Annotated in this window: 49 protein-coding genes (2 of these 49 cut by a window edge); 31 read left to right on the top strand and 18 right to left on the bottom strand. The window is 71.4% G+C overall.

Annotated elements, in window-relative coordinates:
• A protein-coding gene (gene qcrB, locus FB384_RS00480) for a cytochrome bc1 complex cytochrome b subunit (protein WP_183778111.1) crosses the window boundary here: on the top strand, positions 1-928 show its 3' portion. 749 nt of this gene lie to the left of the window's left edge; the window shows 928 of its 1,677 coding nt (coding positions 750-1,677); its start codon lies off the left edge, out of view; it ends in the stop codon at positions 926-928.
• A gap of 72 nt (positions 929-1,000) precedes the next feature.
• Here qcrB and FB384_RS00475 read toward each other — a convergent pair whose 3' ends face one another.
• Positions 1,001-1,285 carry an Lrp/AsnC family transcriptional regulator gene (locus FB384_RS00475; protein WP_183778109.1) on the bottom strand — a complete coding sequence of 95 codons (285 nt, stop codon included), beginning with the start codon at positions 1,283-1,285 and terminating at the stop codon, positions 1,001-1,003.
• A gap of 49 nt (positions 1,286-1,334) precedes the next feature.
• Complete coding sequence (locus FB384_RS00470; protein ID WP_183778108.1) at positions 1,335-3,026, bottom strand: DEDD exonuclease domain-containing protein; 1,692 nt, start codon at positions 3,024-3,026, stop codon at positions 1,335-1,337.
• Between the two features lie 382 nt (positions 3,027-3,408).
• On the opposite strand from FB384_RS00470, the gene FB384_RS00465 reads away from it, so the two are divergent.
• The 7 genes from FB384_RS00465 (at position 3,409) to FB384_RS00435 (ending at position 12,674) form a co-directional block, all read left to right on the top strand.
• On the top strand, positions 3,409-4,221 hold the full coding sequence (locus tag FB384_RS00465) for an endonuclease/exonuclease/phosphatase family protein (RefSeq protein ID WP_183778106.1): 813 nt from the start codon (positions 3,409-3,411) through the stop codon (positions 4,219-4,221).
• A 55-nt stretch (positions 4,222-4,276) separates the two neighbouring features.
• Positions 4,277-5,752, top strand: a complete 1,476-nt coding sequence (locus FB384_RS00460; protein WP_183778104.1) for an NYN domain-containing protein — start codon at positions 4,277-4,279, stop codon at positions 5,750-5,752.
• Positions 5,753-5,984: 232 nt separating this feature from the next.
• On the top strand, positions 5,985-6,206 hold the full coding sequence (locus tag FB384_RS00455) for a hypothetical protein (protein ID WP_183784741.1): 222 nt from the start codon (positions 5,985-5,987) through the stop codon (positions 6,204-6,206).
• A gap of 606 nt (positions 6,207-6,812) precedes the next feature.
• Positions 6,813-7,877, top strand: coding sequence for an NlpC/P60 family protein (locus FB384_RS00450; protein WP_183784739.1), 1,065 nt, complete (start codon positions 6,813-6,815; stop codon positions 7,875-7,877).
• 51 nt (positions 7,878-7,928) lie between these two features.
• Positions 7,929-9,098 carry a glycosyltransferase family 4 protein gene (locus FB384_RS00445; RefSeq protein ID WP_183778101.1) on the top strand — a complete coding sequence of 390 codons (1,170 nt, stop codon included), beginning with the start codon at positions 7,929-7,931 and terminating at the stop codon, positions 9,096-9,098.
• A 425-nt stretch (positions 9,099-9,523) separates the two neighbouring features.
• Positions 9,524-11,851, top strand: coding sequence for a SulP family inorganic anion transporter (locus FB384_RS00440; protein ID WP_183778099.1), 2,328 nt, complete (start codon positions 9,524-9,526; stop codon positions 11,849-11,851).
• A gap of 238 nt (positions 11,852-12,089) precedes the next feature.
• The gene (locus FB384_RS00435; RefSeq protein ID WP_221212595.1) at positions 12,090-12,674 is read left to right on the top strand and encodes a DUF2567 domain-containing protein; all 585 of its coding nucleotides are present in this window, start codon (positions 12,090-12,092) and stop codon (positions 12,672-12,674) included.
• A 56-nt stretch (positions 12,675-12,730) separates the two neighbouring features.
• Here FB384_RS00435 and FB384_RS00430 read toward each other — a convergent pair whose 3' ends face one another.
• Entirely contained in the window at positions 12,731-13,471 is a 741-nt protein-coding gene (locus tag FB384_RS00430) for an LON peptidase substrate-binding domain-containing protein (RefSeq protein ID WP_183778097.1), read from the bottom strand.
• Between the two features lie 37 nt (positions 13,472-13,508).
• Positions 13,509-14,189: an NUDIX hydrolase gene (locus tag FB384_RS00425; RefSeq protein ID WP_323985279.1), complete on the bottom strand. Its 681-nt coding sequence runs from the start codon at positions 14,187-14,189 to the stop codon at positions 13,509-13,511.
• A 107-nt stretch (positions 14,190-14,296) separates the two neighbouring features.
• Here FB384_RS00425 and nadA point away from each other — a divergent pair, with 107 nt between their 5' ends.
• The 3 genes from nadA to nadC all read left to right on the top strand — a co-directional run bounded on the left by nadA (position 14,297) and on the right by nadC (position 18,187).
• Positions 14,297-15,334: a quinolinate synthase NadA gene (gene nadA, locus FB384_RS00420; RefSeq protein ID WP_183778093.1), complete on the top strand. Its 1,038-nt coding sequence runs from the start codon at positions 14,297-14,299 to the stop codon at positions 15,332-15,334.
• Complete coding sequence (locus FB384_RS00415) at positions 15,331-17,097, top strand: L-aspartate oxidase (RefSeq protein ID WP_183778091.1); 1,767 nt, start codon at positions 15,331-15,333, stop codon at positions 17,095-17,097. Before nadA ends, FB384_RS00415 begins: the two co-directional genes overlap by 4 nt.
• Before the next feature lie 220 nt (positions 17,098-17,317).
• Positions 17,318-18,187, top strand: coding sequence for a carboxylating nicotinate-nucleotide diphosphorylase (gene nadC / locus FB384_RS00410; RefSeq protein ID WP_183784734.1), 870 nt, complete (start codon positions 17,318-17,320; stop codon positions 18,185-18,187).
• Positions 18,188-18,239: 52 nt separating this feature from the next.
• Here nadC and FB384_RS00405 read toward each other — a convergent pair whose 3' ends face one another.
• Positions 18,240-19,043, bottom strand: coding sequence for a carbon-nitrogen hydrolase family protein (locus FB384_RS00405; RefSeq protein WP_183778089.1), 804 nt, complete (start codon positions 19,041-19,043; stop codon positions 18,240-18,242).
• A 176-nt stretch (positions 19,044-19,219) separates the two neighbouring features.
• On the opposite strand from FB384_RS00405, the gene hisD reads away from it, so the two are divergent.
• Genes hisD through FB384_RS00390 form a run of 4 tightly spaced genes read left to right on the top strand, consistent with a single transcriptional unit; the run spans position 19,220 to position 22,417 of the window.
• A complete protein-coding gene (gene hisD / locus FB384_RS00400) occupies positions 19,220-20,545 on the top strand; it encodes a histidinol dehydrogenase (RefSeq protein ID WP_183778087.1) in 1,326 nt (441 codons plus the stop codon).
• Positions 20,542-21,657: a histidinol-phosphate transaminase gene (locus FB384_RS26640; RefSeq protein WP_323985076.1), complete on the top strand. Its 1,116-nt coding sequence runs from the start codon at positions 20,542-20,544 to the stop codon at positions 21,655-21,657. Before hisD ends, FB384_RS26640 begins: the two co-directional genes overlap by 4 nt.
• The gene (hisB, locus tag FB384_RS00395) at positions 21,654-22,253 is read left to right on the top strand and encodes an imidazoleglycerol-phosphate dehydratase HisB (RefSeq protein WP_258936212.1); all 600 of its coding nucleotides are present in this window, start codon (positions 21,654-21,656) and stop codon (positions 22,251-22,253) included. Before FB384_RS26640 ends, hisB begins: the two co-directional genes overlap by 4 nt.
• A 2-nt stretch (positions 22,254-22,255) precedes the next feature.
• Positions 22,256-22,417, top strand: coding sequence for a hypothetical protein (locus FB384_RS00390; RefSeq protein ID WP_183778083.1), 162 nt, complete (start codon positions 22,256-22,258; stop codon positions 22,415-22,417).
• Here the strand turns inward: FB384_RS00390 and FB384_RS00385 are convergent, their stop codons facing one another.
• Genes FB384_RS00385 through FB384_RS00375 form a run of 3 tightly spaced genes read right to left on the bottom strand, consistent with a single transcriptional unit; the run spans position 22,418 to position 25,370 of the window.
• Positions 22,418-23,221, bottom strand: a complete 804-nt coding sequence (locus FB384_RS00385; RefSeq protein WP_183778081.1) for an ABC transporter ATP-binding protein — start codon at positions 23,219-23,221, stop codon at positions 22,418-22,420.
• Positions 23,218-24,309: a FecCD family ABC transporter permease gene (locus tag FB384_RS00380; protein ID WP_183778079.1), complete on the bottom strand. Its 1,092-nt coding sequence runs from the start codon at positions 24,307-24,309 to the stop codon at positions 23,218-23,220. The genes FB384_RS00385 and FB384_RS00380 overlap by 4 nt, the downstream gene beginning before the upstream one ends.
• Entirely contained in the window at positions 24,309-25,370 is a 1,062-nt protein-coding gene (locus tag FB384_RS00375; protein ID WP_183778077.1) for an ABC transporter substrate-binding protein, read from the bottom strand. Before FB384_RS00375 ends, FB384_RS00380 begins: the two co-directional genes overlap by 1 nt.
• A gap of 728 nt (positions 25,371-26,098) precedes the next feature.
• Between FB384_RS00375 and gltB the strand changes: the two genes are divergently transcribed.
• The 9 genes from gltB to FB384_RS00330 all read left to right on the top strand — a co-directional run bounded on the left by gltB (position 26,099) and on the right by FB384_RS00330 (position 38,924).
• Complete coding sequence (gene gltB, locus FB384_RS00370) at positions 26,099-30,670, top strand: glutamate synthase large subunit (RefSeq protein ID WP_183778075.1); 4,572 nt, start codon at positions 26,099-26,101, stop codon at positions 30,668-30,670.
• Positions 30,663-32,171: a glutamate synthase subunit beta gene (locus FB384_RS00365; RefSeq protein WP_183778073.1), complete on the top strand. Its 1,509-nt coding sequence runs from the start codon at positions 30,663-30,665 to the stop codon at positions 32,169-32,171. The genes gltB and FB384_RS00365 overlap by 8 nt, the downstream gene beginning before the upstream one ends.
• 503 nt (positions 32,172-32,674) lie before the next feature.
• Entirely contained in the window at positions 32,675-33,007 is a 333-nt protein-coding gene (locus FB384_RS00360) for a type VII secretion target (protein ID WP_183778071.1), read from the top strand.
• Positions 33,000-34,292, top strand: a complete 1,293-nt coding sequence (locus FB384_RS00355) for a hypothetical protein (protein ID WP_183778068.1) — start codon at positions 33,000-33,002, stop codon at positions 34,290-34,292. The genes FB384_RS00360 and FB384_RS00355 overlap by 8 nt, the downstream gene beginning before the upstream one ends.
• 34 nt (positions 34,293-34,326) lie before the next feature.
• The gene (locus tag FB384_RS00350; protein ID WP_183778067.1) at positions 34,327-35,001 is read left to right on the top strand and encodes a hypothetical protein; all 675 of its coding nucleotides are present in this window, start codon (positions 34,327-34,329) and stop codon (positions 34,999-35,001) included.
• 14 nt (positions 35,002-35,015) lie between these two features.
• Positions 35,016-35,333 (top strand): hypothetical protein, encoded by a 318-nt coding sequence (locus FB384_RS00345; RefSeq protein WP_183778066.1) that lies wholly within the window; start codon positions 35,016-35,018, stop codon positions 35,331-35,333.
• Positions 35,330-35,980 carry a hypothetical protein gene (locus FB384_RS00340; RefSeq protein WP_183778065.1) on the top strand — a complete coding sequence of 217 codons (651 nt, stop codon included), beginning with the start codon at positions 35,330-35,332 and terminating at the stop codon, positions 35,978-35,980. Before FB384_RS00345 ends, FB384_RS00340 begins: the two co-directional genes overlap by 4 nt.
• Positions 35,981-36,212: 232 nt before the next feature.
• The gene (locus FB384_RS00335) at positions 36,213-37,097 is read left to right on the top strand and encodes a trypsin-like serine peptidase (protein ID WP_228725935.1); all 885 of its coding nucleotides are present in this window, start codon (positions 36,213-36,215) and stop codon (positions 37,095-37,097) included.
• Positions 37,098-37,520: 423 nt separating this feature from the next.
• Positions 37,521-38,924, top strand: coding sequence for a class II 3-deoxy-7-phosphoheptulonate synthase (locus FB384_RS00330; protein ID WP_183778063.1), 1,404 nt, complete (start codon positions 37,521-37,523; stop codon positions 38,922-38,924).
• A gap of 45 nt (positions 38,925-38,969) precedes the next feature.
• Here the strand turns inward: FB384_RS00330 and FB384_RS00325 are convergent, their stop codons facing one another.
• Both FB384_RS00325 and FB384_RS00320 read right to left on the bottom strand, forming a co-directional pair.
• Positions 38,970-40,289 carry a wax ester/triacylglycerol synthase family O-acyltransferase gene (locus tag FB384_RS00325; protein WP_183778062.1) on the bottom strand — a complete coding sequence of 440 codons (1,320 nt, stop codon included), beginning with the start codon at positions 40,287-40,289 and terminating at the stop codon, positions 38,970-38,972.
• Positions 40,290-40,477: 188 nt separating this feature from the next.
• Positions 40,478-42,505, bottom strand: coding sequence for a Stk1 family PASTA domain-containing Ser/Thr kinase (locus FB384_RS00320; RefSeq protein ID WP_183778060.1), 2,028 nt, complete (start codon positions 42,503-42,505; stop codon positions 40,478-40,480).
• Positions 42,506-42,613: 108 nt separating this feature from the next.
• Here FB384_RS00320 and FB384_RS00315 point away from each other — a divergent pair, with 108 nt between their 5' ends.
• A complete protein-coding gene (locus FB384_RS00315) occupies positions 42,614-42,982 on the top strand; it encodes an Rv2175c family DNA-binding protein (protein ID WP_183778058.1) in 369 nt (122 codons plus the stop codon).
• A gap of 273 nt (positions 42,983-43,255) precedes the next feature.
• On the opposite strand, the gene FB384_RS26635 is transcribed toward FB384_RS00315, so the two are convergent.
• Positions 43,256-44,299 carry a helix-turn-helix transcriptional regulator gene (locus FB384_RS26635; protein WP_228725934.1) on the bottom strand — a complete coding sequence of 348 codons (1,044 nt, stop codon included), beginning with the start codon at positions 44,297-44,299 and terminating at the stop codon, positions 43,256-43,258.
• 134 nt (positions 44,300-44,433) lie between these two features.
• Between FB384_RS26635 and FB384_RS00305 the strand changes: the two genes are divergently transcribed.
• Positions 44,434-45,240 carry a class I SAM-dependent methyltransferase gene (locus FB384_RS00305; protein ID WP_183778056.1) on the top strand — a complete coding sequence of 269 codons (807 nt, stop codon included), beginning with the start codon at positions 44,434-44,436 and terminating at the stop codon, positions 45,238-45,240.
• A 134-nt stretch (positions 45,241-45,374) separates the two neighbouring features.
• On the opposite strand, the gene FB384_RS00300 is transcribed toward FB384_RS00305, so the two are convergent.
• From FB384_RS00300 to FB384_RS00290, 3 genes are all read right to left on the bottom strand, one after another.
• Positions 45,375-46,259: a phytoene/squalene synthase family protein gene (locus FB384_RS00300; RefSeq protein ID WP_183778054.1), complete on the bottom strand. Its 885-nt coding sequence runs from the start codon at positions 46,257-46,259 to the stop codon at positions 45,375-45,377.
• A 47-nt stretch (positions 46,260-46,306) separates the two neighbouring features.
• Positions 46,307-47,812 (bottom strand): phytoene desaturase family protein, encoded by a 1,506-nt coding sequence (gene crtI, locus FB384_RS00295; protein WP_183778052.1) that lies wholly within the window; start codon positions 47,810-47,812, stop codon positions 46,307-46,309.
• Positions 47,813-47,885: 73 nt separating this feature from the next.
• Positions 47,886-48,971, bottom strand: coding sequence for a polyprenyl synthetase family protein (locus tag FB384_RS00290; RefSeq protein WP_183778050.1), 1,086 nt, complete (start codon positions 48,969-48,971; stop codon positions 47,886-47,888).
• 168 nt (positions 48,972-49,139) lie between these two features.
• Here FB384_RS00290 and FB384_RS00285 point away from each other — a divergent pair, with 168 nt between their 5' ends.
• Together FB384_RS00285 and FB384_RS00280 are read left to right on the top strand one after the other, a co-directional pair.
• On the top strand, positions 49,140-50,795 hold the full coding sequence (locus tag FB384_RS00285) for a DUF885 domain-containing protein (RefSeq protein ID WP_183778049.1): 1,656 nt from the start codon (positions 49,140-49,142) through the stop codon (positions 50,793-50,795).
• 452 nt (positions 50,796-51,247) lie between these two features.
• Positions 51,248-52,150, top strand: a complete 903-nt coding sequence (locus tag FB384_RS00280) for a DMT family transporter (protein WP_183778047.1) — start codon at positions 51,248-51,250, stop codon at positions 52,148-52,150.
• Between the two features lie 47 nt (positions 52,151-52,197).
• Here the strand turns inward: FB384_RS00280 and FB384_RS00275 are convergent, their stop codons facing one another.
• Complete coding sequence (locus FB384_RS00275; RefSeq protein ID WP_183778045.1) at positions 52,198-52,761, bottom strand: GNAT family N-acetyltransferase; 564 nt, start codon at positions 52,759-52,761, stop codon at positions 52,198-52,200.
• Positions 52,758-53,279, bottom strand: a complete 522-nt coding sequence (locus tag FB384_RS00270; RefSeq protein ID WP_183778043.1) for a YbaK/EbsC family protein — start codon at positions 53,277-53,279, stop codon at positions 52,758-52,760. The genes FB384_RS00275 and FB384_RS00270 overlap by 4 nt, the downstream gene beginning before the upstream one ends.
• A 264-nt stretch (positions 53,280-53,543) precedes the next feature.
• Between FB384_RS00270 and FB384_RS00265 the strand changes: the two genes are divergently transcribed.
• Genes FB384_RS00265 through FB384_RS00255 form a run of 3 tightly spaced genes read left to right on the top strand, consistent with a single transcriptional unit; the run spans position 53,544 to position 55,948 of the window.
• Entirely contained in the window at positions 53,544-54,074 is a 531-nt protein-coding gene (locus FB384_RS00265; RefSeq protein WP_183778041.1) for an SAV_6107 family HEPN domain-containing protein, read from the top strand.
• Positions 54,074-54,844, top strand: a complete 771-nt coding sequence (locus FB384_RS00260) for a maleylpyruvate isomerase N-terminal domain-containing protein (RefSeq protein WP_183778040.1) — start codon at positions 54,074-54,076, stop codon at positions 54,842-54,844. The genes FB384_RS00265 and FB384_RS00260 overlap by 1 nt, the downstream gene beginning before the upstream one ends.
• 57 nt (positions 54,845-54,901) lie before the next feature.
• Positions 54,902-55,948: a VOC family protein gene (locus FB384_RS00255; protein ID WP_228726076.1), complete on the top strand. Its 1,047-nt coding sequence runs from the start codon at positions 54,902-54,904 to the stop codon at positions 55,946-55,948.
• A 435-nt stretch (positions 55,949-56,383) separates the two neighbouring features.
• Here FB384_RS00255 and FB384_RS00250 read toward each other — a convergent pair whose 3' ends face one another.
• The gene (locus FB384_RS00250; protein ID WP_323985075.1) at positions 56,384-56,977 is read right to left on the bottom strand and encodes a hypothetical protein; all 594 of its coding nucleotides are present in this window, start codon (positions 56,975-56,977) and stop codon (positions 56,384-56,386) included.
• 407 nt (positions 56,978-57,384) lie between these two features.
• On the bottom strand, positions 57,385-57,671 hold the 3' portion of the coding sequence (gene def, locus FB384_RS00245) for a peptide deformylase (protein WP_183778036.1). The gene runs 214 nt beyond the window's last position; the window shows 287 of its 501 coding nt (coding positions 215-501); its start codon lies beyond the right edge, outside the window — the gene reads right to left on this strand; it ends in the stop codon at positions 57,385-57,387.

The raw sequence follows: 57,671 nt of genomic DNA, 5'->3' as shown, positions 1-57,671 counted from the left end.
GAAGCGCAAGGAGACCAACGTCGTCGGCGTCCGGATCGTCCCGGTGTTCGCCGTCAAGGCGGGTGCGTTCTTCGCGGTGGTCACCGGTTTCATCGCGCTGATGTCGGGTCTGTTCCAGATCAACGCGGTCTGGCACATCGGGCCGTACAACCCGTCACAGGTGTCCGCGGGGTCCCAGCCCGACTGGTACATGGCCTGGGCCGACGGCATTCTCCGTATCTGGCCTGCGTGGGAGCTGTATCTCGGCAACTACACGGTGCCTCCGGTGTTCTTCGCGGGCGCGATCGGCATGGGCATCCTGTTCACGGTGTTCATCGCGTATCCGTTCATCGAACGGAAACTGTCGAAGGACACCGCACATCACAACCTGTTGCAACGGCCGCGGGACGCACCGGTACGGACGAGCCTCGGCGTGATGGCGCTGACGTTCTTCATGGTGCTGGAGGTGTCCGGCTTCAACGACATCTTCGCGTTCGCGTTCGACATCTCGCTCAACGCGACGACGTGGATGGGCCGCATAGGCATCCTGTTGTTGCCACCGCTGGCGTACTGGATCACCTATCGGATCTGTGTCGGCCTGCAACGGTCGGACAGGGAGGTGCTGGAACACGGTCTGGAGACCGGCATCATCAAGCGCCTGCCGCACGGTGAGTTCATCGAGCTGCACCAGCCGCTCGGCCCGGTCGACGACCACGGTCACGCGGTGCCGCTCGAGTACCAGGGCGCCCCGGTGCCGAAGAAGATGAACAAGCTCGGCACGGCCGGTTCACCGGTGCCCGGTGGCTGGTGGTCGCCGGACCCGGCGGACGAGACGGCGGCACTCGAGGCCGCGCACGCCGAGCACGAACGGCAGCAGCGCGCCCGCGAGCTGGAGTCGGGGGAATCGGGCGAGCCCGAGACACCCGCAGGCTCGACGTCGCGCGAGTAGCCACGGCAGTACGCAGGGAGCCCCCGGTCTACCAGGACCGGGGGCTCCCTGCGTGTGTACGGCCGTGGCGGCTCAGGCGGATTCGATGCCCAGCTCGAACGCCGTGCCCGTGTCCGCACTGGAGTACGAGCGGAAGGCAATGTGGGTGTCGGTGTTGACGACGCCGTCGACCTTGCTGATCTTGGCGGGGATGAGCGCGGCCAGGTCTTCGTGCGAGGCCACACGCACGATGGCGATCAGGTCGACGTCGCCCGCACACGAGTAGACCTGGGACACGCCGTCGATGTCCGCGATCTCTTGTGCCGTTTCGGGAATCCGGTCGGCTGCTGCGCTGATGAGGACGATCGCGGTGATCACACTGGCCTCCTGGAGGAACGGACTGTCATGGGGCGATCGTAGTCGCGGGTCAGCCCACGTTCTCGAGCGTCGCCGCCGTGGCGACCTTCTCGAGCCACGGCGCCCAGCCACCCGCGCCGTGGACGGGTTCCGACCACGGCCGGGAGGTACGCACCAGCCTCCGGCCGGGCGTGGTGAGCCAGCGCAGCAGTAGGCCGGTCTCCTCGGCGGGCGCCCCGCGCAGCGGCCCGGACGATGGCAGGACAGTCTCGGCGGAGGCGACGAGTGCGTCGACGACGGGCATGGGCGGTGTGCCGCGCCTGGCCACGCCGGCCGAGGCGAGCCTGCCGTGCCGGATGACGGCCAGCTCCCACCCGCCGGCGCCGTCGGGCGCCGCGGCGACGAGCTCCTCGATCGCGGCGAGCGCGGTGAGCCGGTGCGCGGTCCCGACACCGCGCAGCAGCGTGACCAGCTCGTCGCGCCTGCGGGCGGCCTGCTCGAAGTGACCGTCGCCGGCAAGCGTGTCGATGTGGGCGCGCGCGGCGTGCAGGGGAGCGTCCCCGGTACCGGCGACCAGCTCGGCGATCTGCCGCGGGGCGGGGGCGTACTCGTCGACGCTCTGCCTGCCCGCACACGGTGCTCCGCACCGGCCGAGTTCGGCCAGCACACACGGCGTCCCCCGCGGGTCGCGGGCGGGGATGCGCTGCGTGCAGGTGCGCAGGCCGGTGGCACCGGCCAGGGTGTCGGCCGCCGTTTTCGCCCGTGCCTGGGAGCCGAACGGCCCGAGCGCTCCGTCGCGTTCGGACCGTACGACCGACAGCCGTGGAAACGGCTCGTCGGTGAGCACGACCCACCACTGGGTGCGCGGGTTCTTCGAACGCCGGTTGTAGGCGGGCCGGTGGGCGGCGAGCAGCCGCAGTTCCCGCACCTGGGCTTCGAGTGCGTGGGCGCATTCGATGCCGTCGACGCGCTCGGCCAGCGCCACCATTTCGCGCATGCGGCCGCGTGACTCGGAGCCGGTGAAGTACTGCCGGACACGCCGCCGCAGGTTGCGGGCGGTGCCGACGTAGAGCACCTCGTCGTTCGGCCCGCGGAACATATACACCCCGGGCGTTTCCGGCAGGTGCGCCGCGAGGGACCGTTTGCGCCGCTGGGCGGGCGTGACGTCGGGGAGGAAGTCGAGCAGTTCCTCCAGCGACTGCACCCCGACCGGGCCGACGCGCTCCAACAGCCCGTGCAGCACGTCGACGGTGGCGCGGGCGTCGTCGAGCGCGCGGTGGGTCGGCGTGCTGCTGGCGCCGAAGAGCCGCGCGAGCGCCGCCAGCCGGTGCGAACGGGTGTCGGCCTGCGACAGCACGCGGCGGGAGAGCGTGAGCGTGCACACGACGGCCGGTTTCGGCCACGTGTAGCCGTGGCCTTCGCAGGCGGCGCGCAGGAAGCGCATGTCGAACCCGGCGTTGTGGGCCACGAGGACGGCCCCGGCGGCGAACTCCAGGAAGGCGGGCAGCACCTGGTCGATCGGCGGTGCGGACTGGACCATCGCCGTGGTGATGCCGGTGAGTTCGACGATCTGCGGCGGAATCGAGGTGCGCGGATCCACGAGTGTGCCGAACTCACCGAGGATCTCGCCCCCGCGGACTTTCACGGCGCCGATCTCGGTGATGCCGTCCGGGCCAGGAGCGCCGCCTGCGGTCTCCAGGTCGACGACCACGAAGGTGACATCGCGCAGCGGGGTGCCCAGTTCGTCGAAAGCCAGCTGCATGGGCGCGGACTGTAGAGGCGGGCCCCGACAATCCCCGACCTCGGCAGGTGCACGGCCCGCGGCCTGTGACCGACAGCGCAGTGCCGGCGGTGCCGTGGTGAGACGGTGCCGTGAGGAGACGGAAGCTGACGAGGCGGTCTGGTGGTCGGCGGGACGTGCGCGGAGCCGCTGTGACGGAAGGCGCGCTGGCTGGTCGTCTTCGGGCGGCCGGCATTGCGGTGGCCGGGGCCGGGTAGCCGGGGAGGCGTCCGCGTGCGATACCAGGCGGACATCGGGGAGGGATCTTCCGCGTGCGTTCACCCGGGGCTCATCGCGTGGCCGCGTCGTTCGACCAGGATCGCCGGAGACGGTGGCGGGAACGGACGAGTGCGGAGGCGTGCGGATGCGGACACTGCGGTGGTTGGCGGCGGTACTGATGGCGGCCGGGATGGCGGCCGGAGCGATCACGCCCGCGTCGGCGGACCAACGGGCGCTCACGGTCCTGTCGTTCAACATCCACCATGCCGAAGGCACCGACGGTGCGCTCGACCTCGACCGCATCGCCCGCGTGATCGACCGCAGCGGCGCCGACGTGGCGGGCCTGCAGGAGGTCGACCGCCACTACTCGGATCGCAGCGCGTGGGCCGACCAGGCACGGGAACTCGCCCGCAAGCTCGGTTACCACGTCGTGTTCGGAGCCAACATCGACGACCCGCCATCCGCGCCCGGCGAGCGGCGGGTGCAGTACGGGACGGCCATCCTGTCCCGGTATCCGATCGTGGACTCGTCGAACACGTACCTGCACCGTTCGCCCGACCAGGAACAGCGGGGCCTGCTGCACGCCGAGCTGAACATCCGCGGCGAGCGGGTCCACGTCTACGACACGCATCTGGCGGCGTCGTCCCAGTCGGACAGGGCAGCGCAGGGACGGCAGGTCGCCGACATCATCGGCGACACCCGGCGCGCGGTGCTCGTCGGCGATCTCAACGCCGAGCCGGGCGCTCCCGAGCTCGCCCCGATCGACCGCGCGCTGACCGACGTCTGGCCCGCCGTGGGTGAGGGCGACGGGCCGACCCTGCCCTCGGAGGAACCGGAGAAGCGCATCGACTACGTGTATGCGGGCGACGACGTGACACCGGTGGCCGCGCGGGTGCTCGACGAGGAGCCGGAGGCGTCCGACCACCTTCCGGTCGTGGCGGAACTCGACATCGGCTGACGACGGACGTCGCCGGGGTCGGGAGCCGGGAGGTCGCGGAACCTAAGCTGGACGGATGGACCCGTCGTCGCACCGCCCGGACCCGTCCGGGGACCGGTCCGGCCCGCAGCAGGAGGCCGGTTCCGCAGTCGGCGCCGTTTCCGGCCCGGTGCCGGACGGGAAGCCCGGTGATGCGGTGCGGCAGGCGGGCGCCGGCGCTTCGGACGCGGCCGCCGATGCGGAGCAGGACGAGGTCGTCGACTGGCGTTCGCTACCGGAGCCGGTGCGGGACCGCCTCGCCGAACTCGCGGCGGAAGCGCTGGGCACTCTCCCGGCTGCCGACGTCCCGCGGCAGCTGAGGCCGGTCGCCCGGTTCGCACCGGCGAAACGAGCCAGCTCGGGTGCGTCGGCACTGCTGACCGGGCTGCGGGAGTCGGCGCGGTTCCGCACGGCGGTCGTCGAATGGACACGGACGCACCGGCCGGACGCGCTCGACCCGGCAGCCGGGTTCGACACCGATCCGGTGGGCGCCGCCGCGGCGGCGCTGTTGCTCGGCCAGCCGGATGCCGCGACGCGGGTCCGCGACGTCGCGCAGCGCACCGAGGACGCGTCGCTGCGGTCCGAACGCGACGCCGCGCTCGCGCGGGTGCGCAAACTCGAGACGGAGCTGGCCGAGGCACGGGAGGAACTGGAAAGCGCGCGCGCCGACGTCGAGCGGGCGCGGTCCGAACGCACCGACCAGCTCGACAAGCTTCGCGGGCGGCTGCGCAGACAGGGTCAGGAACTGCGGGAGGCCCGCGACGCCGCCGAACAGGCCCGCAGGGACGCGGAGCAGGCCACCGGAACCCGCGGCGGAGAAGCGCAACGACTGGCCGACGAACTGGTGCGGGAACGGGAACGCGCCGACGCCGAGCGCATCCGGGCCGAACGGGCCGTCGCCGACGCCGAAGCGGCCCGCCGGTCCGCCCATGAGGCCCGCGCCGCCGACGAGGTGCGGTTGCGACTGTTGCTGGACACGCTCGGCGGCGCCGCGGACGGGCTCCGGAGGGAACTCGCGCTCGGGGAGACGGGCACGGGTGCGGCTCCCGCCGACACCGTGGGCGGCGTCGTGGGGCCGGCGTCGGCAGCCGAGCGGGTCGCCGACGCCGACGCGCTCGGCAAGTTGCTCCGGTTGCCCGCGGTCCACCTCGTCGTGGACGGGTACAACGTCACCAAGACCGGTTATCCGGACCTGCCGCTGGTCGAGCAGCGTTCCCGGCTGGTCGGCCAGCTCGGCGCGCTGCAGGCCAGGGTGGGGGCCGAGGTCACGGTCGTGTTCGACGGCGCGGGTGTCACCTCCGTGCCCGCCGCGAATCCGCGCGGCGTGCGGGTGTTGTTCTCCGACCCGGGAGTGCTGGCCGACGACGTCATCCGGGACCTCGTGGCCGCCGAACCGCACGGCAGGCCCGTGATCGTCGCGACCTCCGATCAGGAGATCGTCACGGCCGTCCGGCGCAGCGGGGCGCATGCGGTGCCGTCGGACGTGTTGCTCGCCCGACTCGGCCGCACCTGAGCGGCGACGGCAGTCGCCCGGTCGTGGCGCGACGTCCGCCCGGGGTGGGCAGTCTCGGAGTCCGTTCCTGTCGGTGGCGGGTTCTACCGTGCGCGGCATGCAACGAGAGTGGAACGAGCGGCCCGGCCACCGGGACCGTGAACCCGCGGATTCCTCGAACGCCCGGGACGTCGAGGTACAGGGCTTCGAGGTACCGGGGCCGGCGACCGAGCAGCCGGCGGCCGACGACGAGCTGATCATCGACTGTGACCGGTGCCGCGTGCGGGGTGACGCGTGCCGCGACTGTGTCGTGAGCGTGTTGCTCGGCCCGCCTCCTGAGCTCCGGTGGGACGAGACGGAACGCCGCGCCGTTGACGCGCTCGCCGACGGCGGCATGGTTCCGCACCTGCGCCTCGTGCCCGTGGAACCGGTCGAACCGGGCGAGCGGACCGGCGACGACCGGCGCGCGGGCTGACCATCTGCGTCCGCGTCCCGCATCCGGGCCCGTGTGGGGCGAACGCCGCACGGCTCGACCACCCACGCACGTCGGACCGTGGACGGGCCGGGACCGCCGGCTGCGGCTACGCACGGGATGCGCGCCCCGCGTGGCCGAGGCGCGTGGCACCCCGCCTGCCGAATCGAGGTGCGTCGTTCGTCGTGCGGTGAGCGGTCCAACCAATCAGGTGAACGGTCCCGACCACTTCGGATGCACTGTGTAAGACCAGTCACAGCTACCGCTGAACCGCTGGTCCGAACGTGTCGCACTGTGCGGTGAACGATTTACGTGCCGGGGTTGCTGGACGTGGCCGATGGTGTTTCGTAACCTGGCCGAGATTTCGCGTCAGGCAGCCGTCCCACACGTTCGGCGACGCGGGATCGCCGCCGAGAGCAGCTTTTGTCGGGGAGCTGCGCCGGACCTCACGCACAGTAGCGTGACGGAGCCGCACGCGGAGGCGTTCAGTCTCGGATTTCGCATCCGGGTGCCGTGCGCCCTCGTGGCCCGGGCCGTAGTGAGGGCCCCCGACCTCACCCGGACCGATCGACCGGTAGGCGGCCGGACAGTAGAGGAGACATGAGCGACGTGCAGTCGCAGCCCGTGAAGCGCGTGATCTCGAGCGCGCTGGCGGCATCCGCCGTCGTCGCGGTTGTCACCTTCCAGTCACCGGCGACCGCTTCCCCCAACCCCGCCCTCCAAACTCCCCCGGTTTCGCAGCAGCAGTCGCAGTCCGATGCGCTCGAGCAGTACTACGAGCTCTCGGAAAAGGCGGAGAAGCTGAACGAGGCCCACCTGCAGGCGCAGTCGGACCTCGAGAAGAAACAGGGCGAGCTCGGCGACGCCAAGCAGCGCCTGCGCAACGCGAAGCAGGCCAAGCAGCGTGCGTCGGCCAACGAGGAGCGTTACCGCAAGGACGTCGACCGGTTCGCCGGCGCGTCGTTCGCCAGTGGTTCGCAGATGAACAAGATGTCGGCACTGCTGACCGGCGACTCCGCGCAGGACTTCCTGGAGCGTTCGTCGGCGCTGGACGTGCTGGCGACCGATCGCAACAAGGCGCTGAGCAAGCTCCGTGGTGCCGTCAACAGCGCCGCGACGGCAGAGCAGAAGGCACAGCAGGCGCGCAACCAGGCGGCGAAGGCCAAGAACGCCGCGGCCAAGCTGGAAGGCGACATGGCCGCGCGCAAGGAAGCCCTCGACGAGAAGATCGCCGAGGTGCGCGAGGCATCCGGCCTGCTCAGCGATTCCGATCAGGAGCAGCTGCAGGACACCGGCCCGGACGTCGGCCCGGTCACGGCGCCCGGCGCCGAGGCCCAGACGGCCGTGGACACCGCCATGGCTCAGATCGGCAAGCCGTACAGCTGGGGCGCCACCGGCCCGGACTCGTTCGACTGCTCCGGTCTGACCTCGTACGCGTACGACGCGGCGGGCATCTCGATTCCGCGGACGGCGTCCGACCAGCAGGCCGGTGCGGGCACCCCGGTGTCCCGCGACCAGCTGGCGCCCGGCGACCTCGTGTTCTCCGGTTCCCCCGCCCACCACGTGGGCATCTACATCGGCGACGACCAGATGGTCCACGCTCCGACGGAGGGTGAGCCGGTCAAGGTCGGCCCGCTGCAGGACGACTACAGCGGGGCCGTGCGGGTCGCCTGACCCCCGCACACCCACGGACCGCCCGGGCCGGGGCGGGATAGCGTGGTCACCATGCGCCGCACGCTCCTGGTGACCAACGACTTCCCGCCCCGGCCCGGTGGTATCCAGTCCTATCTGCAGGCCTTCACCTCGCGCCTGCCTTCCGACGACCTCGTCGTGTACGCGCCGTCGTGGGAGCGTGCGTCCGGCTCGTCGAGCGCGTTCGACGCACGGCAGCCGTACGAGGTCGTCCGTCATCCCACGGCGCTGATGCTGCCCACTCCCGATGTGTTGCGCCGCGCCAAGGAACTCGTGGTCTCGCGTGACTGCGACACCGTGTGGTTCGGCGCGGCCGCGCCCCTCGCGCTGCTCGGAGCTCCGTTGCGGTCCGCGGGCGCACAGCGCATCGTCGCCTCGACCCACGGTCACGAGGTGGGCTGGTCCATGCTTCCGGCCGCGCGGCAGGCGCTGCGCCGGATCGGTGACACCACCGACGTCATCACCTACGTCAGCGACTACACGCGCAAGCGCTTCGCCTCCGCATTCGGCAGGCTCGCCGGTCTGGAGCACCTGCCGTCGGGTGTCGACCCGGAGACCTTCCGTCCCGACGCCGCAGCCCGCGAGGAGCTGCGTATCCGGTACGGGCTGGGCGATCGCCCGACCGTGGTCTGTGTGTCCCGGCTCGTTCCGCGCAAGGGGCAGGACATGCTCATCCGCGCGCTGCCCGAGATCCGCGAGCGGGTGCCGGGCGCGGCCCTGCTCATCGTCGGCGGCGGGCCGTATCGCGGCCAGCTGGCCACCCTGGCCGAGCATACGGGGGTGGCCGGCGACGTCGTGCTCACCGGATCGGTGCCCGCCGAGGAGCTGCCCGCTCACTACGCCGCGGGCGACGTGTTCGCCATGCCCGCCCGCACCCGCGGCAAGGGGCTGGACGTCGAAGGACTGGGAATCGTCTACCTGGAGGCGTCGGCTACGGGGCTACCCGTGGTCGCCGGAAACTCCGGGGGCGCCCCGGAAACGGTGCTGGACGAGGTGACCGGGCACGTCGTCGACGGCAGGCGCAGCGATCAGCTCGTCGACACGGTGGCCTCACTGCTCGCGGATCCGGTGCGGGCACGCGGCATGGGCGAGGCGGGCCGTCGCTGGGTAAGTGAGCACTGGCGCTGGGACGTGCTCGCCGGGCGGCTCGCGGGACTGCTCGACGGCCGCCCCTTCGGACCGGATCGGAATCTCAAGAACTGAGACCCTCCCGGCGTTTCCGGGTGAACATCACGTTTCCCGCGCCGTGGGGCGCCGAAATTCACTCGAACCGGTTGTGTTCATTGTGGTCCCGGGAATTCGACTCCGATCGGTGACCGTTTCGGTCCGAAGTTCCGTTTTTCGGGTGAGTGACGCCCCGTCGGGCGATGTTGATCTTCGCGATCGGTTGTCCTCTGTGGAGTGACACGCGTGTGAGCATCCGATGAGGATTTCTTTCGGGGAACGGCATTACGCGCATTCCTCTGGTACTTGGTGTTGGTACTCGTAACGCGCGCGGACGCCGCGGCGGGCCGGTGACGACCCCGGTCCCATCCGTGACGACGCGTCCGTGGTCGCCGTCGACCGAGCGCCATTACCCCTGCGGATGAAACGCGGGGATTCACCCGACCTCGAGGAGGCCGTTTTTGATGACGCTGAATACCGGTCAGGAGAGCGACCAGCAGGAGGCCGATGCCGTGCCGTGGTGGAAAGTGGTGCTCCGCCACGACCTGCCGGCCTCGCTCGTGGTGTTTCTCGTCGCCGTGCCGTTGTCACTGGGCATCGCGTTGGCGTCCGGCGCACCGATCGTCGCCGGACTGATCGCCGCCGTGGTCGGCGGCATCGTGGCCGGAGCCGCAGGCGGATCGCCGCTGCAGGTCAGCGGCCCGGCCGCGGGACTGACCGTGGTCATGGCGGAGACGATCAACCAGTTCGGCTGGGCCGTCACGTGCGCCATCACCGTGGCGGCCGGTCTGTTGCAGGTCCTGTTCGGACTGAGCAGGGTGGCAAGGGCCGCGCTCGCCATCTCGCCCGCGATCGTGCACGGCATGCTTGCCGGCATCGGCATCACGATCGTGCTGGGCCAATTGCACGTCATCCTCGGTGGTGACTCGAACAGCTCCGCGATCGACAACATCCTGCAGCTGCCCGGACAACTGCTCGACCTGCACGGGCCCGCGACCTTCCTCGGCCTGCTGACCCTGGGCATCCTGCTCGTGTGGGGCAAGCTGCCCACGGCGGTGCGCAAGGTGCCCGCCCCGCTCGCCGCGATCGTGCTCGTGACCGTGCTCGCCGTCGTGACGGGCGCGTCCGCCGAACGCGTGGACCTGCCCAGCAGCGTGCTCGACATCCAGTTCGCCCCGCAGCTGCCCGGCGGTGGCTGGGCCGATTTCGCCGTCGCCGTCCTGACGATCGCGCTCATCGCGAGCATCGAGTCGCTGTTGTCGGCCGTTGCCGTCGACAAGATGCACACCGGCAAGCGCGGCAACTTCGACCGCGAGCTCATCGGCCAGGGCCTCGGCAACATGACCTCGGGTGCGCTCGGCGGCCTGCCGATCACCGGTGTGATCGTCCGCAGTTCCACCAACGTGGCCACGGGTGCCCGCACGCGCGCGTCGGCGATCCTGCACGGCGTGTGGGTGCTGCTGTTCACCGCACTGCTGGCGACGGTGATCGAGAGCATCCCGCTGGCGGCGCTCGCGGGGCTGCTGGTGCACGTCGGCGCGAAGCTCGTCAACACCGCGCACATCCGCGAGGTTCTCCGCCACGGCGACCTGTCGCTGTACGTCGTGACCGTGGCCGGCGTGGTGCTGATCGACCTGCTCTCGGGCGTGCTCATCGGCATCGGGCTCTCGGTGCTGCTCATGCTCCACCGCACGATGTGGTCGGCGGTGCACTCCGAGGGCGAGGGCGACACGCGGCGCATCGTCATCGAAGGGGCGCTGACGTTCCTGTCGGTGCCGCGGCTCTCGGCAATCCTCAATGGACTCCCGGAGCGCAGTACGGTCACGTTGGAGCTCGTCGTCGACTACCTCGACCACGCCGCGTTCGACTGCCTGCACACCTGGCAGGAGGCCCACGAACGGTCGGGCGGCCGCGTGATCGTCGACGAGGTCGGCCACCCGTGGTTCGCGCGTGGCAAGGGCGGCAGCCCGATCGTGCGCAAGGACCGTGCCGGTGCCGCCGTGCCGCGCTGGTTGGCCCCGTGGTCCGAGTGGATGGCCAGGGACGGGGCCACAGTGGAGGCCGACGCCCCGGTGCGGATCCCGGACCAGCGCCCAGCTCCGCAGTGCGACACCCCGGACCCGGCACCGTCCCACGCCACCCCGCTGCGCCGCGGGACCTCCGAGTTCCAGACCCGCACCGCGCCGCTGGTGCGCGAGACGATGAGCAGGCTGGCCGCGGGGCAGCAGCCCCACACCCTGTTCATCACGTGCGCGGACGCGCGCATCGTGCCGAACGTGATCACCACCAGCGGTCCCGGCGACATGTTCACCGTCCGCAACGTCGGCAACCTCGTCCCGCCCCATGAGCGGCACTCCGGCGACGGTGCCGCCGTCTGGTCGTCGGTCGAGTTCGCCGTCGGCGTGCTCGGCGTCAGCGAGATCGTGGTGTGTGGACACTCCTCGTGCGGTGCGATGCGTGCGCTGCTCGACGGGGTTCCGGAGGAGCTGACCGGGCTGGCGGGCTGGCTCGGGCACGGCGAGCCCGGTTTGGAGCGCAGCCGCACGGCCACGCCGGCACGGCTCGACGGCGCCGAACCGGCGCACGCGGGCGATGCGCTGGCCCTGCACAGCGTGCTCCAGCAGCTCGACCACCTGCGCGAGTCGCCGCTGGTGCGGTCGGCCGTCGAACGCGGTGAGCTCACTCTGACCGGCATGTACCTCGACGTGGGAAACGCACAGGTCTATCTGCTGGACCCGGTGACGGACAACTTCGAGCCGGCGGGCGTGCGCGGCGCAGCGCAGGCCCGGTGACGGCCGCCGGTGCGGGCGGGCTAGTGTCGACGAGTGGAGTCGGCACGCGGCGGTCCCGCCCGCGCCGGCGCCGACCGGCGACGGGGACGATGATCGCTTCCGTCGCCGAGGCCGCGGCCATCGCGTGAGGTCTTCTGCCGGCGACCCCGGCGGAGACCCCGCGTATGGCGCGGGTCCGTCGTGACGCACGGCCCGTTGTCGTGACAGCGGGCCGCGCAGCAGCCGAGGAGGACGCCCGTTGTCGGAGCAGCGGACCGAGCAGCAGCCCGCGTGGTCGGCGCTGGCGCTCGAAGGCGTGCGCGTGGAACGGCCCAAGGTGGTCGTGAAGGCGGACCTGCTGCCCGCGATCAGTGTCGTGTCGTTCGTGGCCCTGCTGGGCATTCCCGTCGGCTGGTTGTGGTCGTTGCTGGCACCGCCGCAGCGGATGCGGGTGATGGGCGGCGAGGCGGGCGAACTGCCGTTGCAGCTGGAGAGCTGGCACCGGTTCGACGCGCTCGCGGTGTTCCTGCTGCTCGGCCTGGCCGCGGGGATCGCGGTCGGCGTCGTGGTGTGGCTCCTGCGCGAACGCCGCGGGCCGGTGATCCTCGTCGCAGCGGTGCTCGGCTCCGTGGTCTCTGCGTGGCTGGCCATGCAGATGGGCCTGTCGTTCGCGGGCAGCCGGTACGCCATCACCGACCCGCCCGAGGTGGGCGCGGTGGTCGAGGCCGCGCCGGTGCTCGAGACGGGGTGGGCCGTGCTCGCCCAGCCACTGACGACCGCGCTCGTGTACGGCATGCTCGCGATCTGGAACAGCCGCGACGACCTCGGCCGCAGGCTCGGCTGAGAGCCGCAGGCCGCCGAGCCCGCGCCGCGGGTACCGCCCCGGGGCGGGTTCACGCCTCAGTTCAAGCTGGTCACGGTGCCCGCGCCGGTACTGCCGTCCATGTCGGGCAGTGACGCCGGGATCGCGCGCAGCAGCGACCGGAACCCGGCCTCCCGGTTGAGCAGTCGGCACACCTCCCGCAGTCGCCGCAGCGGCGCGCGCTGTTCGAGCAGGGCCTGCCGGTCGGACAGCGGCAGGCGGCAATCGGCGGCGAGCAGGTACGACAGCGCCTCAGGATCGGTGTCGGGCGAGGGCGGCCGTCTGCCCTCGTCGGGCCACGCGACGTCGCAGTAGCGCCGGTGTGCCGCCCGCGCCAGATCTCCCAGCCGGGATGCCGCGTCCCGTGCCGCCTCGTCGTCGTCCGATTCGCCTGCCAACGGGTGGTCGTCGAGCCTGCTCACGGTGCCGACGAGATACGGGGCCGACCGGGTGTCGATGTCGTGTAGCACGAACCGCCGGACGCCGGTCGTGGCGAGGTCGTAGCGGCCGTCGGGCAGGGGCTTGGCTTCGTCCAGCCGTGCGGCACATCCGATGGTGTGGACATGGTCGAGCTCGTCGACCTCGCGCAGGAAAGGGGACCGCAGTGCGACCACGCCGAACAGCCGGTCGGGGCGCGCGCCGGTGAGCAGATCCGCGGTCAGCTGCCGGTAGCGCGGTTCGAAGACGTGCAGCGGCAGCGACGTGCCCGGCAGGAGCACGGTCTGCAGCGGGAACAACGGCAGCGTCTCCCGCTGAACATCCGGTCTCGTGTCGGCCACGGGTTCACGTTACGACCTCGCGCCCCGTCTCGCCCGTTCACGCGCCCCGGCCCCGGCCTGGGGCGGGCGGTTTGAACGCGGCGAACGGATCGGTGACCTGCATGTCGTCGTGGACGAAGGAGTACAGCGCAGCGGGCCGGCCCCCGGAACGTCCGGACGGTGCGGTGTCGCCGGTGTCGGTGAGCAGCCCGCGACGGGAGAGCACACGTTGCAGATTGGTCGCCGACACTCGGTAGCCGAGCGCGGCCGAGTAGTGATCCCGGAGCACGGAGATCGGGAACCGCCGCGGCACGAGGGCGAAACCGAGGTTGGTGTAGCTGAGCTTCGCACGGAGCCGGTCGCGGGCTCCGATGACGATCTCCCGGTGGTCGAACGCCGTGCGGGGCAGGTCGTCGACGGGATGCCACACGGTGTCCTCGGGGACCTCGGGGTCGACGTCGGAGGGGACGAGGCCGAGGAACGCCGTGGCGACCACCCGTGGCCCGGGAACGCGCCGCGGGTCGCTGAACACGGCGAGCTGTTCGACGTGCCGGAGCTGGCGGATGTCGACCTTCTCCGCGAGCTGGCGGCGGATCGAGGTCTCGACGTCCTCGTCCGCGCGCAGTCGGCCACCGGGGAGTGACCAACGTCCGAGATGCGGATCGAGGGCCCGCCGCCACAGCAGGACCTGCAACGACGGTGGCCGATCGGATGCGCGTGGGCGGCGGATCTGGAGCACAGCGGCCAGAACCTCGTGTGCCAACGGGTCGCGGCTGTTAATATGGGATCGCACGGTTTTCGATTGTAAGGCGAAAACCCATCGAAGGCACGGACCGGAGGCTCGACATGCCGACGCTCGACACGGCGATCAACGGCGACCCTGACACCGGCGCGGACCTGACGCCCTACGGCGGCGTGACCGCGGACGCGGCGTGGGCGGAGGAGATCCGCGCGCTGGCTGCGCAGCGGGACGCGGTGCTGCTCGCGCACAACTACCAGCTGCCCGAGATCCAGGAGATCGCCGACCACACGGGCGATTCGCTGGCCCTCAGTCGGATCGCGGCCGAGAGCGACGCGTCGACGATCGTGTTCTGCGGCGTGCACTTCATGGCCGAGACGGCGAAGATCCTCTCGCCGGGAAAGACCGTGTTGATTCCCGATGCGCGCGCGGGGTGCTCCCTCGCGGACTCGATCACCGGTGAGCAGCTGCGGGAGTGGAAGGCGCAGCACCCGGGTGCGGTCGTCGTCTCGTACGTCAACACCACGGCCGAGGTGAAGGCCGAGACCGACATCTGCTGCACCTCGTCCAACGCGGTCGACGTGGTGGCGTCGATTCCGGCCGAGAAGGAGGTGCTGTTCTGTCCCGACCAGTTCCTCGGCGCGCACGTCAAGCGGGTGACCGGCCGCGAGAATCTGCACGTCTGGGCGGGGGAGTGCCACGTGCACGCCGGCATCAACGGTCCCGAACTGGCCGAACGGGCGGCCGCGGACCCCGGTGCCGACCTGTTCATCCACCCCGAATGCGGGTGCGCCACCTCGGCGCTCTACCTCGCGGGCGAGGGTGCCGTCGCCGAGGACCGGGTGAAGATCCTCTCGACCGGCGACATGCTGACCGCGGCGCGGGAGACCAGCGCGGAGTCGGTGCTGGTGGCCACCGAGGTGGGCATGCTGCACCAGCTGCGCAAGGCTGCTCCGGAGATCGATTTCCGCGCCGTCAACGACCGCGCGTCCTGTCGCTACATGAAGATGATCACGCCGGCGGCGTTGCTGCGGTCGTTGCGCGAGGGCGCCGACGAGGTGCACGTCGCCCCGGAGATCGCGGAGCGGGGCCGGGCTTCGGTGCGGCGGATGATCGAGATCGGCACGCCGGGCGGCGGCGAATGAGCGGACCGGTAGCGACATCGGTTAACGACTATAAGGCGAAAACCTCGTCCTCTGGACCACGCTGGGAGGCCGCGGCGGACGTGGTCGTGCTCGGCAGCGGCGCCGCCGGACTGAGCACCGCACTGCGGCTCCGGGAGCGCGGGCTGCACGTGCTCGTCGTGACCAAGGGAGAGTTCGGGGACGGCAACACCCGGTGGGCCCAGGGCGGGATCGCGGCCGTCCTGGACGGCGCATCCGGCTCCGGCGGCGTCCAGGACGGCGGTGACAGCGTGTCCGCGCACGCCGAGGACACGGCGACGGCGGGTGCGGGCCTGTGCGAGCCGGAGGCCGTTGCCGAGATCGTCGCCGGGGGAGCGGAGGCCGTCGCCACGCTGCGCCGGTTCGGCGCGGTCTTCGACGAGGCCGAGAGCGGCAGCAACGGAGCACGGGAGCTGGCACGGACGCGGGAAGGCGGGCACAGTGCGCTGCGGGTGATCCATGCCGGCGGTGACGCGACCGGCGCCGAGGTGCAGCGGGCCCTGGTGTCGGCCGCGACCGGCGGCGCGGTCCCGGTGCTGGAACGCCACGTGGCGCTCGACGCCGTCCGCACCGCAGCGGGCCGGATCGTCGGGGTGACGGTGCTCGACGACCGCGGATGTCCCGGTGTCGTGCACGCGCCCGCGCTGGTGCTCGCCACCGGCGGGCTCGGCCAGCTGTACGGCGCCACGTCGAATCCCGAACTGGCAACCGGCGACGGGGTCGCGCTCGCGCTGCGCGCGGGCGCGACCGTGGCCGATCTCGAGTTCGTGCAGTTCCACCCGACCGTGCTGTACGCGCCCGGCGCGCGTGGCAGGCGGCCGCTGGTGACCGAGGCCGTGCGCGGCGAGGGTGCGGTGCTCGTCGACGCGACCGGCGCACGGGTGATGGCGGGCGTGCATCCGCTGGCGGACCTGGCTCCACGGGACGTCGTGTCGGCCGCCGTGATCCGCCACCTGGCCGCGGCCCCTGGCGGGGTCGACGACCACGTGTTCCTCGACGCGACCGGGATCGACGGGTTCGCAGCGCGGTTCCCGACGGTGCGGGCCGCGTGCGAGGCCGCGGGTGTCGATCCCGTGCGGGAACCGATCCCGGTCGCCCCGGCGGCACATTTCGCGTGCGGCGGGGTCGTGGCGGGCACCGACGGGCGTACGCCGGTGCCGGGGCTGTACGCCGTCGGCGAGGTGGCGCGGACCGGCCTGCACGGCGCGAACCGTCTCGCCTCGAACAGCCTCCTCGAAGGACTCGTCGTCGGCAGGCGGGCGGCCGATGCGGTGGCGGCCGACCTGGCTTCCTGCCGGCCGGTCCGGCCCGGGGGCGTACCGGCGGGGACCGGCGCAGGAGCGGTTACGTCGCCGAATCCCGCGTCGTCGTTCGGGGCGGCTGCTCTCGAGGCCGCCCCACGGGACGCGGTGCAACGTGCGATGAGCCGGTACGCCGCGATCGGGCGCGACGCGGACGGGCTCGCCGTCGCGGGTTCGGTCCTCGACCTGGCGGTGTCCGGTGCACGCGGGTCCGGATCCCGTGGTGCGGCGTGGACGCGCGAACGGGTCGAGGACGCTGCGCTGACACTGGTGGCGCGGGCACTCGTCGCCGCGGCGTCGGCGCGCACGGAGAGCCGCGGCTGTCATGTCCGCACGGATTTCCCGGAGCGCGACGACGCGTCATGGCGGCGCAGCCAGACGATCCGGCTGAGCCCGTCGGGTCAGCCGGTGCTGGCCGAGGCGGCGGCACTGGAGGCGGCGTGACCGACGGCGAAGCATCCGACGGCGGAATACCAGACGGCGGAGTGCCGGACGGAGTACCCGGCGGCGGCAGGAACAGCAGGGAGCCGGCAGCGGCGGAACGGAAGACAGTGGCGGAACGGAAGACAGTGGCGGAACGGACAGCGGCGTGGGCGGAACGGACAGTGGCGGAACGGACAGCGGCGTGGGCGGAACCGGTGAGTACGGCGTGAACGAGGATGCGGTGCGCGAGACGGACGGGAACGGACCGGACGCCGACGACCTGCGACGGGTCGTGACGACGGCGCTGGCCGAGGATCTGCGGTACGGGCCGGACGCGACGACGGAGGCGACGGTCGGGGCCGACGTCACCGCGACGGCGGCGCTGACCCCGCGGGCGCCGGGGGTCGTGGCCGGTGTGCCCGCTGCCCTGGCCGTGTTCGACGAGGTGCTCGGAGCCCGGTACGACGTCGTCGAGCGCGTGCCCGACGGTGCGCGCGCGGAGCCGGGCGTGCCCGTGCTGGTCGTGCGGGGCGCCGTGCGGGACCTGCTCACCGCGGAGCGGACGGCGCTGAACCTGCTGTGCCACCTGTCCGGCATCGCGACGGCCACCGCGGCGTGGGTGTCCGCCGTGGCCGGAACGGGCTGTGCGATCCGTGACTCCCGCAAGACGCTTCCGGGCCTGCGGCTGCTGGAGAAGTACGCCGTGCGGTGCGGCGGCGGGGTCAACCACCGGATGGGCCTCGGCGATGCGGTACTCATCAAGGACAACCACGTCGTCGCCGCGGGGTCGGTCACGGCCGCGCTGCGGCTGGCGCGGGAACGCGGCGCAGGACTGCCGTGCGAGGTCGAGGTCGACGATCTGGAACAGCTCGCCGAGGCACTCGACGCGGGCGCCGACGAGGTGCTGCTCGACAACTTCACGCCGGAGCGGTGCCGGGAAGCGGTGGCACTGCGGGACGAGCGCAGCCCGAAGACCCGCCTGGAGTCCTCGGGTGGACTGCGACTGGACAGCGCCCGCGCCTACGCCGAGTCCGGTGTGGACTATCTCGCCGTCGGTGCGCTCACCCATTCCTCACCGGCGCTCGACGTGGGCATGGATCTGACCAGATGACGCGGGCCCCGGCCCGATCAGCCGTCGTGGTGGCGGTGCGGGACGTGCGGTGTCAGCGGAGTTTGCGGTTGACGAGGGCGCCGGTGGCCCTGCGAGAGGTATCGGCGAGCGCCGGGTCTATGTCGGCGACCACGAGCTCCGGGCCTGCTCCGGCCTGTGCTCGTGGCACCCCGAACGGGTCGGCGACCGTCGAGTACCCGACGCCCGTTGGGGCCTTCGGGTTCACCTCGACGCCGGTGGCTGCGGGGTCGGCCTGCCCGCAGGCCAGGATCCAGTTGCCCGAGTCGAGCGCGCGGGCACGCGTCAGCAGGTCCCATTGTTCGCGTTTGCCCTCGCCCGCGCCCCAGGACGCGGCGACCGCGACCGCGTGCGTGCCCGCCTCGGCCAGCTGCTGGAACAGTACGGGGAAACGCACGTCGTAGCAGGTCGCGACACCCAGCCGGACGTCGCCGACGTCCACGGTGACCAGCTCCTCGCCGCCGGCGACCGTCGCCGATTCGTGGAAGCCGAAGGCGTCGTACAGGTGGATCTTGTCGTAGCCGCGGTGCTCGCCGGGACCGGTGACCAGCAGCGTGTTGCGAACGCGGTCGCCGTCCGGGGTGAACATGCCCGCCACGACGAGCACGCCGTGCTCCTGCGCGATCGCGGCGACCTCCGAGGCCCACGGCCCGTCGAGCGGCTGCGCCAGCGGTGCGAGCTTCACGCCGAAGTGCGCCATCGTGGCCTCGGGGAACACCACGACGCGGGCGCCGCGTGCCGCGGCGTCGGCCGTCCACGTGCGCACGAGTTCGAGGTTGGCCGTCGGGTCCGCCGTCGACGTGACCTGGCACAGGGCGATCCGCAGCGCCGCGTCCATCAACCGGTCTCCTTTGCGTTCGGTGTCCGCGTCAGGGCGTGTGTGGATCAGCCTACGGGTGGCGGCGGAGACGTTCCGCCTCGTCGCCGGCGGCCGGGCCGCGGTCGGCGGGTGGAGCGGCGGTGACGCGGCGGCCCGTGCGCTGGTGGCGGGCCTCACCTCGTACCCTGGAAGGCATGTTGAACCGCACCGACCTGCGAGGTCGCGTCCCCCGGCCTGCCGAGCTGCGCGCCACGTTGCCGCGCGCCGAGGTGAACGTGGACGCGGCTCTGCATCAGGTGCGCCCGGTGGTCGACGCGGTCCGCGACCGGGGTGTCGAGGCCGTGCTCGAGTACACGGAGAAGTTCGACGGCGTGCGCCCCGCCACGGTGCGGGTGCCGCGGGCCGAGCTCGACAGGGCGCTGGTCGAGCTTGACCCGGACGTCCGTGCGGCGCTCGACGAGGCGATCGTGCGTGCCCGCGCGGTGCATGCGGACCAGCGGCGCGACGACGTGACGACGCAGGTCGCCGACGGGGGCACGGTCACCGAACGCTGGGTGCCGGTCTCACGCGTCGGGCTGTACGCGCCGGGCGGGCTGGCGGTCTACCCGTCGAGCGTCGTGATGAACGTCGTGCCCGCGCAGGCGGCGGGTGTCGGCTCGCTGGTGTTGTGTTCGCCGCCGCAGGCCGAGTTCGGCGGGCTGCCGCACCCGACCACCCTGGCCGCCGCCGCGCTGCTCGGCGTCGACGAGGTGTGGGCGGTCGGCGGTGCGCAGGCGGTCGCCGTGCTCGCCCACGGCGCGGTCGACACGGACGGTTCCGAGCTCGATCCGGTCGACATGGTGACCGGGCCGGGCAACGTCTATCTCACCGCGGCCAAACGCATGCTGCGCGGCATCATCGGCATCGACTCCGAGGCCGGGCCCACGGAGATCGCGATCCTCGCCGACGAGACGGCCGACGCGGGGCACGTCGCCGCGGACCTGATCAGCCAGGCCGAGCACGACACCCTCGCGGCCAGCGTGCTGGTCACGACGTCGGAGCGGCTCGCCGACGACGTCGACGCCGAGCTGGCACGCCGGGTCGGGAAGACCAAGCACACCGAGCGGGTCGACACGGCGTTGCGGGGTGCGCAGTCCGGCACCGTGCTGGTGTCCACCGTGGACGAAGGACTCCAGGTCGTCGATGCCTACGCCGCCGAGCATCTGGAGATCCAGACGGCCGGCGCGCGTGAGGTCGCCGCCCGGGTGCGCAACGCCGGGGCGGTGTTCGTCGGCCCCTACGCGCCGGTGTCGCTCGGCGACTACTGCGCGGGGTCGAACCACGTGCTGCCCACCGGCGGTTTCGCGCGGCACTCGTCGGGCCTGTCGGTGCAGACGTTCCTGCGCGGCATCCACGTGATCGACTACAGCGAGGCGGCGCTGCGCGAGGTCGCCGGCAAGGTCGTCGCGCTGGCCGACGCCGAGGACCTGCCCGCGCACGGCGAAGCGGTGCAGGCACGATTCGAGGGAGACGCCCGGTGACGGCTCGGGGTTCGCAGGGTTCCGACGAGATCACGCTCGACGATCTACCGCTGCGCGAGGATCTGCGCGGCAAGAGCCCGTACGGCGCGCCGCAGCTGGACGTCCCGGTGCGGCTCAACACCAACGAGAATCCGTATCTCCCGCCGCCCGCGCTCGTCGACGACGTCACCGAGGCGGTGCGTGAGGCCGCGGTGCAGCTCCACCGCTACCCGGACCGCGACGCGGTGGCGCTGCGCGAGGACTTGGCCGCGTACCTGACCTCGTCCGTCGGCGTCGAGGTCACCAGCCGGAACGTATGGGCCGCCAACGGGTCCAACGAGGTGCTCCAGCAGATCCTGCAGGCGTTCGGCGGCCCCGGCCGCACCGCGCTCGGGTTCGAGCCGTCGTACTCGATGCACCCGATCATCTCGGCAGGCACCCGCACCGAGTGGATTCCCGCACCGCGGCGCGGCGACTTCTCGCTGGACGCCGCCGAAGCCGCCCGGATCGTCGCGGAGCGCAGGCCGGACGTCGTGTTCGTGACCAGCCCGAACAATCCGACCGGCGGTTCGATCCCGCTGGCCGACCTGGAGGCCGTGCTGCAGGCGGCTCCGGGCCTGGTCGTGGTCGACGAGGCCTACGCGGAGTTCTCGTCGCAGCCGAGCGCGCTCGAACTGCTGCCGCGCTACCCGGCGAAGCTGATCGTCTCCCGCACGATGAGCAAGGCGTTCGCATTCGCGGGCGGGCGACTCGGCTACCTGGCCGCCTCGCCCGCCGTGGTCGACGCGCTGCAACTGGTGCGGTTGCCGTACCACCTCTCGCTGCTCACGCAGGCGGCCGCCCGCGCCGCGCTCCGGCACGCCGACGCCACGCTGCGGTCCGTGGCCACGCTCGCGTCCGAACGGGACCGAGTGGCGAATGCGTTGCGGGGTCTGGGTTTCGAACCCGTGCCGAGCGACGCCAACTTCATCCTGTTCGGACGGTTCGCCGAACCGTCGGCCGCATGGAAGTCCTATGTGGACAAAGGTGTGCTGATCCGCGACATCGGGATCGACGGGCACCTGCGGGTGAGCATCGGTACCCCGGACGAGAACGACGCCTTCCTGGAGGCGAGCAAGGAGGTCGGCCGGTGAGCCGGACAGGCAAGGTCGAACGGACGACGAAGGAGTCGTCGATCCGGGTCGAAGTGGATCTCGACGGCACCGGGCAGGTCGACGTGTCGACCGGCGTGCCGTTCTACGACCACATGCTGACGTCCTTCGGCGCGCACGGCTCGCTCGACCTGACGGTCGCCGCGACCGGCGACGTGCACATCGACGCGCACCACACCGTCGAGGACACCGCGATCGTGCTGGGGCAGGCGATCCGCGAGGCGCTCGGCGACAAGAAGGGCATCCGCCGGTTCGGCGACTGCTGGATCCCGATGGACGAGACGCTGGCGCACGCCGCGATCGACGTCTCCGGCCGGCCGTACTGCGTGCACACCGGCGAGCCGGAGGAGTTCAACACCTTCACGATCGGCGGCAACTACCCGTTCGTACTGACCCGCCACGTGTTCGAGTCCCTGTCGTTCCATGCGCAGCTCGCGTTGCACGTCCGCGTGATCCACGGCAGGGATCCGCACCACATCGCGGAGGCCCAGTACAAGGCCGTGGCGCGGGCGCTGCGCGCGGCGACGGAGAACGATCCGCGCGCCGGTGGCGTGCCGTCGACGAAGGGTGTGCTGTAAGCATGTCGCAGGAACAGTGGGTTCCGCTTCTGCTGCTCGGTGTGGCGGGCTTCCTCGTCGGCGGCGTGTACAGCACCTGGCGCAACGGTTCTCGTGTGCTGGCCGGCTTCTTCGGCCTCGCCGCGTTGGTGGCGATCGGCGGCGCCGTCGCCTGGCTCTCCTGATCAGCGCACAGCTGCGGGGCGCACCGGCACGACGACGGGGTGTCCGTCGGCGGTGGTGAGGACCTCGACGTCGGCGGCGTAGTGCTCGCGCAGCCGTTCCGTGGTGAGCACCTGGGACGGCGGGCCCGCCGCGACGACGCCGCCGCGGTCCAGGAGCACGAGTTCGTCGGCGTACTGCGCGGCGACCGTCAGATCGTGCAGCGTCGTCACGACCGTCGTCCCGTCCTCCCTGCGCAGGTGGTCGAGGCGTTCGAGCAGTGTCTGGGCGTGGCCGATGTCCAGTCCCGTCGTCGGCTCGTCGAGCAGCAGCAGTGGTGTGCGCTGGACCAGTACGCGGGCCAGCACCGCCCGCTGTGCCTCGCCACCGGACAGGGTTCCCAGTCGACGCCCTGCCATGTCGTGCAGGTCGAGCCGCGCTAGTGCGTCCTCCACAATGGACATGTCGGACGCGGATTCCCGTGCCAGCGTGCCGAGATGCGGTGCGCGGCCGAGCAGCACGTAGTCGGTGACGGTGAGCCGTTCGGGCAGGGCCGGATTCTGCGGGGCGTAGCCGACGCGGCGGGCCAGCTCCTTGCGCGGCAACGTCGCGGTGTCGGTGCCGTCGAGCAGCACCGTGCCCTGCCGCGGGACGAGGCCTGCCACGGCCTTCAGCACGGTGGACTTGCCCGCGCCGTTCGGCCCGACGATCGCCAGCCACCGGCCGCGGCGGGCCTCCAGGGATACGTGCTGCACGACGGGCTCGGCTCCGTAGCCCGCGCCGACGTCGTGCAGCGACAGCGCGGTCGGCGGCGGGGTGCCGGTCACGACAGCCGCTCCCGGTTCGTGCGCAGCACCAGCGCGAAGAACGGAGCACCCGCGAACGCGGTGACCACGCCGAGCGGCAGCTCGCCCGGCATGATCGTCCGCGCGACGAGATCCGCGCCGATGACGAAGGCGGCACCGCCGAGGAGCGAGAGCGGCACGATCACGCGGTAGCTCGCGCCGGCCAACAGCCGCACCAGGTGTGGCACGACGATCCCGACGAAGCCGATCAGGCCGCTCACCGACACGGCCGCCGCCGTGGCGAGCGAGGCCGCCGACAGCACGGCCAGGCGGATGCGGCCCGGTCGCAGGCCCAGCGAGGCGGCCTCGGTGTCACCTAGCGTGAGCAGGTCCAGCAGCCGGGCTGCCGCTACGAGCACGATCGCCGCGAGCCCCACGTAGGGCAGGACCAGTCCCACGTCGGTCCAGCCGGTGATGTTCAGCCCGCCGAGCGTCCACGTGTACACCTGTTTCAGGGTCTCGGTGTTGAGCTGCTGGACGAAGGTCTGGATCGCGGTGAGGAAGGCCGTCACCGCGATGCCCGCCAGCAGCAGGCCCGCCGTGCCGGCACCGCCCGTCGAACGGCCGAGTGCCCAGCTCAGCCCGACGCCCAGCAGGGCGCCCGCGAACGCCGCGAGCGGCAGCGGGCCCACCGGGCCGAGCGACCACGCCGTCACCGCGGGCACGAACACCATGACCGCCGTGGCCGCCATGCCGGCCCCGGCGCCGGCGCCGAGCAGGTACGGATCGGCCAGCGGGTTGCGGAACACTCCCTGGAACGCGGCACCCGCACCCGCGAGGGCGGCCCCGACGAGCGCCGCCAGCAACACCCGCGGGAGTCGCAGCTGCCACACGATCGCCGCCTCGGAGTCCGACAACGGCGACATGCCGCCCGTCAGTTGGGCCGTGATCTCCGCCAGCACCCGGTCCCCGGTGAGTTCGCCTGGTCCGATCAGCAGCCCGAGCAGCGCGACGGCCACGACCGTGACCACCGCGACGCCCAGCGCGAGCGGGGTCAGTCGGGTGGTGTGCGCGGGCGTTCGGGTGATGCGGTCCGCGGCGCGCCGCCACCGGGAACGGGTGCGCAGCATCAGGCTTCCGCGACCGCGTCGGCCACGACCCGCACGAACTCGACCAGGCGTGGGCTCCAGCGGGAGGCGATGTCGTCGTCGAGGGCGAAGACCCGGTCCTGCTCGACGGCGGTCATCGTGTCCCAGCCGGGGCGCTCGGCCACCGTGTCGGCGTTCTGCCCGCAGCACTTCGTGTCGGCGAGGAAGACCAGGTCCGGATCCGCCTCGACGATCTTCTCCGCCGACAGCTGCGGATACCCGCCCATCGCGTTCGGGTCGTCCTGGTCGGCGACGTTGCGGAGACCGAACAGGTCGTAGACCTCGCCGAGGAACGTCGCCGACGTGATCGTGTAGTAGGTCGGGTCGACCTCGTGGTAGTAGCTCAGGTCCTTGTCAGGGGCGGACTCGGCGAGCTCGGTGATCGTCTGCTCGGTCTCGTCGGCGAGCGTCCGTCCGGCGTCGGCGTGCCCGGTGGCCTTGCCGACGAGCGTGAACTGGGCGTAGGCGTCCCGCAGCGTCTCCGGGGCGGGCAGCACGAGCGTGGCGGCGCCGGTCTTGCTCAGCGCGCCGGCCAGCTTGTCCTCCGCGTCGGAGCCCACGACGACCAGGTCGGGGTCGTGGCTCGCGATCTGCTGCGGGTCCGGGTCGATGCCGGACAACTCGGTGCGCGGCGCCTCGGCCGGATGGGTGGACATCTCGTCGACGGCGACGACCTGGTCGCCCGCCCCCACCTCGTACAACGTCTCGGTGACCGACGGGACGAGCGAGACGATCCGCTGCGGCTGCGCGTCGAGGGTCACGGCGGGTGCGCCCGCGGGCTCGACGGTCACGGGGAAGGCCGTGCCGGCGTCGCCGTCACCGTTGTCCTCGTCGGCGCGCTGGGCACAGCCGGCGAGGGCGAGCACACCCAGTAGGGGCAGCAGGGCGAGCAGCCGGACGAACCGGCGCGGCGGGCGAGTGCCGTGCCGCGCCTGGGTGTGCAGTGCCGGAGTGCGGGACGCCGGGGTGCGGAGTGCCGCAACGTGGCGCGCTACGGATCGGCGCAGGCGCGTACGAGGGTGGGGAGTGGGCTGGTGAGCCATCGGGGGCCTCGGGCGTTCGGGTCGGCCGGCGGAGGCGTGCCCGCGGCCGCGCGGGGCGGTCGGGCATGCCGGTGCGGAACCCGCGGGGGAGTCCTCGAGCGCCCGAGGCGGCGAAGTGAGGGCCGTCCCTGACGCCGCACCTCTGCGCCGGAGGTGGGCAAGGCGTCGACGCGGGCGAAGGCGACCTGACTCGATCCGGCCGGGCGGGACAGCACCGGGGTCGTCCCGCCTCGACGGTCATCACAGTTGCGGCACAGCGCCGGATTCGCACCGGACTTCGCTACCGCCCGCGTCGAGGTGACGTTACCAGCTCATGTTCGCGTGACCGGGGGATGTCGGATTCGTACGAACTACACTCGGCGTGAAGGCGGTGCCCAGGCGGCGATGACTGGGCGTGGGTGGCTGGGCGTGGGTACTCGGGTGAGGACGGCCGGGCGAAACAGACCCGCCGAGAAACAGCGTCGCCGAGAAACAGCGTCGCCGAGAACCAGGGCCGCCGGGAAACGAGCCGCCGGGAAAAACGAGGCGGCCGGCACTTGCCGTGGCCCTCCCGCTCATCAGAAACTGAATCGTCCGGGGTCGTCGGATCGTTACGGTTCGGCCGGAAAAACGGCCGCTGATCCGGCACCGGGACGTTTCCCGAGTGTTAAAGTCGCGATAACAGGCGGGCCATCGTCGTCCCGTGCCCCATTGAAACCGAGCACGAAGACGACGCAGGAGGTCTGATTTTGATCTTCTCCGCGATTCCGTCGCAGCAGGGCCTGTACGACCCTGCGACGGAACAGGATTCCTGCGGGGTCGCCATGGTCTCCCACCTCCGTGGCGTCCGCTCCCACAGCATCGTCAGCGACGGCCTGACCGCGTTGACCAACCTCGACCACCGCGGTGCCGCGGGGGCCGAACCGACCAGCGGCGACGGTGCCGGAATCCTGGTGCAGCTGCCCGACGAGCTGTTGCGTGCGAAGGCGGACTTCGACTTGCCCGCCCCGGACGCGTTCGGCGCCCACCATTACGCCGCGGGCATGGCGTTCCTGCCTGCCGACGCCGGCCGGCGCCGCGACGCTGTCGCGATCATCGAGCGCATCGCGGGCGAGGAGGGTCTCCGCGTCGCGGGCTGGAGGGACGTGGAGACCGACGTCGACGCCGCCGACGTCGGCCCCACCGCGCGGTCGGTCATGCCGCACTTCGCCTACCTGCACGTCACCGGCCGGCCGGACGCCGACGGTGAACTCCCGGCCGGCATCGACCTCGACCGGCTGGCGTTCTGCCTGCGCAAGCGGGCCGAGCACGAGACGGCTGAGGCCGGGTGCGGGGTGTACTTCCCGTCGTTGTCGGCGCGCACGTTCGTCTACAAGGGCATGCTCACGCCCGCGCAGCTGCCACTGTTCTTCCCCGAACTGCGCGACGAGCGCATGCTCAGCGCGATCGCGCTCGTGCACTCGCGGTTCTCGACCAACACGTTCCCGTCGTGGCCGCTGGCGCACCCGTTCCGGTTCGTCGCGCACAACGGCGAGATCAACACCGTCCGCGGTAACCGCAACCGCATGCGCGCCCGCGAGGCGCTGCTGGAGAGCGACCTGATTCCCGGTGACCTCTCGCGGCTGTACCCCGTGTGCACGGAGGACGCGTCCGACTCGGCCTCGTTCGACGAGGTGCTGGAGCTGCTGCATCTGGGCGGGCGCAGTCTGCCGCACGCGGTGCTGATGATGGTGCCGGAGGCGTGGGAGAACCATGCCGGGATGGACGAGCAGCGCCGCGCCTTCTATCGCTTCCACGCGAGCCTGATGGAGCCGTGGGACGGGCCTGCGTGCGTCACGTTCACCGACGGCACGGTCGTCGGCGGGGTGCTCGACCGCAACGGCCTGCGGCCCGGCCGCTGGTGGCGTACGGCCGACGACCGCGTCGTGCTGGCCAGCGAGTCGGGTGTGCTCGACATCGAGCCCGCCGACGTCGTCGCCAAGGGAAGGCTCAAGCCCGGCCGCATGTTCCTCGTCGACACCGACGCGGGCCGGATCGTCAGCGACGTGGAGATCAAGGAGGGCCTGGCGAGTGAGGCGCCGTACGCCGAATGGCTGCACGCGGGGCTGTTGACGCTGGCCGAGCTGCCGGACCGCGAGCACATCACCCAGACACACGCCTCGGTGCTGCGCAGGCAGCTCTCGTTCGGCTACACCGAGGAGGAACTGAAGATCCTGCTCGGGCCGATGGCCGGCAGCGGTGCCGAGCCGCTCGGGTCGATGGGCACCGACACCCCGACCGCGATGACGTCGCACCGTTCGCGGCTGCTCTACGACTACTTCAAGCAGGGCTTCGCACAGGTGACCAATCCGCCGCTGGACGCGATCCGCGAGGAGCTGGTCACGTCGATGAGCCGGATCATGGGGCCGGAGCGGAACCTGCTCGAGCCCGGCCCGTCCTCGTGCCGGCACATCGAGCTGCCGCAGCCGGTGATCGACAACGACGAGCTCGCCAAGCTCATCCACGTCAACGACGAGGGGGACCTGCCGGGCTTCGCGTGCGCGGTGCTGTCCGGACTGTACGACGTCGAGGGCGGCGGGCCTGCGCTGGCGGAGGCGATCGAGCGGGTGCGCAGGGAGGCCTCGGAGGCGATCGCGGCCGGGGCACGCACGCTCGTGCTGTCCGACCGCGATTCCGACCACCGGATGGCGCCGATCCCGTCGCTGTTGCTCGTGTCGGCGGTGCACCACCACCTGGTGCGCACGAAGGAACGACTGAAGGTGGCGCTGGTCGTCGAGTCCGGTGACGCCCGCGAGGTGCACCACATCGCGCTGCTGCTCGGTTACGGCGCTGCGGCGGTGAACCCGTATCTGGCCTTCGAGACGATCGAGGACATGATCGCCCAGGACGCGATCACCGGGATCGAGCCGGCCAAGGCCGTGCGCAACTACGTGACCGCGCTGGTCAAGGGTGTCCTGAAGATCATGTCCAAGATGGGCATCTCGACGGTCGGTGCCTACACGGCGGCGCAGGTGTTCGAGGCGCTCGGCCTGTCCCAGGACGTGCTGGACGAGTACTTCACCGGTACGTCGTCGACGCTCGGCGGGGTGGGCCTCGACGTGCTGGCCGAGGAGGTGGCGATCCGGCACCGGCGCGCCTACCCGGACAACCCGACGGAGGTGGCCCACCGCGGCCTCGAGTCCGGTGGCGAGTACGCCTACCGGCGCGACGGCGAGCTGCACCTGTTCACGCCGGAGACCGTGTTCCTGCTGCAGCACGCCAGCAAGACACGTAGGCAGGAGGCGTACCGCGCCTACACGGAGAAGGTGAACGAGCTCAACCGGCAGGGCGGCGCGGTGCGGGGCATGTTCACGCTCCGCAGCGAGGGCCGCACCCCGGTGCCGGTCGACGAGGTCGAATCCGTCGAGTCGATCTGCAGGCGGTTCAACACCGGCGCCATGTCCTACGGGTCCATCTCGGCCGAAGCGCACGAGACCCTGGCCATTGCGATGAACCGGATCGGTGGCCGGTCGAACACGGGTGAGGGCGGCGAGGACGCCGAGCGGCTGTACGACCCGGAGCGCCGCAGCGCGATCAAGCAGGTCGCGAGTGGACGGTTCGGCGTGACGAGCGAGTACCTCGTGGCCGCCGACGACATCCAGATCAAGATGGCGCAGGGAGCCAAGCCCGGCGAGGGCGGCCAGCTGCCGCCGAACAAGGTGTACCCGTGGATCGGCAGGACCCGGCACTCGACGCCGGGGGTCGGGTTGATTTCCCCGCCGCCGCACCACGACATCTATTCGATCGAGGATCTGGCGCAGCTGATCCACGACCTGAAGAACGCCAACGACCGGGCTCGCGTGCACGTCAAGCTGGTCAGCTCGCTCGGCGTGGGCACGGTCGCCGCGGGGGTGTCGAAGGCGCACGCTGACGTGGTGCTGATCTCCGGTCACGACGGCGGCACCGGCGCGTCGCCGTTGAACTCGCTGAAGCACGCGGGCACCCCGTGGGAGATCGGCCTTGCCGAGACGCAGCAGACGCTGATGCTCAACGGCCTGCGCGACCGCATCACGGTGCAGGTGGACGGCGCGATGAAGACCGGAAGGGACGTGGTCGTCGCGGCGCTGCTGGGTGCCGAGGAGTACGGCTTCGCCACGGCACCGCTGATCGTCGCGGGCTGCATCATGATGCGCGTCTGCCACCTGGACACGTGCCCGGTGGGCGTCGCCACCCAGAATCCGGAGCTGCGCGAGCGCTACACGGGCCAGGCCGACCACGTCGTGAACTACTTCCACTTCGTGGCGCAGGAGGTGCGCGAGTACCTGGCGCACCTCGGTTTCCGGTCGCTCGACGAGGCGATCGGCCGGGTCGACGTGCTCGGTGCCGACGAGGCGATCGAGCACTGGAAGGCCGACGGGCTCGACCTGGCGCCGATCTTCGCGATGCCCGAGGAGACGCCGTACGGCAATGCGCGGCGCAAACTCCGCGAACAGGACCACGGGCTGGAGCACGCGCTGGATCACACGCTGATCCAGCTGGCCGAAGCGGGACTGGAAGACGCGCATCCGCTGCGCCTCGAACTGCCCGTGCGCAACGTCAACCGCACGGTCGGCACGCTGCTCGGCGCGGAGATCACGCGCCGCTACGGCAGCGCGGGCCTGCCGGACGACACGATCCGGGTGGCGCTGACCGGGTCGGCGGGGCAGTCGCTGGGTGCGTTCCTGCCGCCGGGGGTGACGCTGGAGCTGACCGGCGACGCGAACGATTACGTCGGCAAGGGGCTGTCCGGCGGGCGGATCGTCGTGCGGCCGCACGAGGACGCGGTGTTCGCCGCCGAGGGCCAGGTGATCGCGGGCAACACGATCGCCTACGGCGCCACGAGCGGCGAGGTGTTCCTCAGCGGCCAGGTCGGCGAACGGTTCGGCGTCCGCAACTCGGGTGCGCTGATCGTGGCCGAGGGTGTCGGGGACCACGCCTTCGAGTACATGACCGGGGGCCGGGCAGTGGTGCTCGGCGTGTCGGGCCGGAATCTCGCCGCCGGCATGTCCGGCGGCGAGGCGTACGTGCTGGACCTGGACCGTGCCAAGGTCAACCCGGGCATGGTCGAGTTGGAAGAGCCCGGCGCCGATGACCTGGCGTGGTTGCGCGGCGTCGTCGCCCGGCACGCGGAGCTGACGGGATCGGCAGTGGCGCGTTCGCTGCTGGCCGACTGGCCGCGGCGGTCGGCGGCCTTCACCAAGGTGATGCCGCGCGACTACAAGCGGGTGCTGAAGGCGACCGAGGCTGCGCGTGCCGAGGGGCGTGACGTGAACGAGGCGATCATGGAGGCGGCTCGTGGCTGACCCGACGGGTTTCCTGAAGTACGAGCGCGCGGAGCCGCCGAAACGGCCGAAGTCCGAACGCATGCAGGACTGGCAGGAGGTCTACGCGGACCAGGGCCGGCAGGAGCGCAACGAGGCGGTGCGCACGCAGGCGAGCCGGTGTATGGACTGCGGTATCCCGTTCTGCCACAACGAGCGGTCGGGGTGCCCACTGGGAAACCTGATCCCGGAGTGGAACGACCTGGTGAGCCGTGGCGACTGGTTCTCGGCGAGCGAGCGGCTGCACGCCACGAACAACTTCCCGGAGTTCACGGGCAAGCTGTGTCCCGCGCCGTGCGAGGCCGGGTGCACGCTGTCGATCTCGGGGCTGTCCGGCGGTCCGGTGGCGATCAAGCGGGTCGAGGAGACGATTTCCGCGCAGGCGTGGGAGTCCGGCTACGTCGAGGCGCGCACGGCCGAGGTGGCGACGGGCAGGCACGTGGCGGTCGTCGGATCGGGTCCTGCGGGGCTGGCCGCGGCGCAGCAGCTGACGCGTGCGGGCCACGACGTGACGGTCTTCGAACGGGACGACCGGCTCGGCGGGCTGCTCCGGTACGGCATTCCCGAGTTCAAGATGGAGAAGAAGGTCCTCGATCGGCGGTTGGCGCAGCTGCACAGCGAGGGCACGAGGTTCGTCACCGGCTGCGAGGTCGGTGTCGACGTCACCGTGGCGGAGCTGCGGGAGACCTACGACGCTGTGGTGCTGGCCGTCGGCGCGTTGCGCGGCCGGGACGACACGGTCACGCCGGGGCGCGAGTTGGACGGTGTGCACCTCGCGATGGAGCATCTGGTGCCCGCCAACCGGGCGTGTGAGGGGGACGGTCCGGCGGAGATCACCGCAGAGGGCAAACACGTGCTGATCATCGGCGGCGGTGACACGGGTGCGGACTGCTACGGCACGGCGATCCGCCAGGGCGCGCTGTCGGTGACGCAGCTCGACCAATATCCGGAGCCGCCGCACTCCCGCGACGACGACCGGTCGCCGTGGCCGACGTGGCCGTACATCCTGCGTACCTACCCGGTGCACGAGGAGACGGGGGAGCGGCTGTTCGCGGTCGCCGTCAAGCGGTTCGTGGGCGACGACAACGGCAGGGTGCGGGCGGCCGAGCTGCACACGGTGCGGGTGGAGAAGGACCCGGAGACGGGTCGGCGCGAGGTCGTGCCCACCAGCAACGAGGTGCAGGAAGTGCCCGCCGACCTGGTGCTGCTGGCGATCGGGTTCGAAGGCGTCGAGCACATGCGGCTGATCGACGACCTCGGACTGTCGCTGAACCGGCGTGGCACCGTGTCGTGCGGCGCGGACTGGCAGACCGGCGCGCCGGGAGTGTTCGTGTGCGGCGACGCCCACCGGGGCGCGTCGCTGGTCGTGTGGGCGATCGCCGAGGGCCGTTCGGTGGCCGCGTCGGTGGATGCCTACCTGACCGGCGGGTCGGACCTGCCGTCACCGGTACATCCCACGGCCATCCCGCTGGCGGTCGTCTGACGGCTGGTCCGATGGACTGGTCTGATGTGGACTAGTCTGATGTGGACGTACGGGGAGTCGGTGCCGCACGGGCTCCGGCTCCCCGTTCCGTGCGAGGCGGGTTCTCGGGACAGCTCATTCGGACAGGCAGGCTCGAGGGTGGATTTCGAGATCGGGAAACGGATCATCCGCTCTGTCTGCGGGCACGGATCCATTCCCGTCGGCCGGCCAGGTACGGCTCGATGTCCCGAATCGGTACCAGTGTGACGTCGGCGGGGTCGACGTGGCGGGCGGCGATGACGATCGCGTGCCGGTCGCCGGCCTCCGAAGCTGCGTACCATCGGTCGTCGGCGTCCCAGAGCCGAAAGACGCGTGGCTGCCCGTCGACGACGATGTCGACCCGACGTTCCGCGGTAGCCCGTTGCCCCGCGCCATCCGTGTCTACCTCGCGCAGACGGGGGATGGTCGGTCGTTAAGATCAACGCCGCCACGTCACTGATGGATATCGGAGGAGCTTGGGGGCGATGACGGACTTCACCGTGGACGTGGGCGGACTCGAGGCGTTGGGCAAAGATCTGGACCGGACCTGCGAGAACATCGATACGGCCACCAAGAAGCTGGCCGACGCCGCGGAGGACTCGATCGGGACGGCCGAGCTGAACGAAGCCTGCGAGCACTTCCGGTCCGAGTGGAAAGAAGGCCTGAGCAAGCTGCGGGAGGCCGTCGACGAGATTCGTGGCGGGCTCTCGGACGCACAGAAGGCCTACGCCGACGTCGAAAGTGACCTGCAGGCCAGTCTCAGCAAGATGGCTCAGGGTATCGAGTCGGCGGGGCTGAACGGGGGCGGCGATGACTGACGAGCAGTTCCCCTCTCTCGGCTTCGACCCTGCTCCGGGAAACCCGAAAACCGTGGGCGGTCTGGCGAAGCGGATGACCGACACGAGTGTCTACGCCAAAGAGGCACACGAAGTCATCACCTCGATCCAGGACAAGAAGGACACCTGGACCGGTGAGGCGGCGAAGGCCTTCGCCGACAAGGTCGGTGAGCTGCCCGAGTATCTCGATGCCGCGCACACGTCGTTGCGAGATGCCGGCAAGGCGTTGTCGGCCTGGAAGGACGCCCTGACGCAGCATCAGGGTAAGGCCGGGAAGCTGGAGGAGGAGTGCCGCAAGGCCATCGAGAAGGCGGAACAGGCCGACGTCGCTGCGCAGCAGGCTGCCGCTCAGGCCAACACGCCGATCGCCAGCGGTAGTGATCCCGCGTCCGTCGATTCGGCACGGCAACAACAGGTGACCGAGGCGAATGCCGCAGCTGAAGCCAAGCGGGCTGCGGGCGAGGCCTGGGGCAAGGTCGACGACATTCGCAAGAAGGCACGCGACCTGAAGGACACGTGGGAGGACGACGCCCGGACCTGTGCCGAGAAGCTCCAAGATGCCGCGTACGAAGCGCCGGGCGGGTTCTGGGAATCGGTCGGGGACGTCTTCGCGCAGGCGGGCGACTGGATCGGCGACCACCTCGGTGAGATCGGCGACGTCGCCGGGATGATCTCCGCGGTCGCGGGCGCCTTGTCCTTCATTCCCGTGCTTGCTCCGGTGACGGGGCCGATCGCGCTGGTCGCCGGTGGTGTCGCCCTCGCCGCACACGGTGGCGAGATGATCAAGGAAGAGAAGTGGGACGAACCTGGCGCGTGGGTCGGCCTGGGGGCGGACGTGCTCGGCGTGCTCCCCGGCGTCGGCGCCGTGTCGAAGGGAATGTCGATGGCCACCGACTCGCTGCAGGTGGTGGACGGGTTGGCGCCCGCGGCGATGAGTGGTGGCAAAGTGCTGCTGCAGGAAGCCGGACAGGTCGCCAAGCCCGCGCAGGTGATGAGCTCGCTCGGCGAGAAGGTGGCAAGCACGGTCGGCGGCAACGCCGACACCATCGCCAAGACGGTGCAGAACACCTTCAGCCTGGGTTCGCAAGTGCCGACCGGCGTGGACATGGCGGTCGGCAACGAGACCACCGACGCGATCAAGAGCGGCACCGGTTATGTCGCCGGCGGCATGGCCGGCCTGCAGAGCGTGGGCCAGTGGGGTCAGACCGGATCCGCACTCAGCGACCTGGGGAGTTCACTCGCCGGCTTCGCCAGGGCGGTCGGCTGAGACGGAATTCCGTGCGGCATGAAGGTTGATGTTGATGACGTTCGAAACTGACACTGTGAATCCGCAGCAGCGTTTCCCGCTGGCGTTCACGTTGCCCGCCGAGTTCCGGCCGGCAGACCTTACGGCGGATGCGGCTACCCGTGCGACCCGGTTGCAGGAGCAGCTGGAATCGAGTTTGCCGGGCTTGTCCGGTGAGCAGCTGCTCCACGTGGTCATGGCCAATCAGTATGCGGTCGAGCGGATGCTCGACGAGGGTGTCCTCTACGCGGCGACGTTCGTGGGGCGTTCCGACCGTGAGCCGAATGCCGCGTCGATGGCCCAGTTCAGCGTTCTGACGCGAGATGTGCCGGGACGTCTTCGGCAGCCGCTGGAGCCGGTCCTCGAAGCGATCCGCCGAGAGCGCAAGAACGCCCGGGCTCAGTATGTCGATCTGGAGATCGGCCGCTGCTTGGTCGTCGTGGAGGACGACAGATTCCGAAACCCGGTGCGTGTGACGGGTGAACCTACCGACACGACCCGTCACGTGCGCCAGATTCAGGTGATCTTCCCGCTCGTCGACCGTGGTCAGTTGGCCTTCTTCGCACTGAGCACGGAGTGCCTCTGGGACTGGGACGATTACGTCGAGATGATGGCTGAGATCTGCAAGACGATCCGTTGGGCGGAAGGCGCTGATGAGCCCGGCAGGATCGGCAATGTGCTGGATGGCTGAGACGGACGGCTGAGATGGACATCGCACTCTGGATCTTTTTCGGCCTGCTCTGCGCGCTGGCGCTGGCCGTCGTTGGGATCGCTGGGTACGCCACCGTCCAGCAGCGGCGAACCCCGATCGAACAGCGTAAGCAGCAGGTGCTGGAGAAGCTGCGGAACGAGGAGACGCCGACCGGGGCAACGTCGATCCTGTCCGGCTATCGGAGCGGCGTGAACGACGACGCGGTGCGCGAGCTGGCCGAGGCGAACGGCTACCGGTGGACGGGCTACTCGGGACTGAACAACCGCCAGTTGAACTTCCAGCGGGCACTGCCCGGTCAGGAGCAGGGGTGACCGAACGCGACGCGGCGAACGCCGAGTCGGAGTTCCTGGCCCGGCTCGACGCGTTGCGCCCGGATCTCGGCGGTACGGCGCGGGTCGAGGTCTCGGGTATCCCGCGGTCGTCGTGGCGTCGCTGCCGCGAACTCGCCGAGGCACACGGGTGGACGTTCCGGTCGGTGGCACAGGAACGCGGCGATACGTACTGGGTGCTTACGCGTCCCGGGACGGCGAGCGTCGACCGGCGTGACTCGTTGTTCGTCACGGGCCCGTCACTGGCGGAGCTGCGCGAGTACCCGCAGGCGCGTGAGGTCGCGGCGCAGGTGCGGCGTGAGCTGGGCGTGGACCCGTTGTCCACGGTCACGCTGAACGAGACCCGTGCGGCGCACCAGGCGCACCGGAAGGCGACCAACCGGTTCGCTGCGCTGGCCGTGCTCAGCGGGCTGACGTTGCTGGTCGTGCTGGTGACCGCGGGGAGGCTGTTCGGCGACGGCGGCACGACCGCGCTCGTGCTCGGCGTCGGGTGTGCCGTCCTGCTGATGGGCACTGTGATCGGCACCGCCGGCATCATCCGTCGCGAACGCGCTCGGAAGGCGGCGATCATGCCGTTCACCCAGGGATACGAACGTGTCGTCGCCGCGGTTCTGCAGCGTGATGGTTGACACGCGATTCGGCTGAACCGTCCATGAATCACTGCTCTGTTCGGGCTAGTAGGGGAGCCGGTTCGGCGGCGTGGGAGCTGGGTTACTCGGCGGTACAAAATGGTTGTTGCCCACGTCACTCTTACGGGGTTCTGTGAATCTCCGACAAGGAGGCGTGATCGTGCGGTTGCGTTGGGCACGAGGAGTTCGAAGAGTCGCCGCGGTGGCGGCAGGCGCCGCGATGGTGACATCGATGGTGGCCATGCCGGCCGCAGCCGAAGGGCAGACGCCGGATTCGTCCGGCGACGTCGCGGTGAACCGGATGGATGCCGATGCCGCGGACTGGACGCCGCAGCGGATGCGGTCGGCCATGCCGCTGGACAAGGTGTTGTCGTCCGCAACTGGACTCACGGGTGGCCTGGCCAGCGCCGTAAAGGGATTGCTTCCGTCTCAGCAGGCCTCCTCCACAGGCGACGAGTGGACCGGCGGTGGCGAGGTCACGAAGACCGCGGGCCGGGTGTTCTTCAAGATGGACGGCCAGGACGCGTCGTGCAGTGGCAACGTCGTCGAGAGCGGCAACGGCAGCGTCGTCGTGACCGCGGGCCATTGCGTGAAGTACCAGGGAACCTGGCACACCGACTGGGTGTTCGTGCCCGGCTACGACAACGGTGACGCGCCACACGGAGAGTGGGCCGCCGAGCAGACGATGACCACACCGCAGTGGGAATCCGACGAGGACATGAACCACGACGTCGGTATGGCCGTCGTCGAGGAGAAGGACGGCAGGACCGTCGCCGACACGGTCGGCACGCAGCAGATCGCCTTCAACGGCGAGCGTGGTCAGGAGATGTATGCGTTCGGCTACCCGGCCGCCGACCCGTACGACGGCAGCACGTTGACCTACTGCAGCGGCAGCACGTTCACCGATCCGCTGCTGACCGACGACCACGGCATGAACTGCGACATGACCGGCGGCTCCAGTGGCGGCCCGTGGTTCAGCAGCTTCGACCCGGAGACGGGAACGGGCGTCCAGGAATCGGTGAACAGCTTCGGCTACACCTTCCTGCCCAACGTGATGTTCGGCCCGTACTTCGGTGACGAGGCCGAGGCGGTGTACGAGCAGGCGTCGGCCGCGTAGGTCGCTCACGTGGCACCGGTGGAACCGGCCGCCGGTGCCGCCGCGCTCACGACCGGTCGTCCACGGTGGATCCGCGACCCGTAGGTCAGGTCCACTGTGGACGTCCGGACGGGTGATACCGTCCCGTTTCCCGACTCGGCGCGTGCAGAACCCGCTGGGGCATGTGCCTGGCGTGGAGGGGTCGCGGTGGCCCTCACCTGCCGGACGCTCGTCGCGCGCGGGGTGCGCACCCGGCCGGCCAGGCGGGCCCGTCGCAGCATCCGGTGGGTGATTCACATCGCGGCCCGCCGCGTTCTCCCATCGTGTGGCGCCGCCCTCGTGAGCGGGCTCGCGACGGGCGCGATCGTCCGACCGCGGGCTTCGCGCGCGTCCCGCAGCAGGCTTCCGACGTGGGGCGGGGCCGTCCCGGCATGTGACATTCGTATGCTGGGTGACGTGAACTGGACTGTGGACGTCCCCCTCGACGCCTTGCCCTCGCTGCCCCCGCTGCCCGCCCCGCTGCGCGAGCAGCTCGACGACGCGCTCGCCCGGCCCGCTGCCCAGCAGCCGGAATGGCCCGACGCCGACAACGTCAAGGGTGTCCGGTCGCTGCTCGAGAGCGTGCCGCCGATCACCATGCCCGCCGAGGTCGACCGGCTGCGCGAACGGCTCGCCATGGTGGCCCGCGGTGAGGCGTTCCTGCTGCAGGGCGGTGACTGCGCCGAGACGTTCGAGTCCAACACCGAGCCGCACATCCGCGCCAACCTGCGCACCCTGCTGCAGATGGCCGTCGTGCTCACCTACGGGGCCAGCCTGCCCGTGGTGAAGGTCGGCCGCATCGCAGGGCAGTACGCCAAGCCGCGGTCCAAGTCGACCGATGCGCTGGGGCTGCCCGTCTACCGGGGTGACATCGTCAACTCGCTGGCCGCCGAGCCGGAGCTGCGGGTGCCCGACCCCGGCCGCATGATCCGCGCCTACGCGAACGCCGGCGCCGCGATGAACCTGGTCCGCGCCCTCACCGGCGCCGGAATGGCCGACCTGGCCCAGGTGCACGACTGGAACAAGGACTTCGTCCGCACCTCGCCCGCGGGGGAGCGCTACGAGGCGCTGGCCGCCGAGATCGACCGCGGACTGCGCTTCATGTCGGCGTGCGGGGTGCAGGACAGCTCGCTGCACAGCACCGAGATCTTCGCCAGTCACGAGGCGCTGCTGCTCGACTACGAGCGCGCCATGCTGCGCCTCGACGACCCGTCCTCGTCCGACCCGAAGCTGTACAACCTCTCGTCGCACTTCCTGTGGATCGGCGAGCGGACCCGTCAGCTCGACGGGGCGCACATCGCGTTCGCCGAGATGCTGTCCAACCCGATCGGCCTCAAGATCGGCCCGACGACCACGCCGGAACAGGCCGTCGAGTACGTCGAACGGCTCGACCCGCGCAACGAGCCGGGCCGGCTTACCCTGATCTCGCGCATGGGCAACGGCAAGGTCCGCGAGGTGCTCCCCGCGATCGTGGAGAAGGTCGAAAGCTCCGGCCACAAGGTCATCTGGCAGTGCGACCCGATGCACGGCAACACCCACGAGACGTCCAACGGCTACAAGACGCGCCACTTCGACCGGGTCGTCGACGAGGTGCAGGGCTTCTTCGAGGTCCACAACCGGCTCGGCAGCTACCCCGGTGGTGTGCACATCGAGCTGACCGGCGAGGACGTCACCGAATGCCTCGGCGGGGCGCAGGACATCTCCGACCTCGACCTGTCCGGCCGCTACGAGACCGCGTGCGACCCGCGGCTGAACACCCAGCAGTCGCTCGAGCTGGCGTTCCTCGTCGCGGAGATGCTGCGCTCCTGACGGTGCTCCCGGATGGGCCGGGGAACGGTCCCCGGCCCATCCGGGTCACGACTCCAGCTGCAGCCGCGCCATCGACTTGGTCACCGCGTCGGCCAGTGAACCGACGTCGCTGACAGCGTGGCCGTTGGCCTGCAGTCCGACGTGCACGCCGTCGCGGTACGTCGCCACGGCGATGCCCACCGACTGGTGCGGAGCCAACGGCACGAACGGGTACACCTCCCGCAGCCGTGCCCCCGCGAGTGACAGCGGGATGCTCGGCACCGGCACCGTCGTCACGACCGTGTCGAACAGCAGTGGTGCGGCCTGTCCGGCGGCTTTCGCCGCCAGCCGGTGCAGCCCCGCAGGCAGGCGGTTCGCCAGCACCGGCAGTGCGCCAGCGCCCCGCGTCGGCCCGGCCTCCTTGTTGCGGGCCATCGCCTCGCGCACGAGACGCAGCCGCTCGACCGGATCGTCCACCTCGACGGGCAGATCGCACAGGTAGCCGGACAGGCTGTTGCCGGTGTCGCGGCTGTCGCGACCTCGGAGGCTCACCGGCACGAGCGCGCGCAGCGACCGCGCGTCCGCGCGCTGGCCACGGTTGATCATCCACTCGCGCAGTGCGCCCGCCAGCACCGCGAGGACCACGTCGTGGGTCGTGCCGCCGTGTGCCGTGCGGACGGTGCGGATATCGCTGCCGGGTAGCCGCACGAGGCCGATCCGGCGGCTCGGCGAGTTGACGGTCGCGGTGGGCGACAGCGGAAACGGCCTGGCCGACGTGACGATCGACCCGGCGATGCCGGCGGATTCGGCCGCTTGGCCGAGCAGTGCGGCCGCCGTGTCCGCCACCGCACCGAGCGGCGACCGCGACGTCTCCTCGGGCTCGTCGTCGGCGGGACGGCGTTGCCACGGCAGCGTGATGTCGTCGAGCAGCGCGAGGGCGAGTTCGACCGCACCCATCCCGTCGGCGAGCGCGTGATGGAACTTCACCAGCAGGGCGAAATCCCCGTCCGGCAGGCCCGTCACGAGTTGCACGCTCCACAGTGGACGATTGAGGTCGAGCGGTTCGGCGATCCAGTGTTCGGCGAAGGTCGCGAGCGGATCGGCGGCGTATCGGTCGTACAGGCTGCTGACGGCCACGTGGCGGGCCGGGTCGAACGACGGGTCGTCCTCCCAGTGGGCGCTGCTGAGCGGAAGCAGACCGGTCCGCACCCGCCGCCGGAGACGCGGAATGCGGGCGGCGCGTTCGGCGAGCAGCCCCGCGACGTGGTCGGCGTCCCAGTCACGGCGGGGACGGAACGTCGCGACCGCGCCCATGTGCATCGGTGTCGCGTCGCCTTCCAGACAGAGGAAGGCCGTGTCCAGTGCGCTGAGCCGTTCCGGTGCCATAGGAATCTCCCGGAAGATGGGTACGTGCGGCTGGGTATCAGTGCACCAGCCGCACGTGACGCCGACGTGGTCGTCGTGTTACCGACCCGGAAACGTCCGGCAGGGCTGGTGTCGATCCCCGTCGTCGTTGTCGGCGCATCCCACCGCGCGGCTTGAGGGGTGTGGGTGCGACGTCACATTATCGGGGGTCACGGAAGCGTCGAGAGGGTGACCTTCGAGCCCCGCTTCACCCTGGTTCTCGCCTCGGGGTCCTGGCCGACGACCAACACGAAACGGTCGCCGCCGAGCCCGCCGTCGTCGCCATCACCGGAGTCACCGGCCACCGACAGGCCCGCGTCGGACAACAGTTGCCGGGCATCCGGCAGCGGCCTGCCCGTCACATCCGGCACGTCGACCGCGTTGGACACGTAGACGCCGATGCGCGATCCCTGGTCGACGGTGTCGCCGCTCGCGGGTTCGGTGCGCACGACGTGGCCGCCCGCGACCTCGTCGGAGAAATCCTCACCGGCGTCGTACGGCTCGAACCCGGCCTCCTGCAGCGTCGTGAACGCCTCGTCCCGGGGCATGCCCGTCACCGACGGCACGGGGAGTGGCTCCGGGCCCTTCGACACGACTACGGCGACGTTGGCGCCGATGTTGGCCTGGGTGCCGGGCTGTGGAGACACCGAGATGACCGCGCCCTCTTCGACGTCGGTGCTGTACTGGTCGGTGTTCTCGTCGCGGGTCGGCGTCAGCTGTGCCTGCTCGATCGCCTGTTGGGCCTGCTCCACCGACGTGCCGGGCTGGATGTCCGGCACCACCGGTTTGCCGAGCGAGACCATCACCGTCACCCGGTCGCCCCGCAAGGCCTGCGCACCCGCGGGCGGGTCGGTGCGGATGCTGGTGCCGCTCGGCACCGTGTTGTGCCGTTCCTCCTCGAACGTCGGCGTCAGCTCGGCGTTCTGGAGCGCCTGCGTGGCCTGCTGCCGGTCCATGCCGGAGATGTCGGGCACGTCGACGTACCGGCCCGACAACAGCCACCAGCCGCCCGTGGCCACACCGCCCACCAGCAGCAGGGCCGCCACGAGCCACAGCGCGAGCCACCGGCCGCGCCGGTGGGACGTCGCGGGCTGGTCGCCGGACGTGTCGTCGGGAGCAGGGGCCGCGGCGGCGGTGGACCGGGGCAGGGCCTGAGTGCCGGTCGGGCCGCCTGCCGTCGGCGCGGTCACCGCCTGCATCGCCGGGACGGTGCGCTCGGCGTCGGATTCGGGTGGGGTCGTCTCCTCGGATCCCGTGGGCCCGGGAGGCGGGGGCTGGGGCGGCCGTTGCGGCGCCGGGATCGGCACGGCGGTCCGCTGGATGCCCAGCTGGCCGCGGATCTCGCGCAGCTGTTCGAGGAACTCCGTCGCGTCGGCGGGCCGGGCCTCGCCGTCCCTACGGGTCGCGCGCAGGACGAGATCGTCGAGTGCGGGCGGCAGATCGGCACGGGAGGCGCTCGGCGCGGGGACGTCGTCGTTGACGTGGCGGTAGGCCACGGAGATCGGCGTGTCCGCGGTGTAGGGCACGTGGCCGGTGAGCATCTCGTACAGCAGGATGCCCACCGAGTAGACGTCGCCGCGTTCGCTGGCCGAACCGCTCGTCACCTGCTCCGGCGACAGATAGGCGACGGTGCCGAGGATGACGCTGCCCGTCGTGTTGGCCGTGGCGGCGACGGCGCGGACCAGGCCGAAGTCGCCGACCTTGACCACTCCGCTGCCCGCCTGGCCACCGCGGCCGATGAGGACGTTCTCGGGCTTGACGTCGCGGTGCACCAGACCCGCCGCGTGCGCGGCGCCGAGTGCGGACAGCACGTCCTCGGCGATCGTCAGCACCTGCGGCAGGGTCAGGGCCCCGCGCTCGTCGAGCAGGTCGCGCAGCGTGCCGCCGTCGACGAGCTCCATGACCAGGAACGCGCGCCGCTGCTCGGTGCCGGGTGTGCCGTCGAAGCCCTGGTCGTGGACGGCGACCACGTGCGGATGGTGCAGTTTCGCCGCCGAGCGGGCCTCGCGTTCGAACCGTTCGACGAAGCTGCGGTCGTCGGCGAACCGCGAGTCCATGATCTTGATGGCCACGGGCCGATCGAGTCGGGTGTCGAGGCCGCGGTACACCGACGACATCCCACCGCGTGCGAGCAGCCCGTCCACGCGGTACCGCCGGTCGAGCAGCGCTCCGACGAGGTTTTCGTCCGTCCGTGTCACACCGTGGGATCCTACGGCCGGGCGATGCGGGTGATACCCGGTGTCCCCGCTACGCCATTGGCCTGGCACGCCCGCTCCGGCGGCGCGGCGTGTGGCAGGGTGGAGCATGTGAGTGCAATCCCTCTGGCTGACGATGTGCTCGATGCCGACGTCGCGGTCGTACCCGTGGCCGAGGTCGCGGAGACGCTGAACGTGGCGCAGAACAAGGTCCGGCAGATGCTCCGGGACGGCCACCTCATCGCCGTCCGCAGGGACGGCGACCTGATGATTCCGGCCGACTTCCTGCGGGACGGTGCGGTGATCAAGGGTCTGGCCGGCACGATCACGGTGCTGTCGGACGCCGGTTTCACCCGCACCGAGATGCTGCGCTGGCTGTTCGCCGAGGACGAGTCGCTGCCCGGAGCGACGCCGATCAACGCCCTGCGCACCAGCCACGGCACCGAGGTCAAACGCCGCGCCCAGGCGATGGCGTTCTGACCGGCGGGTTCACTCCAGCCGCGCGGACTCCGACGCCGCGCGGTCCTCAGTCGTGTCTGCCCCTCAGTCGCGTCTGCGGTGCGCCGCGACGCGTTCGCGGGTGACGCACCGGGCCGAGCCGTAGCGGCGCGGACTGGAGGTGCGCGCGGCTGTTCACGATCGGCGCGAGCCTGAAGATCGACGGCGTGGCCGGGAGGACCGCGCTCGCGGCGTGGTCGCTGACGGCGTGCCTGCTTGTCGCGGCGGCGACGCAGGCGCGCTGGCCGCCGGGTTCTACCGGGTCTGCGCCTCGCGCCAGCGCTGCGGGGTGACGCCGTAGTGCCCGCGGAAGCGGCGCACCAGGTACGACGCGTCGCGCAGCCCGGTGCGCGCGGCCACGACCCCGAGCGGCAGGTCGGTCTCGCGCAGCAGCCGGCGCACCTCGGTCAACCGGCGCTCGGTGATCCACTCCAGCAGTGGCCTGCCGGTGCGCTCCCGGACGAGGGTCGTCAGATGCCCTGGCGTGTACCCGAGTGCGGCCGCCACGTCCGCGGTGGAGATCGGCTCGCGGAACGTCTCCTCGATGCGGTCGAACACCCGCTCCACGAGCGCGTCCCGCGTGTCGGGCTGCCGCGGGGCCAGCCGAGCCGCGTCGACCAGCACGCGGGTGAGCAGGCTCGTCACCGCCTCCCGCGCACCGAGGCGCTCCGGTGCGGCCAGTTCGGCGGCGAGGTCGGCCAGGTGCCGGGACCAGCGGTCGCGGTCCGGTTCGGGAACCAGCGCGACGCCCGCCTGCGGTGCGAACAGGGAAAGCAGCGGATGCCGGGTCCAGGACAGCGGCGACACCGAGGCCAGCGCGGGAACGGCGTCGGGGACGAACGAGACCGACCACGCGCGGCCGCCGGCAGGCGAGGTCGTCACCACCGGCTTCACGACCTGTCCCGGCAGTAGCGCGTGGACCTCGCCTGCCCGCAGCGGCCTGGACGCGCCGTCGACCTCGATCGCACCGGCGTCGGCTTCGACGTAGGTCAGGACGAGGAAGTCGTGTGCGTGGCGGTGTTCCGGCGGGCCGGGAGTGTCCCGCGCGGCGTCGGCCGCAGCCGATGCCGTGGGGCCGAGCCGGTTCACCGCCACGGCGGGCATGCTCACCGGCTGGCGGTGGCGGTAGACGGGAGTGCCGTCCGCCCGCATCGTCCGCAGCTGCCGCGTGCCGCCGACCACCCCGTCGGATCCGGCGGGCGGGGGCGGGGAGTCAGCGGCAGGGGAGTCGGCGTCCCGGGAGTCGGAGCCCGGGGTGTCGGAGCCCGGGGAGTCGGTCGTACCCGACGAATGTGCCATGCCTACCAAGATATGTCCTGCCGGTCTGCCATGAAATGTCCAATCCTGGAGTTGGGACACCCATAACGCTCGGACACCCGCGCCATTCGATACAGCGCGCCACCCGATACGGCACACGATGCGAGGAGCAGACCATGAGCGACGTACACATCGTCGATGAACGCACCGCCGCCGAGCGGGACCGCACGTTTCTGCCCGGCATGGGCAAGGCCTGGCTGATGCCGATCTACGACGTGTTCTCCCGCGCACTCGGCGTCGCGCAGCTGCACCGGCGCGGTGTCGGTGTCGCCGGGGTCCGGCCCGGCCAGGCGGTGCTCGACGTCGGATGCGGCACCGGCAACCTCGCGCTCACCCTGCTCGAGGCGACGCCGCGTGCGCGGGTCACCGGCATCGACCCGGACGGCGGTGCGCTGCGCCGGGCGGCCCGCAAGGCCCGCCGTCGCCGGGTGCCGCTCACCCTGACCCAGGGGTACGCCGACCGGTTGCCCGCCGACGACGGTTCGTTCGACCACGTCATCTCGGCGCTGGCGCTGCACCACCTCGCCGACGAGGACCGGACGGCGTTCGCCCACGAGGCCTTCCGGGTGCTCCGGCCGGGCGGGACCGTGACCATCGTCGATTTCGCCGGGCCGGCTCCGGGTGAGCAGGACGCGGGCCACGGCCACGGCCACGGCCACGACCACGGCCACGACCACGGCCACGGGCACGGCCACGGCCACGGGCACGGCCACGGACCGTTGCAGGCCGTGCGGGGACTGAGGCGGCTGCTGCGTGCGAAGGGGGAGGAAGGTCCGGTGGTGGCACGCAGCGTCAGCAATGGGCTCGTCGAGCTGCTCTCCGGCGCCGGGTTCGCCGACGCCCGGGAGGTCGATCACGTGGACCGCTCGTTCGGCCGCGTCAGCACAGTGCAGGCCACGCGCGAGGATGCGGTCGCGCGGTAGCGCGTCGTCGAGGGGTGGTGGCCGGGCGACGGGCGGAGCGGAACACACGCGCGGCCATGCAGAACACCCGTGGCCGAGTGCAGAACACGCGGTGCTGAACGCAGAACACGCGAAGACAGTTCACGGTGGGATCGTCACGGGCTGAGGCTGGTCAGCCTGCCGAGGAACGCGCGGGCGGCCACGCCGGCGCGGCGTTTCCCGTCGACCACGACCCGGCGGCCGAGCACGTCGTAGTCGGCGGCCGTGATCTCGTCGAGAATGCCCTGGTACAGCGTGAATGCCGTGGTCACACACGGGCGGGCCTCGGGCCGCAGGAGTGCGATGCCCGGCCGCGCTCTGCGATAGACCGCACGGTTGTGGGCGACCAGCGCCTGCAGCGCACGGCGGATCCGTGGGTCGGGCCTGCCGGTGGCCAGGGACCATTCCAGCAGCTGTCTGTCCACATCGAACGCGGCGAGTTCCTCGGCCGGCAGGTACACCCGGCCGCGGCGCAGGTCCTCACCCACGTCCCGTAGGAAGTTCGTCAGCTGGAAGGCCTCGCCCAGTGCCGCGGCGTACGGTTCGGCCTCGGCCTGCGGCACCGTCGTGCCGAGCACCGGCAGCATCTGGAGGCCGATGACGCGCGCCGAGCCGTGGACGTACTCGCCGAGCGCGGTGAACGTGGCGTACTCGGCCGTGTGCAGGTCCATTCGCATCGAGTGCAGGAACGCGTCGAACCAGACGCGCGGCAGGTCGTACCGGTGCACCGTGGCGGCCAGTGCGGTCGCGACCGGTCCGGTGGTCACGCGGCCGGCGTAGACGTCGTCGAGCAGTCGCGCGGCGTCGTCGAGTGCCCGGTGCGGATCGCCGCCGGGCAGGTCGACGGCGTCGTCCACCTGCCGCGCGAACGCGTACAGCGCGTAGGTGGCAGGCCTCGCGTGGGCGGGCAGCAACAGGGTGGCGAGGAAGTAGGTGCGGCCGTGCCGGGCGGCGATCCGCCGGCAGGCACGGAAGGCCGGGGCCAGGGACCGGCCGGACATCGGGTACCGGCTCGTCGCGGTGGTCGGGTGTGCGGAAGCCACTGTCGTCAGGGCCGCTCCGACGTCGCGGCGCCGGTGATGCGTTGGGCCGCGAGCCGTCCGGAGATCAGCACCGGCGGGATTCCCACGCCCGGCCGGGTGCCGGATCCGGCGAGGACGACGTTGGCCGCACCGCGCACGAGATTGCCCGGACGGAACGGACCGGTCTGGGCGAGTGTGTGGGCGAGCGAGAACGGCGTGCCCGCCGCCATGCCGTCGGCGGCCCAGTCCTGCGGGGTGTCCATGCGGTGGAGGCGGAACTCGCCGGCGAAGCCGTCCAGGCCGCGGTCCTGCAGGGTGCGCACCAGTTCGTCGCGGTAGGCAGGAGCGATCCGCGGCCAGTCCAACGGTCCGGTGCGCAGGTTCGGTGCCGGGGCCAGCACGGACACGAGCTGGCGTCCGCCGGAGGCGAGCGTCGGATCGGTCGCAGTGGGCCGGGTGACCAGCAGCGACGGATCGCTCATCAGCCTGCCGTCGCGGACGATCTCACGGAACGTCTCGTGCCAGGCGCCGCCGAAGAAGATCGTGTGGTGGTCCAGCGCGTCCCAGCTGCGCGACGTCTCGCCGTGCAGCACGACCGCCGACGGCGAGTACCGGGGCCGGACCGGCCTGCGCGGGTGGATGCCGAGCAGGCGGTAGGCCGCCGCGAGCTCCGTCGCGAGGACGACGGCGTCGCACGGGATGCGTTCGCCGTCACTGGTGCGCACCGCGCGTACCCGGTCGCCGACGCGCTCGAGCCATGCCGCCTGCGTGCCCGTGCGGACGGTGGCGCCGGCCTGCTCGGCGGCGCCCGCCATCGCGGTGGCGATAGCGCCCATGCCCCCTTCCGGATAGGACACGCCGCCCACGGTGTCCATGAACGGGATGGCCCCGTACGCACCGAGTGCCCGCCGCGGCTCGAGCCCGGCATACAGGGCCTGGAAGGAGAACAGCCTGCGCACCCTGTCGTCGGTGACCAGCCCGGCGACCTTCGGCCACAGCCTGCCGAATCCGCCCAGTGCGACGAGCCGGGCCAGTGCGGGCCGTGCGTCGGAGCGCAGCAGGTCGAACGGACTGTCGAAATTGCCGCCGATGAAGTGCTCGGCCTCGGCCGTGTACAGCTCGGTCAGCCACCGGCGCAGCCTGCGGTAGCCCGCCACCTCGTGCGGGCCGACCACCGCGCGCAGCTCCTCCTCCATCGCCTCCGGTTCGGTGTGCAGGTTCAGCGTCGAACCGTCGGCGAAATGTGCCCGGTACGCCGGGTCGAGGCGAGTCAGGGTCAGCCGGTCGGCGGTCTTCTCGCCCACCGCGGCGAACGCCTCGTCCAGCAGCTCCGGCATCGTCAGCACCGTGGCGCCCGTGTCGAACGCGTGGCCGCCGATCGTCTCGGTGGCCACGCGCCCACCCGGCCGGGGTGCCCGGTCGAGCACGGTGACCTCCCGGCCTGCGCCGGTCAGGTGCAGTGCCGCCGACAGCCCGGACAGGCCCGCACCGACCACGACCACCCGGTCGGTGGCCCCGGAAACCGTCCGCATCAGTGATTCCTCGTCCTCGCGTGCGCAGTCGGCCGGCAGGTCCTCGATCGGCAGAGCATGGGTGCGGCTCGCATCAGCGGGAGCGCTGGGTCGCCTTGACGGCGAGTTCGGTGAGCCGCTTCGGCGCCGGATCGGCCAGACCCGCGGTGTCCAACGCGGTCAGCGCCGAGTCGGTGAGCGTCTCGATGCGGCGCTCCACCTCGGCGACGGCACCGACGTCGGTGAGTACCTCGCGCACCCGGTCGACGGTGGCGTCGGTCAGCTGAGCGTCGCCGAGGGCGGCGTCGATGACCCGCGCTGCCTCGGACCCCTCGCCCGCGTGCTGCAGGCCGAGCGCGACCAGCAGTGTCCGCTTGCCCTCGCGCAGGTCGTCACCGGCGGGCTTGCCGGTGACCGCAGGGTCTCCGAACACGCCGAGCAGATCGTCGCGCAGCTGGAACGCCACGCCGATGTCGCCGCCGAACGAGAGCAGCGGGTCGATCACGTCGTCACCCGCGCCCGCCAGCGCCGCGCCGAGGTGCAACGGCCGCTGCACCGTGTAGGCGGCCGTCTTGAGCAGGTCGATGCGCAGCGCGGCGTCCACCGACGCATCGCCCGTGGCCTGGGTGCGCACGTCGAGGTACTGGCCGGCCAGGACCTCCGAGCGCATCGCCCGCCACGCGGGCCGCGCCCTGCGCAGCACGTCGGCGGGCAGCGGCGCGTCGGCGAACATGTCGTCGGCCCACGCGAGTGCGAGGTCGCCGATCAGGACCGCCGCGGCCAGCCCGTACTGCTCGGCCGAACCGAGCCAGCCGCCCCGCGCGTGCTCGTCCGCGAACGCCACGTGCACTGTCGGGCAGCCACGGCGGGAGTCGGAGGAGTCCAGCACGTCGTCGTGGATCAGGGCGCACGCCTGGATCAGTTCGAGGCTCGACACGGCACGCACCACGCCCGCCGCGTCGTCTCCGGTCGCGGCGCCACCGGCCCCACGCCAGGCCCACCATGCGAAGGTCGGCCGCAATCGCTTGCCGCCGCCGAGCACGAACTCCCGCAACGCGTCGGTGGCGCCGGTGAACGCGGGTTCGGTCCGCCCGATCGACTCGCTCGAGTCGCGGAGGAACTCGGTCAGCGCCTCGCCGATGGCCGCGGGCAGGTCGGCGTCGAAGTCGGGCTGGGTCATGGCCCCATCGTTCCAGGCGCCGCGTGCGGCCTGCGCGGGGCGATCGCCGAGGTGTGGCGAGGGAAACGACGATGCGGGAGCACGCGGGTACCGAGCGGGTAACGACCGCGGTTCGAGCGGCGCCAAATCCCACGCGGCGCGGGAAGGCGTACGGGTAGCGTGCCGGACATGAGCGTGCACGACATTGCCAACCAGTACCTCGACGATCATGCGGCCGCCGATCCCATCGACGCGACCGCGATGGGGGTTGTCGGGTTCGACGACCAGCTCACCGACTACTCGCCCGAGGGGCACGCCAACCGCGCGGCACTGACCCGCCGTGCCCTGCGGGACATGGATTCGGCCGAACCGGCCGACGAGGCGGAGCGCGTGGCGAAGGCGGTGTTCACCGAGCGGGGGCAGGTGGCCGTCGAACTCCACGAGGCGGGTCTGGACCTGGTGGACCTGAACGTCATCGCGAGCCCCGTGCAGGGTGTGCGCGAGGTGTTCGATCTGATGCCGCAGGAGACACCGGAGCAGTGGGAGACGATCGCCAAGCGCATGGCGGGAGTGCCGGAGGCGCTGGACGGCATCCGCGCGTCACTGCTCACGTCCGCCGACACCGGGCGGGTGCCTGCCATCCGCCAGGTGAGCAAGGTCGCCGGGCAGGCCGAGACGTGGGCCGGGATGAGCGGCGACGGCTACTTCCAGACCATGGTGTCGGGCGCCGACGTGCCGGACTCGCTGCGCGGCAAGCTCGAGCACGCCGCGCAGGTGGCCCAGGAGGCGTACGCCGAGTTCGCCGGGTTCCTCCGCGCCGAACTCGCCCCCGAGTCGAGGGAGAAGGACGCCGCGGGTGCGGACGTCTACCGGTTGTGCTCGCGGAACTTCATCGGCGCCGAACTGGACCTGCGCGAGGCCTACGAATGGGGCTGGGAGGAGTTCTTCCGCGTCGAACGCGAGGCCAAGGAGGTCGCCGAGCGGATCAAGCCGGGCGCCACGCTCGCCGAGGCCGCCGCCGCGCTCGACGCCGACCCGAAGTACCGCGTCACCGGGCAGCGGGCGCTGCGCGAGTGGATGCAGAACCTCTCCGACGAGGCGCTGCGGTCGTTGCGCGGTACGCACTTCGACATCCCCGACGAGCTGATGGCGTTGGACTGCCGGATCGCCCCGCCCGGCGGCGGCGTCGGCGCGTACTACAACGGCCCGAGTGAGGACTTCTCCCGCCCCGGCACCATGTGGTGGTCGGTGCCGCCCGGCAAGGAGGACTTCTCCACGTGGCGTGAGGTCACGACCGTCTACCACGAGGGCGTGCCCGGTCATCACCTGCAGATCGCCACGTCGGTCGCCGAGCAGTCGCTCAACAGGTTCCAGCGGCTCATGGCGTTCACCTCGGGCCACGCCGAGGGTTGGGCGCTGTACGCCGAGCGGCTCATGCGCGACCTCGGCTACCTGTCGGACGACGGCAACCTGCTCGGGATGCTCGACGCGCACCTGTTCCGCGCGGCACGGGTGATCATCGACATCGGTATGCACCTCGAACTGGAGATCCCTGCCGGCACCGGCTTCCACGAGGGCGAGCGGTGGAGCCCGGAACTGGGCCTGGAGTTCATGCTCACCCGCACGATCACCGACGCCGACCACGTGCGCGACGAGATCGACCGCTACCTCGGCTGGCCCGGCCAGGCTCCCTCCTACAAGCTCGGCGAGAAGCTGTGGCTCGAGGCGCGCGACGACGCCCAGCGGAGGGAGGGGGACGCGTTCGACCTGGCCGCCTTCCACCGCCGCGCACTCCGCATGGGCGGCATGGGCCTGGGCACCCTCCGCGAACTCCTCCTCGGCTGACCCACCCGCGTGTTCTGCACTCGGACCCGCGTGTTCTGCACTCGTGCCGGGTAGTGGGGCTCGGGAAATTCCGTGCCCCACGACCCGGTCGCTCGTTAGGATCGCGGCATGCACCGGCTGTTTCCGATCACTCCGCCGCCGCGCCCCGTTCGCGGGGCGTAGGCGTACAGGCACGCCGCGCGGGCCGGCCCTGATCGAGGGCGGCCCGCGCGGTCCTCGTGTGCGGTTCTCCCGTCGGGGCGACGTTCTCGTGTCGTAGCGACGTCGCCGTCTCCGACGGTTCTCTCGTGCGGCCGCAACACCACGGCGCCACACCATGCCGCCGCACCGGCACGTCGGACCACGACGTGGCCGGTCTGCGCCGGTGCGGCGGGAGTCGACGGTGCCGCTGAGGTCGAAGCGCCCCGCGTCGAAGAGTTTCCCGTTCTCTTTTCCGACGCTGGAGCGTTCTCATGTCTGTTGTCGTCTCCACATCCGCGCGTCCTCGTGCGGGCACCGTGAACTTGCTGTCGGCCGGAGTGCTGTGGGGCACCGGCGGGATCGCCGGCTCCGTCCTCGCCGCCACGGCCGGTCTGTCGTCGCTGTCGGTGGCTGCGTGCCGTCTCGTGCTGGGCGGCCTGTTCACCGTCGCGGCGCTCGGTGTGCTGGGCCGGTTGCGTGGTGTGCCGCGCACGCCGGCGGTGGTGCGCCGGGTGCTCATCACCGGTGGACTCCTGGCGTTGTTCCAGGCGTGCTACTTCGCATCGGTGGCGGCCACGTCGGTCGGCATCGCCACGATGGCGACGATCGGCAGTGTGCCGGTGTTCGTCGCCGGGGCCTCCGCGGTGCGGCAGCGCTGTCTGCCAGACGCGATCACATCGCTCTGTGTCGCCGGTGCCGTGACGGGACTGGTGCTGCTGACGTGGTCGCCGGAGGGAACCGCGGAACGCGGCCGGTTCGTGGCCGGGCTCGTCGCGGCGCTGGTGTCCGGTGCCGGGTTCGCGACGTTGACGCTTGCCACGCGCACCCGGGTGGCCGGGCTCGATCCGGTACGGACGACCGGGTTCGGCTGTCTGCTCGGCGGTGCGTTGTTGCTTCCTGCTGCCGTGTGGTCGGGGTTGTCGATCCCGCTGCACTGGGACGTGCTCGCCGCCGCCTGCTATCTGGGTGCCGTTCCGACGGCGTTGGCGTACGCGGCCTACTTCCGCGGACTGCGCACCGCGCCTCCGGTGTTCGCTGCCCTGGCGGCTCTCCTGGAACCGCTCACGGCGACGGTGCTGTCGGTGCTGCTGCTCGGCGACCGGCTCGGCGTGACGGGTTGGTGCGGAGCGGCGTTGTTGTTGACGGCCGTAGCCGCGGGTTACCTGCGGCGGTGACGCGGGTCCCGGGTACGCGGTCCGCGCCGCGAACCCGGGCCGCCGGTTCAGTCCAGCGGCAGGGTGCGGCCCAGCACCGCGAACGGGCGCGGGTCGCCCGCGAACCGGTACTGCCGCAGGACGTCGCCGAACCCGACCCTGCGGTAGAGCTTCCAGGCGCGGCTGTCGCCTTCCGGCGTGGACAGCAGTACCCGCCCGTCGGGAACGCCGTCGAGCAGCATGCGCAGCAGGTCCTCGCCGGTTCCGCGACCCTGTCCGCCGGGGCGTACGTGGATCTCGGTGAGTTCGAAGTAGTCGCCCAGCCACGCGTTGGCGGTTTGTTCGCCTTCGCGGTCGGTGACGCCGCGGCGCACCTGTTCGTGCCACCACTGGCCAGGCATGCCGCGGTAGCCGTAGGCGATGCCGACGAGGCGTTCCTCGTCATCGAGGGCGGCGACCGCGCGCCAGCCCTCGCGGAGTGCGTGGGTGAGCCACATGGGGGCGCGCTGCTCGGCGGTGCCCGGCGGGTAGTTCATCGCGGCGACGTAGATGTCGAGGGCCTCACGCAGCCGCATGCGGAACTCCTCGCCGGAGAGCCGGACGTAGCGCTGCGCGCTCGGCATCGCGGTCATCGCCGCTGTCCCGGCTCGGTGGCGACGTCCGCCGCGGTGCCGCCGGTCGCGGCCAGCAGGTCGTCGAACGTGGTGGGATAGACCGATTTCGGGTGTCCTGCGGCGGCCCACACGACGTCGTAGGAGGCCAGCGCGGTGTCGACGAGCGTGAGGATGCGCTGCGGATGGCCCACCGGGGCGACGCCGCCGATCGCCTGTCCCGTCGAGGTCTTGACGAACTCCGGATCGGCCCTGCCGACCGTGTCCGCGTCGATGAGCTCGGCGAGCGTCGTCGTGTTCGCCCGGTGCGCCCCGGACGTCAGCGCGAGTAGTGCGCGGTCGGTGCCGTCGGGCAGCGTGGCCCGGAACACCAGGCTGTTGGCGATCGCGCCGACCTCGATGCCCAGTGCCGCGGCGGCCAGCTCGGCGGTGCGGGCGTCCTCGGGGAGGAGACGAATTCCCTGCGCAGCGGCGTCCTGATCGGCTTCCGAGAGCGCGGCCGCGACCTTCGCGACCGATGGATGGTCGAGGGTGCTCATGACTTCATGAGATCACGTCCGCCGTGCGGACTGCGACGCAGATCGCTCCCGGTCGGCGCTTGTCGGGGAGCCGGTGGCGCGCTACCGTGATGGTGTCGAACAGATGTTCGGCAACGGGAATCCCTGGTGAGTCCGGCAGGTGGACGGGGAAACGTCCCGTGCCGGACGCCGCTCGACCGGGAGTCCCCAGGGCCGGAGTTGCTGGAGCGCCGGAGTTGCTGGAGCGGGAGTTCCGAGAGCGGCCGGACTGGGAAGGGGGCGGCCATGTCGGTAGCCATGACGCCGCAGGATCCGTCGGTGCGTAGGCGGGTCACGCAGCCCGCGCTGCCGTTCGCGGAGGCGCCGCCCGCCGCGCCCGCGGCGGCTCCGCTGTTGGCCCAGGCGCGTCGCGGCATCCAGGCGGCGCGTGGGGAGTCGGACGTGGTGGAGAGGTTCACGGGTGCCTATCTGTCGGCGCTGCGTGCCGCGGCGGCGGTACTGACCGCGCGCGGCAGGCCGCACCGGGGCAGGGCCAAGCCGCAGAGCACCTGGTCGTTGCTGGAGTCGGCAGCTCCGGAACTGGCGGGCTGGGCGGCGTACTTCGCGGGGTACTCGGCGCGGTACTCGGCCGTCCGGTCGGGTGCGTACCGCGGCGCGGACGAGGAGTTGGCGCACGAACTGCTGCAGCGGGCGGGCGAGTTTCTCGCCATCGCCGATGTGGTCGTGCGCGGGCAGACGGCATCCGGTGGACGGGAAACGCCTTCGCAGTGTGATGCCCCGGTGCCGTTTCCGCGGCGGCGGTCGCGGAGACGGTGATGGTGACGAGCGGTGGCCCGGTGATCGATCATCGGCGGCTCGCCGAGGCGTTCGGCGACGAGGTCACGTTGCTGATCGAGGCCTCACGCGGCGTTGCACCCGAGACGCCGGTGCCAACGTGTCCCGGATGGACGGTCGGCGACACCGTCCGGCACGTCGGCAGCATCTACCGCGTGGCGCAGGCGTGGCTGATCGACGGCGAGCGGCCGCGGGAATGGCAGCGCGATCCCGCACCGGGGCAGAGCGAGGAGAGTTACGTTCGGCAGGGGTACGCGGATCTGCGCGAGATCCTGGACTTCCACGAGCCGGGCGAACCCGCGGCGACGTGGTGGCCGCAGGACCGGACGTACGGGTTCTGGCGGCGGCGCATGACGCACGACACCACCGTCCACCGGGTGGACGTCGAACGCGTCGCAGGCACGACGTGGTCCGGGGTCGCGGCCGACGTGGCACTCGACGGTGTCGACGAGGCTCTCCTACTGTGGTTCGGCCACCGATTGCCACGACTCGGGCTCCGGGGCACGCGAGCGGGCGAGGTCGGCGTGTGCACGGGCGGGTACGGCTGGCTCGTGTCCGCGGGCCCGGACGAGACGGCCGTGCGCCGATGCGGGGAACCCGAGGCGCGGCGTGCCGCCGCCGTGGTGTCGGGCGAGCCGGAGGCGGTCTATCTGTGGTTGTGGGGCCGGAACCGGCCCGGCGCCGTCGACGTGGCCGGCGACGACGACGCGGCCGGGCAGCTGTTGGCGCTCATGCGGTTGGCGACGCGATGACATGGCCGCGCCGTGTCGCAGATGTCGCCGGGACGACGGAGGTGTGTGGTGAACGGGATGCCCGGAGTGGTGTTCGAAGCCGAACGGCCACGGGAGGTTGCGGAGTTCTGGGCCGCCTTGCTGGGCGGCGAACTCGTCGGTGACGGTCATGACGGCGGCCGCCACGACGGCGGCCGGCTGCGGGTCCGGCTCCCGGACGGCCCCACGGTGCACATCGTTGGTGCCACGGCGGAAAAGTCCGCCAAGAATCGGATCCACCTCGATCTCGCCTCCGACGGTGACGGCGGAACCGGCCGCGGTACGCAACAAGCCATTGTGGACAGAGCGATACGACTCGGTGCCGTACACATCGACATCGGGCAGTACGCGGGCCCTGTTCCGGCGCCTTGGTATGTGCTGGCGGATCCGGCGGGAAACGAGTTCTGTGTCCTCGAACCACGCGGCGAGTACACCGCCACCGGCGCACTCGCCGCGGTGGTGATCGAATCGCCCGACCCCCACCGGCTGGCCGAGTTCTGGTCCGGTGCCACGTGGTGGCCGACCGTGCGGACCGCCCCCGAGCTCGTCAGCCTGCGTGCTCCCGAAGGCAGGGGTCCTTGGCTGGAACTGCTGTCGGCCGACCCGTGCCCGCCGGTGACTCCTCGCTGCCGGCTCGAACTGACCGTGCCGGCGAGCGGCCGTGGATCCACGGCGACGGCAACGGGGACGGAGAGGCCCGGACCGATGCCCGAAACCCCGGAAACGCCCGGAGTCTCTGCTGCTCCGGCCACCGAAGCCCCGGCCACCGAAGCACCGGCCACCGAAGCACCGGCCACCGAAGCACCGGCCACCGAAGCACCGACCAGAGGAGCACCGACCAGAGGAGCCCCGACCGCAGGAGCCCCGACCGCAGGAGCCCCGGCCACAGGAGCCCCGGCCACAGGAGCCTCGGCCACAGGAGCCCCGGGAGCGTCGGCCGCGCGGACAAGCCGGTCCGCGTCGGACGCACCGGATGAGTTCGCCGCGGAAGCGGACCGGTTGTGCCTGCTCGGCGCGACCCGCCGCGGAGCGGGACGGCTTCTCGATCCGGACGGCACCGTGATCGACCTCGTACCCCGGTACTGAAGTCGATGCCGGAGTCCTCCGCCGTCCCATCGTTCCGGCGCCCGATCGTTGCGCCGTTCCGGACGTCCGGGTGCTCTCCGGGATGCCGCGGTGCTCAAGTCGTGGTGCGCAAGCCGCGGTGCTCACGTCACCGTGGTGCTCGAGTAGCCGGTGCTCGAGTGGCTGGTGTTCGTACAGCCGGTGTTCGTGTGGCCGTGATGTTCGTGTGGCCGTGATGTTCGTGTGGCCGTGGCGCTCGCGCTGCCGCCGTGCTCGATTCGCCGTGGTCTCGATCCGCCGTGGTGTTCCGGGACGCCGTGCAGCCGGAGGGTCGTCGCGGTGCGCGGACGCGAGACCGGGACGCTCGGACCGCTGCGCACCGGCCGACGTGAGCGCCGCGGTGGGCACCGGTGTCGGCGCCCACCGCGGCGTCACGGATGCGGGTCACGTGACGTGTCAGCAGGTGACGTCCACGTCGGCGGAGGACTCGAACGACACGTGCACGTGGTCGTAGTGGTTCGCGGTGTCGCTGCCCCGGTCCTCCATGTACGACCAGCCACTGCCGTCGTTGTACCGCTGCTCCCAGATCACGTACGTCACGCCGAACTCGGACTGGTTGGCGAGGATGTACTCGGCGATCTGGTCACCGGTGGTGCCGGTGGTCATGAAGTCCAGTGCGAGTCCGCTCGGGTGGTCGCTCGCCCCGGATCGGCTGGCGACGCCGCCGACCGAGTCGACCTCGAACTTCGTGAGCACGTGGTTTCCCACCTGGGCCACGTGCGGCTGCGTGCCCTCCAGTTCCGTCGAGCACGGTTCGGGCTCCGGCGTCGGCGGCGGGGGAGGAGGAGATGGCTTCCGCGTGGTCGTAGGCGTCGTCGTGGACGGCGTCGGCTCGGGTTTCGGCTTCGAGGTGGTGCTGCTCGGGGTGGGCTTGTCGGTCGTCGACGTCGTCGGAGCCGACGAGGTCGACGACGCCGTGGGGGCGCTCATGGCGAGCGCCGCGTTGGTGGGTTCGGCTCCGGAGCCGGTGAGCCCTTCCGTGATCGACACGGTGGCACCCAGCAGGGCCGCGGCGGCCAGCCCCAGTCCGACGGGCAGCGGCCACGAACGTCGGGATCGTTCGCCGGGCTGCTCATGCGGCGTCGGGGAGTCGCCGGGGGTGGGTCTTCGGGATTTTCGGGCGCGCGGGTTCGCCGCGCGATGTCGGCCTGCCATGGGGACCTGCCTCGGGATTGCTCGGGGTGGGCTGTCGGGGTGGTGACAGGTTACGAACCGGCAACGGGGGCGTCACGTGCGAGTGGCAATGCGCACAGCAGGTCGAGACAACCTTTCTGATCTTCGCTGGTCAGGGAGTCCCCCGGTGGCGGATGGTGGTGCGCACCACTGGCCGTGCACGCGGTGTTCGGGCGTGTCAGCTTGACGTGGCGTGGCCGGGAGGCCCCGGTGAACCGGGAAGGTCAGCGGAGGCGGAACCAGTCGCGGGAGCGCATGTCCCGCAGTGCGGAGCGACGCTGCTCGGTCGCCAGCCGGTCCAGGTAGAGCATGCCGTCGAGGTGGTCGACCTCGTGTTGCAGGCACTGTGCCGTCACTCCGTCGCCTTCGACCGTGACCGGCTGTTGGCGCAGGTCCACACCACGTACGACGGCGTAGGTGGCGCGCCGCACGGGGTAGCGCAGTTCGGGCACGGACAGGCAGCCCTCGTCGATGTCGTGGGTGGTCTCGGCCAGTTCGACGATCTCGGGGT

The organism is Prauserella sediminis (genome assembly GCF_014195435.1).
GTDB classification, from domain to species: Bacteria; Actinomycetota; Actinomycetes; order Mycobacteriales; family Pseudonocardiaceae; genus Prauserella; species Prauserella salsuginis.
The sequence above is the reverse complement of the archived record's forward strand: the minus strand, read 5'-3'. Positions and strand labels throughout refer to the sequence as shown.

What these genes read in the sequence shown, in the direction of transcription:
- FB384_RS00305 (WP_183778056.1), top strand. Translation starts at nt 44,434, where the DNA reads ATGAGCGACGTACACATCGTCGATGAACGCACCGCCGCCGAGCGGGAC.
- FB384_RS00350 (WP_183778067.1), top strand. Translation starts at nt 34,327, where the DNA reads ATGACGTTCGAAACTGACACTGTGAATCCGCAGCAGCGTTTCCCGCTG.
- FB384_RS00440 (WP_183778099.1), top strand. Translation starts at nt 9,524, where the DNA reads ATGACGCTGAATACCGGTCAGGAGAGCGACCAGCAGGAGGCCGATGCC.
- hisD (WP_183778087.1), top strand. Translation starts at nt 19,220, where the DNA reads ATGTTGAACCGCACCGACCTGCGAGGTCGCGTCCCCCGGCCTGCCGAG.
- FB384_RS00460 (WP_183778104.1), top strand. Translation starts at nt 4,277, where the DNA reads ATGGACCCGTCGTCGCACCGCCCGGACCCGTCCGGGGACCGGTCCGGC.
- nadA (WP_183778093.1), top strand. Translation starts at nt 14,297, where the DNA reads ATGCCGACGCTCGACACGGCGATCAACGGCGACCCTGACACCGGCGCG.
- FB384_RS00335 (WP_228725935.1), top strand. Translation starts at nt 36,213, where the DNA reads ATGGTGGCCATGCCGGCCGCAGCCGAAGGGCAGACGCCGGATTCGTCC.
- FB384_RS00270 (WP_183778043.1), bottom strand. Translation starts at nt 53,279, where the DNA reads ATGAGCACCCTCGACCATCCATCGGTCGCGAAGGTCGCGGCCGCGCTC.
- FB384_RS00390 (WP_183778083.1), top strand. Translation starts at nt 22,256, where the DNA reads ATGTCGCAGGAACAGTGGGTTCCGCTTCTGCTGCTCGGTGTGGCGGGC.
- FB384_RS00280 (WP_183778047.1), top strand. Translation starts at nt 51,248, where the DNA reads ATGTCTGTTGTCGTCTCCACATCCGCGCGTCCTCGTGCGGGCACCGTG.
- FB384_RS00330 (WP_183778063.1), top strand. Translation starts at nt 37,521, where the DNA reads ATGCTGGGTGACGTGAACTGGACTGTGGACGTCCCCCTCGACGCCTTG.
- FB384_RS26635 (WP_228725934.1), bottom strand. Translation starts at nt 44,299, where the DNA reads ATGGCACATTCGTCGGGTACGACCGACTCCCCGGGCTCCGACACCCCG.
- FB384_RS00470 (WP_183778108.1), bottom strand. Translation starts at nt 3,026, where the DNA reads ATGCAGCTGGCTTTCGACGAACTGGGCACCCCGCTGCGCGATGTCACC.
- FB384_RS00355 (WP_183778068.1), top strand. Translation starts at nt 33,000, where the DNA reads ATGACTGACGAGCAGTTCCCCTCTCTCGGCTTCGACCCTGCTCCGGGA.
- FB384_RS00405 (WP_183778089.1), bottom strand. Translation starts at nt 19,043, where the DNA reads ATGGACGCGGCGCTGCGGATCGCCCTGTGCCAGGTCACGTCGACGGCG.
- FB384_RS00380 (WP_183778079.1), bottom strand. Translation starts at nt 24,309, where the DNA reads ATGCTGCGCACCCGTTCCCGGTGGCGGCGCGCCGCGGACCGCATCACC.
- FB384_RS00360 (WP_183778071.1), top strand. Translation starts at nt 32,675, where the DNA reads ATGACGGACTTCACCGTGGACGTGGGCGGACTCGAGGCGTTGGGCAAA.
- FB384_RS00345 (WP_183778066.1), top strand. Translation starts at nt 35,016, where the DNA reads ATGGACATCGCACTCTGGATCTTTTTCGGCCTGCTCTGCGCGCTGGCG.
- FB384_RS00265 (WP_183778041.1), top strand. Translation starts at nt 53,544, where the DNA reads ATGTCGGTAGCCATGACGCCGCAGGATCCGTCGGTGCGTAGGCGGGTC.
- FB384_RS00260 (WP_183778040.1), top strand. Translation starts at nt 54,074, where the DNA reads ATGGTGACGAGCGGTGGCCCGGTGATCGATCATCGGCGGCTCGCCGAG.
- FB384_RS00445 (WP_183778101.1), top strand. Translation starts at nt 7,929, where the DNA reads ATGCGCCGCACGCTCCTGGTGACCAACGACTTCCCGCCCCGGCCCGGT.
- FB384_RS00325 (WP_183778062.1), bottom strand. Translation starts at nt 40,289, where the DNA reads ATGGCACCGGAACGGCTCAGCGCACTGGACACGGCCTTCCTCTGTCTG.
- crtI (WP_183778052.1), bottom strand. Translation starts at nt 47,812, where the DNA reads ATGCGGACGGTTTCCGGGGCCACCGACCGGGTGGTCGTGGTCGGTGCG.
- FB384_RS00255 (WP_228726076.1), top strand. Translation starts at nt 54,902, where the DNA reads ATGCCCGGAGTGGTGTTCGAAGCCGAACGGCCACGGGAGGTTGCGGAG.
- FB384_RS00465 (WP_183778106.1), top strand. Translation starts at nt 3,409, where the DNA reads ATGCGGACACTGCGGTGGTTGGCGGCGGTACTGATGGCGGCCGGGATG.
- FB384_RS00275 (WP_183778045.1), bottom strand. Translation starts at nt 52,761, where the DNA reads ATGACCGCGATGCCGAGCGCGCAGCGCTACGTCCGGCTCTCCGGCGAG.
- FB384_RS00415 (WP_183778091.1), top strand. Translation starts at nt 15,331, where the DNA reads ATGAGCGGACCGGTAGCGACATCGGTTAACGACTATAAGGCGAAAACC.
- FB384_RS00290 (WP_183778050.1), bottom strand. Translation starts at nt 48,971, where the DNA reads ATGACCCAGCCCGACTTCGACGCCGACCTGCCCGCGGCCATCGGCGAG.
- FB384_RS00375 (WP_183778077.1), bottom strand. Translation starts at nt 25,370, where the DNA reads ATGGCTCACCAGCCCACTCCCCACCCTCGTACGCGCCTGCGCCGATCC.
- FB384_RS00300 (WP_183778054.1), bottom strand. Translation starts at nt 46,259, where the DNA reads ATGTCCGGCCGGTCCCTGGCCCCGGCCTTCCGTGCCTGCCGGCGGATC.
- FB384_RS00285 (WP_183778049.1), top strand. Translation starts at nt 49,140, where the DNA reads ATGAGCGTGCACGACATTGCCAACCAGTACCTCGACGATCATGCGGCC.